Origin of the sequence: Palleniella intestinalis (assembly GCF_013166595.1) — a bacterium.
Taxonomy (GTDB): Bacteria; Bacteroidota; Bacteroidia; order Bacteroidales; family Bacteroidaceae; genus Prevotella; species Prevotella intestinalis.
Map to the genome: position 1 here is coordinate 461373 of NZ_JABKKG010000002.1, position 57671 is coordinate 519043.

The window sequence follows — 57671 nt, forward strand, 5'->3', positions numbered from 1 at the left end:
ATGACCATTGCCAACGCTATCAGGGCATTACGAAGCAGACATCTGCCCATGTCCGCGAGGCGATACGGCAGACTCAGGGCGAGATTCTCATGTCAGACGACGAGATTTGTGACGCACGTTTCTCAAAATGCTGTGGTGGTGTGACAGAAGAATACCGCTATTGCTGGGAGAACATCAACAAGCCGTACCTTGTCTCTGTTGCCGACCCGTACTGCAATACGCACGACACGAAAGTCCTGCGGCAGGTGCTTAACGACTATGACCAGGAGACTCAGGACTTCTATGAGTGGGAGGTGCGCATCAGTAAGGCAAAGGTTAAGTCCCTGCTTATGGAGAAACTGCATCTTGACCTTGGAAACATCGTTGCCATGGAGCCACTCGAACGCGGAAAATCGGGCAGGATTTCACGCCTGAAGGTGATAGGAACAGAGCGTTCCTTCACTATCGGCAAGGAATTAGAAATACGCCGTGCACTCTCTGACACGCATCTTTACAGTTCTGCTTTCACGGTCACTGACGAAGGCGAGGATTTCCTTCTCAAAGGAAAAGGCTGGGGACATGGCGTGGGACTGTGCCAGATTGGTGCTGCCGTCATGGGCGAAAAGGGTTTCAAATACGATGAGATTCTGCTGCATTACTACAAGAATGCTGAGATAAAGAAGATTTACAGATAGAGTCAATCATGATGCAACAAGATGCAACAAAAGTCATTATGATGCCTCATGATACATCAAGTTACATCATGATATATCAGGTCACATCACGGTATATCATGTTGCATCATGACAAAAAACAAAAACAACCATGGCAGAGCATAACGACCTCGGACACTGGGGTGAGGAACGCGCAGCGGAATATATGGAAAAGAAAGGCTGGTATGTGAAGGAGCGAGACTGGCGACATGGCAATACGGACATCGACCTTATATGCATCGACGAGGACGACACCACACTTGTCTTCGTGGAGGTGAAGACACGCTCCACGGATGACTATGGAGAGCCTTACGAAGCAGTGAACGCTGAGAAGCGCCGCCATATCGTCAGTGCCGCAGCACACTACAAATCCATCTTCCGAAAGGAGAACCGCCGCACACGGTACGACATCATCTCCATAGTCGGAAGCCCCCATGGGACAATAAAAATCGAGCATATCGAAGATGCTTTCGATATGCTCGACCTTTACGAGGATTACAATGTCCGTCCTACCAGTTGGCGACGCAGGCATTGAATATCTGGTCACAGATGTCGTCAATCATTTCCGTGACAAGCTGCTCCTGCACGGCAGCCAGCGATTGTGTCGTCTCGTAAGTTGAGGTTGCTGTAAACTGACGCTCAAAATCCTCATTGTGGTTGGCGTTGTTCGTGAACCTCACATTGACGGTTATCGCCAATTCCGTCTGCGCCGAGAAGCCGTCAGCCGACACAGACTTGTTGCGCTGCGTATAGTTTGTTATCTCGCCATCCAGTTTTATATCGCCATTGCGCTTCACCTGTATGAGCTTTGTATGGTCAGCAAACTGGTCTTTCAACGTATTGTTGAACATCGGCCCCATAGGTCCCCACACGTATTGGGAGCGTATAGGGAACTCTGCAATCTGTATGGTCTTCACCTTCGTATAGTCAATGCTTGACATATTGAACTTGTAACTCACTTTGCACGCGCAAAGAAGGAGCACAAAGGCAAGGACTGATAGTAGTTTTATTCGTTTTGTCATCACTTTATTCGGGCTGTTGGCAGCCCGTTTTGTTATTATTGTTTTACAAGGGCAAGCGTGTTTTCGCATAAGCAAAAGAGCACAGATCTCTAACCATGCTTATTCAAGATTAAGCTGTTTCAGTCGCCTATACAATGTCCTGTCCGAGATACCAAGCTCCCTTGCAGCATTCTTTCTGTTGCCTCCACAACGCAGGAGAGCCTTTTTCAGCAATTCCATTTCATTGTCCCCGACATTAAGACTTTCTACGATAGGATCGCTTTCCGTCTTTATCTCCTCACTGTCCGCCATTTCGTAGGCAGGAGTCTCTATCTGTGGTATGGAAGAAGGAAGGGAAAGCACAGGATGAGACATCTGCACCGGCTGCCCCCCGAGTGCGATAACCTGCTTCTGCAGCTCATGGACTTCTCCGTTAAGCCTCTGCACACTATTCTGCAACTCTACAAGAAAGTTGAACAGCAACTGGCGCTCCTGCTCGTAAGAATGGCTCTCTCCCGACGGCTTTGTGGAATACGACGCCACCGCCATCGACTCTTCATCGTCAGGAATGAACCTGCGAAGAGTCTCCGCCGTTATGGTCCTCTCTTCGGAAAGCAGCGAAATCTGCTCCGTAAGGTTCTTCAGCTGGCGCACATTTCCTGGCCATTTGTATTTCAGCAGCAGGCGTTTTGCATCCTCCGTAAGGTCAAGGCGCGGCATCTTGTACTTCTCCACCATTTGCAAGGCAAACAGCCGGAAGAGCGAAATGATGTCGTTGCCACGCTCACGCAATGCCGGCATACGCACAGGTATGGAATTAAGGCGGTAATAAAGGTCTTGGCGGAACTTGCCTTCGCTGACAGCCTTCACCATGTTCACATTCGTTGCGGCTACGATACGTACATCAGTCTTCAGCACTTCCGTACCACCCACGCGGATATACTCTCCTGTTTCAAGCACACGAAGCAAACGCGCCTGAGTTGCAAGAGGCAACTCTCCCACCTCATCAAGGAACAGTGTACCTTTGTTTGCTATACCAAAATATCCTTCCCCTTCATCAATGGCACCGGTATATGCCCCTTTCTCATGGCCGAAAAGCTCGGAATCGATGGTTCCCTCAGGAATGGAACCGCAGTTTATTGCCAAATATCTCTCACGCTTCCGTGGCGAATTGTCATGTATGATACGCGGAAGAATCTCCTTTCCGACACCACTCTCGCCAATGATGAGCACAGACAGGTCGGTAGGAGCCACCTGAAGACAGACATCAAGCGCATGGTTCAACTGCTCACAGTTGCCCACCACTCCGTATCTTTGCTTTATCTGTTGTAACAATCTCTGTTCCACTTCCCTTTTGTTTTATTTCTTTTTGTATAACAAGTTCCACAAGTTCTTGAAACATAAAGGAGTGTGGCTCTGCCACACAACTTAATTATTATAGCTTAGTCCGCACGGCTGAAACCGGAGGTTACCGTAAGGATTGTGGCGCTGCCACATACATCTCAGGAAGACTTGGTATTCTTTTTCAGGACAATCTCTCACTCCTCACCAAGAATTTCCATAAGTTCCTTCATGCCTTCACTTGCACCTTTCGCGATGACATGCACGCCATGAGCCCCTTCCGTCATAGCGGGCTTGGGGTCAATCAGGTACACTTTCGCCGTCTTCGGCACATATTGCAGCAGTGAGGCGGCAGGATAGACATTGAGAGAGGTGCCGATAATCACAAACACATCTGCCTTCTGCGCCTCCTGAACAGCGTCATACATGTTCGGAACATTCTCCTGAAAGAATACGATATATGGCCTCAGCAACGAACCGTCGCCTGCTTTCTCGCCCTTAGGCACTGCCAGCCCGTCGGCTTCCCACCCCTCATGGGGCAGCGAAACCCAGAATCTCGGGTTGTCGACATCACGGCTTGAGCACATCTTCATCATCTCTCCGTGAAGGTGGATGACATTCTTCGAACCAGCAAGTTCATGCAGATTGTCAACATTTTGTGTGACAACGACAACCTCATGCTTGCTGTTCTTCTCCAATTCCGCCACAAGCCGATGCCCCTCGTTGGGCTGCACATCCTTGTATTTCGCACGCAGCATGTTATAGAACGCATTGACATACTCCGGGTCGCGCAACCATCCGTCGTGGCTTGCCACAGACATCACAGGATAGTTCTCCCACAACCCTCCTGCATCGCGAAAGGTTGTAAGCCCGCTTTCGACAGACATTCCTGCACCGGTAAGGAAGACTATTTTCATGATTTACAATGTTTTGATGTTATAATTCTAATCTCACAAGTGAGACCTCATACCGACTAACCGCATCAGCGGTTGAATATAGTAGTCAACTTGCAAAACCGAAATGCCAAAGACTGTCAGTTGCCGCTCTCCGGAACGTGGCTCTGCTTCCTGACGGCAAAGCGGACCTTCTCCGAATCGTCACGGCGTTCATGGTAGATCTTCGGCAACGGGTCATGGTGTCCCTCATCGTATGCCTCACGGCAGCGCACCACATCGATGACTGTGTACACCGCCTTGCGCAAGGCATAAGCAGGCTGCACTATGCCACTCGCATCGAAATCGTGGGTCGCGCCATACTCCGTAGAAGCCATGACCATAGGAATACCGATAAGCAGCTTTGTGCGCGACTCATCTGTCACTGCTCCAAGCACTTCTTTCGCCTCACCGTCAAAAAGGGCAAGTGTGGCATCGAAATGCAGGAACTGCTGCTGTTCAGTATAGTCCGCCGTGGCGTATGGCCCAAAGATGCCCACCCCTTGCTCCGAAAGTCCTGCAACAACTGACGCAAGAGTGTCAGCCGCAGCCTCCGTCATACCGTCAGGAGCAAGCAGCGCTATGCGCGGCATGGAGACAAGGAAGTCACGCTTCAGTGACATCCACACCTTATTTATTCTTTCGGCAAGCACATCACGGTCGAATGACTCCATGATTTCCTCCGGAGATTTGTCAGGGAACACTGTGGCAAGACGCATGCGCTCAGCGACATACATCGTCATCGCACTGTCAAAACTGAACTCCGTAGCAGAGCCAGGAGCGACGACAATGCCCGAAATGTTACCGAATTTCAGGTCTGCACCGACATTCTTGTCGTTGCCATTGTCCTTGCTGTATATGGTCGCCGTGAATACATCGTCATTGTCCGGTGTACTGAGGGCGCACTCTATGACTGTACCGGCGATGCCGGCTGATTGTAATATACCTATGTTCATGTCAAAATATTAGTTTTCAGAGGCTTTGCTTTCGCTAGCTTTCAGAGCCTCCTCCTTGTGTTTTGTGTTAAGCAGTCCGCAGGCGGCGTAGATGTCCTGTCCGCGTGACGCTCGTATTGTGGTCGTTATGCCGTTGCGGTTGAGATAGTCGCAGATATGCTCCATCTGCTTCTCTGCCGCCCCTTTCAGCGGCACATCAGGGATTTGGTGGAAGCGGATAAGGTTGACACGGCAGTCCAACGGCCGCAGAAGTTTCACCAGTTCCTTCAGATGCGTCGGCGTGTCGTTTGTTCCGCCGAGGACGGTGTACTCGAATGTCAGGCGGCGCTGGTGCGATGCGCCCTCCACTCCCCCACGCGGCACGCGACGGTCGGCAGGGAAATAGTCCTGCAGGAGTGTGACAATCTCCCTGATTCCCATACCCTTCTCGGCAGGCATAAGCTGCTCGCGCTGTGCAGGCAGCGGCGTATGGAGCGAGATTGCCACATGGCATTCGCTCTCGTCGAGAAACCTTTTGAGCTTTCCGCGTATGCCCACACTGCTCACAGTGATGCGTCGCGGACTCCATGCGTAGGCGTATGGGGAGGTGAGAATCTCCGTTGCACGCAGCACATTGCCAAGATTGTCCATCGGTTCGCCCTGCCCCATGAACACGATGTTTGTCAGTCGCTCGCGCTCAGGCAGTGCATAAATCTGGTTGAGGATGTCCCTCACGGTCAGTTGTCCCTCAAATCCCTGCTTGCCGGTCTGGCAGAAGAGGCAATTCATTTTGCATCCTACCTGGCAGGAGACGCACAGTGTGGCGCGGTCGCCGTCAGGGATGAAGACTGTCTCGACGGTCTTTCCGCCTTCGGTGGGGAACAGGTACTTCACCGTGCCATCCTTGGAGCGCTGACAATCGACAGGCGCTGCCGAGCCGACACAGTACATTGCGGACAGCCGTTCACGGTTCTGCTTGGAGATGTTGGTCATCCCGTCGACGTCATCCACATGGCTTACATAAAGCCAGCGTGCTATCTGTCCGCCGGTGAATGCCGGCATGCCGAGCTCCTTGGCTATGGTTTTCAGTTCCGTTTCCGTATGTCCTATGAGTGGTTTCTTGTCCATTATTGCTTTTTTATTTGTCTCCGCACAGGTCGCATAATGCGGATGTTGCGTGAGCGAATCAGTAGAGTGTGAGATATTCGTAAGTGTTTCCCACACAGGCAAGATAGCGTTCAAAGTCCTCATGCCTTATGACCACCGTGCCACGGCAGTCGTTCGGGTGGAAGGACAATGTCTCTGCATCCCTGAGAGCATTGTCAAGGAACAGGTGCACATGGTGGGTCTCGTCGTTGATAAGTCCGAAAGGCGACACGCTGCCGGGTTCAAGTCCGAGATATTTCATCATTCTTTCCGGCGAGGCGAAGGACAGTTTGCCGCATGAGGGCAGCCCTTTGGCGACAAGCGACTCCTTCAGACGCCGTTCAAGGTCGTGGATGTCGAGGTCGTGGTCACAGTGGAAGCAGACGAGATAATGCCTATTGCCCTTGTGGTTGCGGAAGAAGAGGTTCTTGCAATGCACCGAACCGTCATCTTTCCACCAGCGTTTCGCCTCCTCGATAGTCTTTCCCTCTGGATGATTGTAGCACGAGAACGGAATCCCGTGGCTACGCAGATATTCAAGTACTGTTTCTTCTCGCGACATGGTTTGCGGATTCTTTTTTATCTGCAAATATACTTGTTTTCCCTGACAGTTCAAAGAAAACACACCTAAAATAATATAAGTATATGAAAATTTACGACAAAATAACAGATTTCCGTGTCACAGAGCCGCCACAACAGCCTATATCATTTCTTGCTGCCATATCAGAGTGTGCTGTCAAAGGTAACCTTTTACTGTGTCTACCGTTACCTTTCGCATGGTAAAAGGTAACCTTTTGCCCGGCAAAGTGTTACCTTTCGTAAAACCTTATCCTGCAACGGGTTACACAACACAATTACCTTACTGTCTCATGCGGATGTTTGTGGATTTTCTCCCTTAACGCATCATTATCTGCATGAATCCGCAAAATCTGCATGAAAATGTGAAACGCAAACAATCCCCAATACAACGACAGCATCAATATCGTGCCAAACGACAAAGTAAAATCATGCCAAATGACAAAGCAAAATCGTGCCAAATGGCAAAGCAAAATCGTGCCAAATGACAAAGCAAAATCATGCCAAATGGCAAAGCAAAATCGTGCCAAATGGCAAAGTAGAATCATGCCAAATGGCGAATTTAGATTTGCTTACACAGAGTTTACTAATTGATTTACAACACATTAAGATATTTTTAAAAAAACGGAATTTATCCTATGACTATTTCATGAAAAAAGCAAGCAACAAAGCACCGCGAGGCGGTGCGTTTTTGTTAACCCCGTATGGAGGCGAAGCCGAACATGCGGGGTGTTAGGAAATGCGACAGCCTGCACCGTAAGACGGTGCCTCCTACATAGTTGTTTGCATAGCATCCACACACAGATTTCTTATGCATAGCATACCCTCCATGAGGCACCGTCTTACGGTGCTGTGGAGCGAATCTTTTTATCCCCGCATGTTCGGCTTCGCCTCCATGCGGGGTTAACGAGAATGCACCGCCTCGCGGTGTGCCAACAGAGAAATCCGCATGAAGACATAAACCACGAAAAACACGCAAAAAGAGAGAAACCACAGAAAACATTTGTTAAATACGAATCTTTTAAGTTAAAAATCTTTAATTACCCCCCCCTAAATGGCTATATCATTATTTAAATATACCTTTGCAATGTCAAAAAAGACAAAATACAGAGACGAGAAACGAGAACCAATCACTGTCTGTGCTTGTAATCCCTCATGCTGTGCAACAAAACCGCGTAATGCGCAACAAAATTGCGTGATGTGCAACGAAACCACGTGATGCGCAACAAAATCACGTGATGCGCAACAAAACCGCGTACATCATTGCCGGCATACCCACAAGCCAAGCAGCGTAATAAAACCATATAAACCAGATGACTACACCTGTGAGACCTTTGTGCCAAAGAACAACACCTGAAGGAGTTCTTTGGCGAACTTTGTTTATATGCAGCCTACCATTGCAAAGCATTTTTTATTTTATTTTTATCATAATCACAAAAAAATCCAAACAACAATGAAAAAACTATTACTGCTTGTTGCTTTCATGGCAACTGTTGCACAGAATGTTCTGGCACAAGAAAAAAGTATTATGCTCCGTCATGGTGATGAAATCAAACAGTTCACCGTCTATGACGATAGTGGAATGACACTGCAGAGTGCCATTGATGCATGTGAGGATGGCGATGTCCTGTACCTTAGTGTCGGCAACTTTGACGGTAATATAACGGTAAACAAGTCTATCACTATCATTGGAAGGGGAGGAGGAGAGACTATGATTCCAGGTACAGTAACAGCAACAGCAAACAATAACGCAACCATTACATTCTCAGGGATAAAATTCTTGAGCAGAGTTAGTTGTGAAGGAGGCGCAAATGTGACCTTCAAAAAGTGTGAGATGAACTCGGAGGCATATATGTCTGGAAGCAACGTAAATATAGAGAACTGTCAGGTCAGCACATTATATTTCACCAAGAATAGAGCGTATATGGTTTCAGCATGGAGCAGTGTTTTTAATGAAGTATGCAAACAAACGAACAACTACAACTCTGTTAATGACATGTTCATTAATTGCCATATAAAAAATATTAGGACTAATACTCTGACCGGTGGCACTTTCAGACAATGTGTCATAGGCGGTAGCGATAAAGCACAGCCAACTGCCTTGTTCTCAAACTGTCTCTTCCTTTTTGACGACAGCGCGACCAAGATGGTCAACCAGTCTGAATGTATTCTGGACTCCTCCATCACCATGGCTGACATTACAAAGGACTTGCTTACAGAAAAAGGATACCTCGGCAGTGATGGCACTGTCATCGGAATATATGGCGGCATCAAGCCATTCATTCCACTGACTTCAAACAACATCATCACTTCTGCGACAGTTGTTGTTGACAATGAAAAGAATGAGCTGAATGTCAAACTGAAGAGAAAACAGTAATCCTGTTCTTATTATGCGGAAATCAATAAGACTTCCCATTGTGCTGTGCATGCTGCTCATGCAAAGCAGCATGCTTGCGCAAGAGGGACAAATACCTATTTATGAAGAGAAAGTGGAGTACTGGATAGACAGCGACTTTGCAGGCAGGAAGACTGCCACAGGCAATGACATCGCTGTCGACATCTCCGGTCTTGGCTACGGCATCCATTTCTTCAATATGCTTACGCAGAACAAGGAGGGCGAGCCGGCTTTCCTGACATACGCCTTCTTCAAGCGTGAGTTTGTGACTTACGATGAGAAGGTGGAGTACTGGATAGACAACGACTTTGCAGGCAGGAAGACTGCCACAGGCAATGACATCGCTGTCGACATCTCAGGGCTTGACCACGGCATCCACTTCTTCAACATGCTGACGCAGAACAAGGAGGGAGAGCCGGCTTTCCTGACATACGCCTTCTTCAAGCGTGAGTTTGTGACTTACGATGAGAAGGTGGAGTACTGGATAGACAGCGACTTTGCAGGCAGAAAGACTGCCAACAGCAATGACATCACTGTAGACATCTCAGGGCTTGACCACGGCATCCACTTCTTCAACATGCTGACGCAGAACAAGGAGGGAGAGCCGGCTTTCCTGACATACGCCTTCTTCAAGCATGAGTTTGTGACTTACGATGAGAAGGTGGAGTACTGGATAGACAGCGACTTTGCAGGCAGAAAGACTGCCAACAGCAATGACATCGCTGTAGACATCTCAGGGCTTGACCACGGCATCCACTTCTTCAACATGCTGACGCAGAACAAGGAGGGAGAGCCGGCTTTCATGACATACGCCTTCTACAAAGTGAAAGGCGTTGATGTGGACTTCTGCGACTATTGGATTGACGATGATGTGGAAGGCACTCACGGCATAGTGCACCTTACCAATGGTGAGGGAGCGTTCACTGTGGACATATCGCGCCTGGAGTTTGGCACTCACAAGCTGCACTACATGGAGCACACCACCGAGGGTGACTGGAGCGACATTGTCACCATAGAGTTTGAGAAGACCGAGCTTGACATGTCGGAGCTGTGCAGTGACGAGTGGGCGAAGCTACAAGTGCTGCATGGCAAACTTGTAGCCCGGGGCTTTGACAAGGACCTTTGGGACATGACGAAGGGCGCGAAGGGTGCAGGCAACTTCTATGGCTTGCAGGTCATCGACCGCCATTTGACGAAGATAGACATCAGTGCCCGTGAGCTTAGTGGCGAACTGCCTAAGGAGGTGTTCTCCTTCCCTATGCTGGAGTCGCTTAATGTCTCCAAGAACACCATGGAGGGCGACCTCCCTGAGAGTGTTGCGGCGTTGGCAGGCGAGAAAGCCTTGGAGTCTGTGGCTTTGAAGTCGCTGAATGTGAGCGACAACCGTTTCAGCGGCAATGTCGGCAAGCTGGCGGAGCAGTTCCCAGAGCTGACCACCCTCAATGCGTCGGTGAATGCCTTTGACGAGGTAAGCCCGATGATTTCGGAGAATGTGACGGAGCTTGACCTGTCGAAGCAGACTGTGGAGAAGGTTGTGGACATCAACCTCACCGGTGCCGGCGTTGACGACATCACTGCCATGATACCTTCGGTGATGCGCTACGACCATGCGGCGCGCCAATACCGTGACGACCTCAGCCTTATGCTGACGACAGCGGATGCCGCCGCGTTTGACAAAGCCACCAACAAGCAGTGGGCTATGCAGATAGCCGGCAAGGCAGGCGGAGCGTGGAGCATCCCTTACTTTGCCGCCGCGAGTCCTGTCTATACCGGCGAGAATGGTGCTGTGGTGAATGCCCTCGGGCTTGACGGCAAGGGCAATGCCGATGGCAGCTCGTTCCGTATGGCAATGTCATTCGGAGAGGGCGATGCCGATTTTGTCGGAGGCGTCAATGTCAATGACCTTCAGGCAACCATCCTCTATGCGTTCGACAGCTATAAGAATAAGGTGTTCAACCTTACTGCCGCCGACACTTATGCCGACAGCCGCATCAATGTGCAGGATGTGGTGAACACCGTCGACATACTTCTTGACATGCCTGACTACAACCCAGGCGATGCTTACCAGGCGAAGGCTTCCAACAGGAAGTCCGCACCGGAGGCGGACGCTGCGTTGTATGTCGAGAACGGCGAGTTGGTGCTCTATGCTTCACGCCCTGTGGCTGCACTTACTGTGGACATCAGTGATGCCATGGCGAAGAACATTGTGTGGAGTCTCAGCGGTATGGGATTCACTGCTTCGGCGAAGGACAATGCCGATGGCTGCCGTGCCGTCATCTACTCGACAATGCTTGGCGAGCTGCCTGAGGGCCGCACAGTACTTGCACAGTTCAGGGGAGCTGACGATGCACAGATTGTGTCTGTCACTGCCTCGGACGTGAATGCCGAGGGCATGACAGTGGTCTGCGGAAGCAAGGATGCCACCGGCATAACAGAAGTGACGCAGGACGGTGCAGACAAGTCAAATGCCTACACCATCAATGGCGTCAAGGCTGACAAGGCTTCCGGCAGGAGAAAAGTAATAATTGTTAATGGCAAAAAGATTATTGGCAATGAAAAATAACATATCAAGGCTTATCGGGCTGTTGCTCCTACTTCTTGCGGGAGTGGCAGCCAAAGCCGCTGACAACAGGATATATATCCAGAATGTTGAGACCAATGCCGGAAAGACGGCCACGCTGCCTGTCTGGCTGAGCAACACATCGGACATCATAGCATTCGAGTTTGTGCTGACGATGCCTGACGGTGCCAAGCTCAACACGAGCAACCATGCTTACACCGACAGGCAGAGCGACCATCAGCTGGTGGTAAGAAGCATCGGCGGCAACCGGTACAAGGTTATGGGGTTCTCCCCTACTAACACGGCCATTGCCGGACAGTCGGGCAAGCTGCTCAACCTTACGATGTCGGCACCTTCGGCATGGAAGGCCGGTGACAAGAAAAGGGTTGAGATGAGCGATGTCGTGCTGTCGGTGAAGGGTGGCGGCAACGTTGTCACGGGGTATGACGGATGTACAGTGACAGTGACGGAGACACCCCATGCCGACATCATTGTGAAGAACATCTCGCTGACAGGGAAATCGTTCATGCCCGGACAGACGATGACCGTGAACTGGACTGTGGAGAACATCGGCAACGGAGAAGCTGTCGGAGGCTGGGCGGAACAGGTGACTGTCATCGACGAGTATGGCACGAGCTACAGTTTTGACAAGACCTATGAGAAAGCGTCGCTGAGTGTCGGCGGCACAACCCAGAATTCGGCAGAGTTCAGGATTCCTGCCACCTGCGGCATTGAAGGACAGTTCAAGGTCAAGGTGGAGCTGATCGGCAACAAAGCCCTCAACGAGCCTGTGGCTTATCAGGGCAACAATGCTCTGACCACCTCAGGCTATGTCGGAGAGATGGGCAAGGTGCTTACACTCACCACTCCCAAGAAGGAAGTGGACGAGGGGGCAGGACAGGTGGAATGCAGTGTCAGCCGCAGCGGTTATCGCGGTGTGGACGAGACTGTCATGCTTTCGTCTTCAAACACCGGCAGGCTTACCGTGCCTGCAAGTGTGGTGATTCCGGCAGGAGCAGCAACAGCAAAGTTCATGGCTGCTGTCGTGGATGATGATTTATGGAACAAGAATGTTGATGTGGAGATTACCGCACGACTCAAAGGATATGATGATGCCCACGGCACGGTGAGCATCATTGACAATGAGACAGCAACACTCATGATAACGACCGACAAGGAGAATTATGTCGAGGGTGACAAGATGGCTGTCAGCATCGAATCAACATCCGCAAACCCCGAGGATGTGACCTTGATGATTGGCATATCGCCGTCACAGCGCATCGCCTGTCCTGCTTCGGTGATATTGCCGGCAGGTGAGACAAAGGTTGTGGTAGAGGCGACTGTCACGGACGACAAGCGTGTCAGTATGGACTATCATGCCACGCTGACGGTCAGTGCAGCCAACTACACTTCCGGCCGTTGTGAGGTAGCTGTGGCGGACAACGATGTGCCGCGATTTGAGCTGATGCTGTCTCCGTCAACGGTGTCGGAGGGCGACGGACCGCAGTGTGTCGTTGCCACTCTGCGCCGTACAGACAATGTCGACAAGGCGGTCAATGTGCGTGTAAAGTCAAGTGACGCTAAGGGTGTGCTTTGTTCCGTCTCGCAGGTGGGCTTTGCTGCCGGTGTCAGGGAGCAGTCGTTCTTCCTCGGCGTTGTGGACAATGCTGTCGTGGACGGCGAGCGCGACTATCAGATAAGTGCCGGTGTGCATTTCCCTGACTATGGAATCACCGCAGGTGAGGGCGAGCAAGGCTTTACCTGTGCACTGCTGAAGGTTTTGGACGACGATGGTCCGACACTGAAGATGAGCATTGACAAGGCTAACGTGAAAGAGGGCGGCACAGCAGTGCTTACTGTCACAAGGAACACCTCGACGGACAGTCCGCTGACAGTGAGCGTCACGAACGATGAGCCGGGCCGCGTCACCCACCCTGCCAGCGTGACCATTGTGAAAGGGCAGGCTTCGGCGAAGATGCAGGTGGCTGTGAACAAGGATGATACGGACATGGGCAATCACCTTGTCACGTTCTTTGCCAATGCTAACGGCTACACGTTAGGCAAGACAAACATGCAGATTGTCAACCAGACGCTGCCTGACATTTCAGATGTGAAGCTGACGGCAGAGAAGGAAGAACTGATGGCGAAGACTGCCATGAAGGTGACTGCAAGCCTGAGGAACAGTGGTGTGACAGAGTTGCCTGCAGGAGCAAAGGTGAATATATGGTTCAGCTATCTGCAGGCATACACCAAGGGCGGCATACTCCTTGGCACACAGACTCTTGATGCTCCGTTAGCGATTGGCGAGACAAGGGATGTCGACTTATATGTGGAAATGCCGAACAAGCTGGGAGTGTATTACCTGTATGCACAGGTTGATGCCCCTTCTAACACTCAGGAAATCAACGAGCATAACAATGTCAGCACGGCATGCAAGGTGGTGCTTACCGCGCCATTCACCGTGCGTACATCCGTGGACAAGGATGAGGTGAAGGTCGGTGAGACTGTCACTATCAGCGGAAAGGCTACAGGAAGTAATGTCGTGAACGCGGCTGTAAACATCATCTATGAATGGAACGGCAAGGTGTACAAGGTTTCATCCGTGACAGCAGACTCCAAGGGTGAGTTTGCCGTACAGTATGTTATCCCTAAGACACAGCCGGGAAACTACCGCTTCGGTGCTTGCTATGGCAAGGACGACACAGCTGCTGATGAGGATATGTGCAGCCTGTGTGCTTATGGCTGGAAAGTGGACAACAAGATGTTTGTCAACAAGTCCATAGAAGTGGGACAGAAGTACACCGGTTCTGTGACGATAACCAACAACTGCCCGAAACCGCTGACAGGCGTAAGGGTGGACTGTGGCGAGTTGCCTGAGGGTGTCACGCTGACATGGGATGTCCCTTCAAGGATTGAGGGCGGCGAGTCTGTAAAGGCATCATTCGCCCTGACACCTAAGGTGCAGGCGAGTGAGGCGGTGAATCTGGCTGTCATGCTGAAATCCGACCAATGCAATGACATGGAACTCAGCGGAAGATATGCGGCTTACAATCCGTACCCGCACCTTGAATCTGAGGTCAGCCATATAAGCACATCTGCCACAAAAGGCAGACAGAAGATTTATAAACTGTCCATAGGCAACAGCGGCAACGGTCCGACAGGCGCGATAACACTTGCATTGCCTGACTTCATAAAGTCGCTTTCCGGCACAACAATCAAGTCATTGGCGTACGGAGAGACAACGACAATAACGTTGGGCATCACTCCTGCCGACGATGCGGCGGTGAATGTCAGTGTGAGCGGGCGTATCGGCATCAACTGTGCCAACGGCAACGGTATCGCTATTCCTTATGACATCAACATTGTATCGGAAGAGACCGGCACGTTGCATGTGGATGTATGTGACGAATTCACTTATTACACTGACGGTGCGCCACAGGTAAAGGGTGCAGAGGTGGAAGTGCGCAACTATAACACCAACGAGGTGGCATACAGCGGTACTACCAACGAGAAAGGTTATGTCGAGCCTATACTGACCGAGGGCTATTACAGGCTGAAAGTCAGTGCAAGCGGTCACGAGACATTCAGCGGAACCGTATGTGTCGACCCGGGCAAGACAACCTTCAAGACTGTGAACCTTGCAATAGTCGATGACATCAAGGTGAAGTATGAGGTTGTCGAGACAGAGGTGGAGGATGTCTATGAGATTGTCACCACAACCACTTTCGAGACTGCTGTGCCTAAGCCGCAGCTGCGTTTGGCTACATCGGGCAACATTGATGGCGATGCGCTGACAGAGATCGGGCAAAGCATGGTCTACTCGGTTGTCGTTACAAATGAGGGACTTATCACTGCCAAGAACGTGAATGTGAGCAAGCCGTTGGTTGAAAATGCGTTAACAGGAAAATACAGGAACACTGCAGACTTGAAGGTGGAGTACCTGACCGACCATGTCTTCGACCTTCGCCCGAAGGAGAGTGCTGTTGTGACGTACAGAGTGACAAGGGCGGCATTCACTGAGCTTGACGGATGTGTTGCTATCATTAAAGGAACATTCCAATACGACTGTGGTACCGACATCAAGCAAGGGAATTTCTCCGGCGGCGCAATGATTAGCCAGAAATGCAAGCCTGAAGACATTCTTACCGGATTTGGCGGTGAGGATGATAGTAAGGATTTCGAACTTGAAGAAGGTGAAGAAGGCGAAGATAATGATGGCGAATTCAAACTGGAATGGCCTGATGAGGACAAGACTTATGACGAAACAAAAGGCGATAATAAGCCTAAAGAGGAAATTGAGGATGACGAAGGCATCGTGATTGCCAAGGTTAAACTTCAGTTCAACCAGCGCATGACAATGACCCGACAAGCATTCCGTGGCACACTGGTGGTGGAGAACGGCACTGACGGCCAGATGAAAGACATCGTGCTGACACTCCGCGAAACAGACCCTCAGGGCAATGTTGCGACATCACATGAGTTCCAAGTGAGCAATGAGACGATAGAAGGATTCGGCGGTACACTCGAAGGTCCATGGACCCTTGATGCCAAGAAGACCGGAAAGGCCACAATACTTTACATTCCGACAAAATATGCAGCACCTTATGAGCCTGTGGAATACACTTTTGGCGGACAACTGTCATTCAAAGACCCTGCCACCGGCATGACCCGTCTACGTGACCTTACGGAACAGACGCTGACGGTGAAGCCTTCGCCAAACCTGAACCTGACGTATTTCATGCAGCGCGATGTGCTTGGCGATGACCCATTGACTCCGGAGATAGAGCCAATGGAGGAAGCGGAGTTCTCATTGATTATCGACAATGTGGGATATGGCGAGGCAACAAATGTGAACATGGTAACACAGCAACCACAGATAATAGACAATGAACAGGGACTGCTCATCAACTTTGAGTTTACAAGAGCATTACTCAATGGCGAGGACGAGACATTGGCAATGGGTGGCGATATCGCTACGCCATTCGGAGACATCGCTCCAAAGAGCCAGAGCTATGCCCAGTGGTTCATGACATCAACACTTATGGGACATTTCACAGACTATAATGTTGAAGCTACGCACGTTACAAGTTATGACAATCCTGACTTGTCATTGCTCAATGAGGTCACTATCCATGAGCTTATACGCAGTGTGGATGTACCGGGAAAAGACGGTATGAAAGGCTTCATCTGTAATGACGAAAAGGATGATAGCAACCTGCCGGACATCATCTATCTCACTGATGGCACAAAAGAGCCTGTGGGACTGTGTGACAAGATCAGCATGGAACAGATTGACGATACCAACTACCGTCTTACTATCGTACCTTCGACATTGGGACTCTATGGTTGGAATTACGGCAGCATACGTGACCCGAAGAATGGCAAGGCACGTATAACAAAGATTGTACGCGAAAGTGACGGCATGGAGCTCAGTCTCAGGAATGTGTGGATAACGCACGCCACGATGCGCGACGGCAAGAAACCTCTGTATGAGAATCTTGTGCATATCGCTGACGCTGTCCATGCGGAAATGACTTCTTATATTGTCACGTATGAGGACAGACCTTCCATGGAACTGCAGGTGAAGAGATTCAGCGGAATCCCTGGTAACAGTACCGTGGCGACAGAAGAGGTTACGGACATAAAGGTGGAGTTCAACAAGCCTATCACCGAAAGCACTTTCACAACTGATGACATCGAACTGATGATTCAGGGCAACAAGGTGGCGTGTGACAAGGTTGTGATAAGCAAGGTTGACGAATTGACTTACAATGTGAACATCGCCAATGTTGAGCGTGCCGACGGTCTGTACATACTGACTGTGCAGACAGCGACCATAGATGATGCCGACGGCTATTACGGTGGTGAAGGCCGTCAGTGCTCATGGAACGAGTTTACAGGCAAACCTGTCGCGCTGAAGTTCGCACTTAAGCGCAACGGTTTCGGCAAACTTGCAGCGAATGCTTGTACGGTGACAATGTCTGACGGTGCAACTGTGGGCAGCAGTTATCCTTTCGGCACAAAACTCAAACTGAAGGCTGTACCAGCATACGGATATACCTTTGAGCGGTGGGCTATCAACGGCACAACGCTCTCTACAAGCGACGAACTGGAGTATCAGTTGACATCGTCCAAAGAGGTAGAGTTATGGCTTAAACCTAACAACTATAATATTGCGGTAAGCAATTCCAATGGTGGTTCTATAAACGGAGGCTCAGGGCGTTATGAATACCTTGAAGAAATAGAGCTTGTTGCTACCCCTTCCGACGGTTACGACTTTGTCGGGTGGTATGCAAAGAGTGTGCAGCCAAGCAACAGCAAAAAGCTGCGTGCTCCTGAAGGTGCAACACTGCTTGGAAAGGAAATGACACTGCGTTATACTGTTGTCGGCGAAGCTGCCATATATCCGGAATTTACCAAGCAGCAGACAGTAATTGATTGTACAATATCAAGCATAAGATGCGGCACACTGATATTGCCATTCGACAGCGATATTCCGGAAGGTATGGGCGTTTACTCATGCAGCGGCATTGGTGATGAAAACATTGTCGAGCTTGTTGAGGAGACGAGCATAAAGGCGAACACTCCTTATATAATAGCCGGTACACCGGGAACATATCATTTCTACGGAAACAGGATTATCGAGGAGTACGTTTGGACAAGCGACTATCTGACAGGCACGTTTGAGACGATGTATGTTCCGAAAGATGCGTATGTGCTGCAGAACCAGAAGGAATACGGAGTGGGCTTCTATCGTGTCAAGGATGACAACTCGGTGAGAATAACACCATATCATTGTTATTTCAATGCCTTAAACGGAAGTGGTGCAAAATTCTTCAAGATGTCATTTGGTTCTATGACGGGCATAAGCAATGTGACTGGCGACACAGCCAAGCCTGTGCGAGTGTACAACATCAATGGTCAAATGGTACGCACTGCGGAAAGCATCGGTAAAGCCCTGCGCGAACTTCCTGCCGGCATATACATCATAAACAATCGCAAATATTCTATAAACAACAAATAAGAAATGGGAAAGAAAAAATATGTAGCACCTAAAATAGAAATAATAAAGTGTAGCAGCGATGAAGCTTTCCTTGCAGCTTCCATGCCGCGCATACCTATTATTGAAGACCAGGATGATCCTGACAACCCAATATATGCCGACCCGGACGGAAATGTTTTCTCAAAAAGACATGACATATGGGATAACAGCTGGTTGGATGACGAAGAGGATTAAAATGCTTTTGGATGATAATGACTCCATGGTTCGCGTAACCATGGAGTTTTTTTCTTCTATTAATCCGTCATTATCAAAATACTCAATAATCTGAATGAATCCGCAGAATCAGTATGAGACTATAAACAACAAATGGCGAAATTGAAGTTTTTTCATCCTATCATGTGTTGATTATCAAAAAAATACATTACCTTTGCATAAGATAAGCTGCACCTCGGCTATTTCAAGTAAACTTGATTGCGCTCGGTTTGCATTACCTTTGCAGTTGTAACCTGTTTATCAAAAAAGTATAAGGACAAACATAAAATACAAGAAAATATGAAGAAACTTATAGTCATCGACGCATGTATGCGTGACGGAGAATCACGTACAAGAAGGATTCTTGAACCTTTGGTAAAGGAACTTGGCAAGAGATATGAGACAGAAACCATCGTGCTTGACGGTGAAGACTATCAATCCGTTGGCAGGAAAGTGCTTGCAGAACGCAGCAATGGCTATGTGCCGGAAGAGGTTGCAGAGCAGGCAAGGCGCATAGCCGAAGCGGACAGGTTAGTGATTGCTGCTCCGTTCTGGGACATGAGTTTCCCTGCCATCCTGAAGGTTTTCATTGAGAACATGTCCCTGTTCAACATCACTTTCAAGGACAACGGCACATATTTCGAGGGACTCTGCCGCTGCGAGAAGGTCCTCTACATCACCACACGTGGCATGAATGTCCGCACAGGCGACCCTATCGAGGCTGCCACTCCTTACATCAAGGCTATAGGCGCACTGTGGGGACTTGGCGAACTCTTCACCGTCGCTGCCGAGAACCTTGATTACAGCACTCCGGAGGAGATAGACGCACGCATCAACGCCGCCATCGCCGAAGGTCTGGAAATCTGCAAAGATTTCTGAGAAATCTACAATTAGGGATGTGTAGCATTGTAATAAAGTAAGTTGTGTTGTTATGCTCCTTTTGATTGTTCTATAATAAATGAAATCATGCTGAAATGGTTGCATTGTTATAATCATTCCAGCATGATTTTGAAATATTCCAATGACTTGGCTTTGGAGCAACAATGATTAAAGAGTTATACATTCAAGATAGAAGTGCAATTTTCTTGACTGTATACTTTTACAACTCGTCCATCATCAAAAAGGTTCTGAGTCCAAGGTGCGTCAGTCCATTGTCATCACTCTTGGTTACGAGCGGTGTCATGGAGATAACATACTTCGGATAATTGTCCTTGATAGATGCCAGATTTCCGAACTCACGCTTATATGTTTCTTCGTCTGCAATTATGTAGGAAGCTTGTACATAAAAACGCTTGCCACCTTTCTTTGAGCAGACAAAGTCGATTTCTCCTGCCTGAAGCTGACCAACCGTAACCTCATACCCCATTCGTATCAGTTGCTGATAGATGATGTTCTCCAGAATCTTCTCGATGTCACCTTCACGATTGCCACCGACAAGTGCATTACGAAGACCATGGTCCTCAAAGTAGAATTTGTCATTGCTGTCAAACAGCTTCTTTCCATGAATGTCATAGCGATTGACCTTATGGAGAATATACGCCTCTGAGATGTACTTGATATATTCGATGATGGTCGATGCCGTAATCGATTGTCCTTGCGACTTCATGTACTTGGCTATGCTTGTAGCAGAGATTATCTTGCCGATATTATCAGCAAGGAAGCGTGTGAGGTTTTCAAGAAATACTACATTACGTATCTTGTTGCGTAGGATGACATCCTTCAAGAGTACGGTGTTATAGATGTCCTTCTGATACTCACGAGTATCGTCTTCATCAAGTCCTATCTTCACCAAACCGGGAAGACCGCCATACTGGATGTATTTGGCGAGCGAGTCATCTGAGTCCTGGAGCTTGTGGAACTGCAGGAACTCTTCATAGCTAAGCGACTGGATGTAGATTTCCTTGTATCTGCCACCTATAAGCGTGCTCAGATCGCTACTCAGCATCTTGGCATTAGAACCTGTTACAATGACTTCGGCATCAGGTTCAGTGCAGAAACTGCGAACTGTACGTTCAAACATCTCGATATCTTGAATCTCATCCACGAGAATGTAGTTCATCTTGCCCTTCACCCATTTGCTCTTGATGTACTCGTTCAAATCTTGATAGTTATGAATGAAATCAAACTGTTCCTTCTCCTTATCCACATAGATGATATTGTTGTTATCATCTTCCTCCTTGATTGAACGAATCATCTTCAGCGTATAGCTTTTACCAACACGTCTCTGACCGACAAGAACAATTATGTAGTCCTTGCCAAGATACTTTTCTATTTGGTCGATGTATCTCTGTCTTGGGAGTATGTTCATATTTCTTATACTTAATATTTTTCACAAAACTACTATTTTTATTCAATATAAAAGATAAAAGATATATTTTTCTTTGTTTTGCACGTTATATTTAACACTTACACATGATTTTACTCAACTTTGGATACCAAAGTTGAGTAAAATCATGTGTAAGTGTTGCTAACTCATCCGAATTATTCTCTATGGTTTTACGTTTCCCATGTAGTCGCTGCCCTTATCCCATGTACTTATTGATTATGCGTAACAAGTAGCTACAGTGCTGAAAAATGCTCACTTTCACAATGTCACCAATATAATGACCATATTGCACATCAACATGCAATTTTCTCTATAATGATTCACTTTCCGATGCAGAAATGAGAGAAGATATTTCCCAACACCTCGTCGGGAGTGATTTCACCACCGACGATTTCGGAAAGGTGAGTGATGCACTGGCGGAGGTCCTCCGAAACAAGGTCGCCACTTATGCCAAGTGCAAGGGAGTCAAGGGCACGGCAGATGTCTTCTGAAGCGAGGTCAAGGGCTACCTTATGACGCTGATTGGTAATCAAAAGGGAATCGGAGGCACTGTTCTCCGTGCTGCGGACAGTGTCAACAAGCCGGTGTTCCAACTGCTCGATGCCTGTTCCGGTCAGTGCGGAGAACTCATCGGTCTTATTCGTTATGCGGATGATATGCTGACCGTCCAAAGGAGAAATGTCGGCAAACGGCACTCCAGGCTCTGTCAGAAGGATGACAATCTGCGCTTTCTCTGATGCTTTCAGTGAACGCTCTATGCCCATTTTCTCTATTGTGTCCTCTGTCTTGCGTATGCCTGCGGTATCTATAAAGCGGAACAGATGACCGTCAATGGTGATAGTGTCCTCGATGATGTCACGTGTCGTTCCCTGTATATCCGAGACGATGGCACGGTCATCACGCAAAAGGGCATTGAGCAAGGTTGACTTTCCCACATTAGGTGCGCCAATGATAGCGACAGGAGTGCCATTCTTTATCGCATTGCCTTGCTCAAAACTACCTGAAAGACGGCTGATTTCCTTGCTTATCTGCCGGGCTATTTCCACCAGTTCCCCTCTGTCCGCAAACTCCAAATCCTCATGGTCAGAGAAGTCAAGTTCGAGTTCAAGCAACGAGGTCAGGTGCAGCAGCCTGTCGCGAAGCTCACGCAACTTCTGTGAGATACCGCCACGCATCTGTTGCATCGCCACCCGATGCTGTGCGGCATTCTGTGAAGCGATGAGGTCAGCGACAGCCTCAGCCTGCGACAAATCCATCTTTCCATTGAGGAAAGCACGCTGTGTGAACTCGCCGGGACCAGCAAGTTCACAGCCATTATCGACAAGCAACTGCAGGATTTGCTTGAGAATATAGCTCGAACCATGGCACGAAATCTCCACAGTGTCCTCACCTGTATAGCTCCGTGGCGCACGGCATACAGAGACAATGACATCGTCAATGTCCGTTATCCGGCCATAATGCATGGTGTAACTTCCGGCGGAAGAAATATCCTTGCTGAAGATTCTGTTTACTATATCTATAGCCTCAGAGCCTGAAACCCTGACAATTCCGACCGCACCACCTTGTGCCGTCGCTATCGCACAAATTGTTTTCATTGACATAATAGCTGCTTAACTTTTTATCTTTCTGCTCGCCGCAATCCTCGGCAAACAGACGACAAAGTTACGAAAATTTTCTCGAACTATGAATTTTTGCTTGTGTTTTTTACTTTTTAGTACTGCATGTGTAGAGAGAATAATCAGGCATTCCCTCATGAAATGTGTATGATTTGCCTTACATTCCCTCATAAAATGTGTATAAAATCCTTTGTATTCCCACTTAAAATGTGTATCTTTGCACAGCATTCCCTAATGACAAGTAAAAAAATCACAGCCATGAACAAGAAAGAAATATCTGCCCGAATTGAATATGTGGTGGCATGTGTCGGAGCATTTGCCCAACACTACAAGCTATCCAACCAACAGGCTTACGCCTATTTGCGCCGTTTCTCCGGCATAGATTTCCTGCTTGATTGCTATGCTGCCGAACACACTCTCTCCATTGACGATGCGGTCTCTGACCTGCAAGTGCTCTGCAGACGGAAAGGAGGCAAAATATGATTCGGCTCTACCACGGTTCAAACGTGCTCATTGACAGGATTGATCTCTCCCGAAGCAAACGTGGCAAAGATTTCGGGAAAGGTTTCTACCTCAACGCCAATGCCGACCAAGCTATGGCTATGGCTGTCCGTACAGCCAGATTCCAAGACGAAGGGCAACCAACATTGTCATGCTTTGAATTTGACGAGACAGCTGCGGCCGCTATGGGATTGAACATAAAAGTGTTTCCAGGTTACTCGGAGGAATGGGCGGAATTTGTTGTGATGAACCGCAAGAACAATTCTGGCACACCGTGCCATTCGTATGATATAGTAATCGGTCCGATTGCTGATGACACTGTGGGTGTGCAAATTCGCCGTTACATCATGGGATATATGTCAGCATCGGCACTGGTTGAAGAGTTGAGATTCAAAGGAGACCATGCAGTACAATATTTCTTTGGTACTCCACGTGCCATTGAACTTCTTAAACGTATTGAACTATGACACAGGATATACAGTTTCAAATAGAATGCCTTGCGGCGGAACTTGCGGAAATGCTAATGGCAGAATATGGCTGGGACATACGCCGGGCTCTTGACGAACTATATGCTTCCACTACATTCGCAAAACTCAATGACCCTGAATGTGGCCTTTACTACCAAGGAGCTGTATATATATTCCAGTTCCTCAAATCAGAAATAGAAACAGGCAAAATCAGTTGAACAATTACTGGTAAGCCCCAACATACAGAATCATTCATTCTAATCTGCACATGTGGATTAAGAAGATTACTGAGGATTATGCATAAGAATCGGCATGAATCTGCATGGGAAAGATATTTTTTTTCACGAAGATGACAAAGTGGGAAACATATCGTTATATTGGGATATGATGTGGCTTTATTCATGGTTTCCATAACAAGAAGAATTAGAAAACTCACGGCATTTATACCCTCTGAGAATCGCGTACAGACTTTTTCGTAACGCGGAAAGCGAAAAAACGTATGGATTTTTTATTTTGGTATTACTTTGTAAATCAACGAGTTAACATCGTAAACACATTCGCGTGCACAAAAAAGCACTGCATTTCGTTACCTCTTCATGCGTTTTTGGTAATGAAATGCAGTGCTTTTCGTAACCTTTGGCAGTGTAAATGGTTACCTTTTGCCATGCCAATGGTAGCCTTTTATCGAATTAATGACTATGGCCGGCATTGTGAAGCATGTTCTTTCGCCAAGAAAGACCTTGTTTTTCCTGTTATGATAAATAGGGCATTAGAAAACTCATGCACATTTTTCATGCGGAAATACGCCGTCTTTGACATGCTCTACAAATGTTTTTTGAATGACCGGAGAATATGATGTAGAACCTTGATACAGCATGATAGGATGTTGCATCAATGCTCTTTGAGTGCCTTAAAAAAACAGCACTGCCCTGCCACAGATTATTCCTCCTCATCCTGTTCTATGAGCTGCCGGTCGGCAGCCTTAAGCTGATATTTGCGCTTGGGGCTGCTCTGCGCACCATATTTTATGAGTTTTCTTGCAGCAACCTCTATGCTCTGACCTGACGGAGCAGTGACATTCTTCACATCGTCAAAGGCCTTGCGAGTCCTGTCGAGCTGCTCTTCGACTTTCAGGAAACGCTCATAGAACAGCTGGACACGGTCGATGACAGTGTTCGCCGCCTTGACCATATTCTCCTGATTCTCAACCTGACGCACCTGGCGCCATGTCATCTCAAGCACACGCAGCATCATGTAGAGGTTCTGGCTGCCGGCAATGATGACGCCCTTGTCGTAAGCCTCTTTCCAAAGTGACGCATCATTTCCGAGAGCAAGCTGCAAGGCACTTTCCGAAAAGACATACATAAGCACGAAATCCAACTTTCCGCGCCCCTCACGGATGTAGGAACTGTAGTTCTTCTGCGACAGTTCCGTGACATGCTGCCTTACGGAAGCGATATGCCGGGTCAAAGCATCCTGACGTTCAGTGTCAGTCTCGGCATTGTGATAATCCTCGAAAGCCTTCAGCGACATCTTCGAATCGATGATGACATCACGGGAGTCGGGGAAGTGAAGAATCACATCAGGCACCATCCTGTGTCCGTCCTCCTCACTGTAAATAGCCCTTCCCTTTGCGTCCTTCATGGTCGTCTGCTCCTCAAACTGAGTTCCTTCTTCCAGTCCCATGTCCTCAAGAAGCTGCTTCAGGCGCAGCTCTCCGAAGTTGCCCTGTGTCTTGTTCTTGCCCGTAAGTGCCTCGGCGAGTTTGTCGGCACGCTCTCCCACCTCACGGCTCTGCGCTATGCTGGTCTTTATGGTAGCATCAAGGCGTACCATTGTCTCGGCATGCTCCTTGCCACTCTTCTCGACCACCTCACGCATCTGCGTGATGCCGTCCTTCAGAGGGTTGAGGATTGCGCTGAGCTGCTCCTTGTTATGGATGCTCAACTGCTCGGAACGCTCCTTTAGAATCTTCTCCGAAGCGGTGTTGATTTGCTCTTTGATGAGTGTCATCTGCTGCTCCATCTGCTTCTCATACATGGCTTTCTGCTCCGCAAGGCGCTCCGCAGACTCCTGTTTCAGCCGGCGATTGTCTTCCTCGAGCCTCCTGTTCTGTGCTGTCAGTTGCTCCGTGCGCTCCTGCAGAAGACTGCGTGCGGCAGTGTCCATTTGCTCTTTTACGAGCGTTAGCTGTTGCTCCAGCTGCCGTTCGTAGAGGGCTTTCTGTTCCGCAATGCGTGCTTCCGCCGATTGGTTGAGCCGCGACAGTTCGTCTTCAAGAGCAGTGATTTTGGTGTGTTCCCTGTTGTATCTGTTCCGCAAAACAATCCAACCGATTATGAAACCTTTCAGTATACCGACGAGTAGGTAGATTATTTCCATTGTTAATAAAGTGTATCTGAATTGATTAATGTTATATTTTCCGTGAATGTTTTCTTATCTATGTTAGTGCATAACCACTTCACAGATGATTGTGGCTCCGCCACATTTTCAGAGGTCTCTCCAGACAACTTGCAGCACTATTACGAACGATGTGTTTTTTCATGCGGACATCCATGTTTTCCACATCGTCAGACAGTGTCAGTTGTCAGACTTGCGGGAATGTTCCTTCATGATGAACAGCATACCTATGGCTGCCCAGAAGAGTTCGCGCACACGGCAGATAATCGAGATAAATATGCCGACTTCGGTGGTCATGCCCATTTGTGCCGAAGACATCACGAATCCTCCTTCCCTTCCTCCAAGTTGCAGAGGGAAAATGAACAGAAGGTTCGCGAAAAGCGATGTGAATGAGAGTATCAGGAACGAGTGGACGAAGGTCAGCAGATTGGCTTCTCTGCCGAAAACCTGCAGGATGAGGAATATCTCGATGCACTGCAGCACTCTGCCTATGTACTCCAACAGCAGCGAGACATAAAAGCTCTTCCTGTTCTGCCCATGCAGTTCCGCTATCTGGCGGTCTATCTTGTGCAAGTCCTCGCTACGTGCAGAGTAGAATTTCTCTGCCCGTTTGCCAAGGAAAGGCAGTCTGCCGAGGATGCGCACTATCTTTGTCACCATACCTGTACGATAGCCTTTCATGAAGAAATATATCCCTGCAAGGCAGAACAATGCCATGGGAAGAATGATGAAATACGCTGTCGGAGAGAGAAGAATGGCAGGCTCTATGGCGACATAAAGCACCAACGAGGTGAGCCAAAACAGGAAATGCGAGAACACATGCATCATGGAAAACAGCACCACAGACGATGTTGCCCTCTGCCCGCCGATATGCGGCGTCATGGCAAGAATCTTGTACGGCTCTCCTCCAAGCAGCCCGACAGGCGTTGAGTAGTTCAGGGCAAAGCCTGTGACAGTGAGCCTCAACAGCCGGAAGAACGACACAGGACAGTCGCCGGAGCCACGGATGATGACGCGCCATGACATCGTGTTCATCGCATACAGTCCTCCCCACAAGGCAAGGATTGCTACGAGACGGATGCCTGTGCGCTGCATGTCACGATAGAGTTCGGCGAAGGAGACGTCGAAGGTCAGGCACATGACGATAATAGCGGCTATGCCTATGGTCAGGAATATGTACTTTATCTTGTCAGACATGATGGTTTTCTGTTGGTTTTCCTGTCATCAGAGAGTAGACAAAGGGGTGGCAAGCAACTGCTTTTCAGACGGCAGCGGCTTGCTTGTCGAGGAAATATCTTCTGTATTCCTCCTCAAAATTCGGTGTGAAGACATCATGCCCGAGGTTGCTTTCAATGTCCTCTTTCGTCCAGAATCGTCCACCGTCAAGCTCGCCCCTGTCGGGACAAACATCACCGTCATAGACAGTTGTGTGGACATAGACCAGCTCGCGCTCTATGTCGTTCTCATGCACATACATGTCAATGCGCCTCGGAACATAGTCCGTCATGCCCAGTTCCTCACGCACTTCACGCAGCAGAGCCGCTTCCGGAGTCTCCCCGTAGTCAATATGTCCGCCACATGCCGTGTCCCATTTGCCGGGCTGTATGTCCTTCCATTCCGGGCGTTTCTGCAGAAACAGCTCGCCTTTGCTGTTGAAAAGGTGCAGATGAACAACCGGATGCAGCACTTTGCCGCCGTTATGCGCCTCACCGCGTGAGATGCTGCCGAGGACGTTTCCGGCAGCATCCACAATGGGAAAGAGCTCTTTTTTATTGTCTTTGTTCATACATTTATTCATGCTTTCGTTGTTAAATCGCAATTTATCTTTTGCAAAGATTATGCAAACCGAGTACAATTGAACTTGCTCAAAACTGCCGAGGTGCAACTTATCTTTTGCAAAGATACGGATTTTTTCTGACAAATATAGAGTAAGGATAAGTATTTTTTCATTATTGGTCTGTAAAATAACGTGGGTTCGACGAATTTGCAACTATCCGGCAGAATGAAGAAAAACGCTACCAAAGCACCGTGAAACGGTGACTCTTCGTTAACCGCGTATGGAGGCTTAGCCGAACATGGGCGGCAACATCAGTGCGTCAGCCTGAGGGTGTGTCAAAACTACAAAACGCGAAAAACGTATTGCCACTTTGATACATTTACAGCAAAAAACAAGACAAATTCATCATTATAAGGCAGGTGTCCATTGTTTAATGGCTATTATACTTGACAAATGATAGTGGGTTTTTCATTGAATCGCGTTTTGACACACCCTCCTACGTTCTTCAACCGCTACGCGGTAGTTTGTAGTACTTAACTTACAAATTGTAACCTTTGAAAACATCGGTTTGAGTTTTGACACACCCTCAGACCATTTGCCAGAGACACCCCACATGCTGCCATAAGCAGCATGTGGGGTTAACGAAGAGTCACCGTTTCACGGTGCTTTTTATAGCATTTTGCTTTTGATCAGATACAGCAAATTCGTCGAACTCACGTAAAATAAAAAGTGACCTTTCACTGATGCAAAAGGCCACTTCGGCAGAGATTGTGTTTGTTTTATGGTATCATATATGCTGCTTCAGCTTATTCAATGAAACCATCATCCCATATTCCGTCTTTTGACAAAGATTCGAACTCGTCGTCATCGCCAGTATCAGTGTCACCACCGAAACCCGGACCGTTCTCTGTATCATAACCACCTTTGCCTGATGCGGCAAGAATGGTTGATGGCTCCATAGGGATGATTGTAATGGCAGGGGCTATATATTCTTTCTTCATAATGATGCTTGTTTTCAGTTATTTTACTATATATTTCTTTCCGTTTGCCACATAGATGCCTTTTGGCAGGTTGTCCATGCGTGTTCCCACAAATCTGCCGTCCAAACTGTAGACACCGCTCTTGGCATTCTCCTGCGGAACAGTGGTGTAGTCTGTGATTCCTGTCGTGCCACCATGGTCTTCCGCAAAGTCCATTGCAAGGATAGTCTTCTTGCTATTGCCATTGATGTCCTCGAAAGCATCATTATCGCAATGGAAATCAACATAGACATTGGTCATGTCGTTAGAGCCTCTGCTCAGATTCATGTACTGTGCACTGGACTTTCCACCAATGATGCTGGTCAATGCGTTCCACTTGTTCCCCTCTGTCGTGGTTCTGTAGAGCAGATGCTTCGGATTGCTCTTTGTCTTGGATATGAAGAAACTGAACATCGGCATCTCCTTATACTGCAAGGCTACGCTTTCCACACCATGGTCTTTGTCTATCGCCTTGAAGCCGTAGGTGCCAATGAAATGGTAGTGGTAAAGACCATCTCCGTCTTTAGCATACACCTCTTTCTCATTATTGGAATTGTCGACATCTATAGCATAGACAACATGGTCTATGTATGGGACACTGACCTTCGCACCTGTTTCTTCATTAACGACTATGGAGTGACCGCCACCGAGCTCGTCCGAACTTTGTGCCGGGATGAAATGCACATCGTCATTAACCTTGCCAACAGGTATGTAAGGTTTTATGATGTATGGGTAGCCTCCCTTAACAATGATAGGGTCTGCCTCAAATCCCTTATCTGTCGCGCGTTTCGCCGCTACGTATTTCCATGGCTTACTGCCTGCTGTCATGTAGCGGTCGCCATTGGCATCAGTCAGGATATTTTCAGCACTTATCTCAACATCCTTGCCGTCATCCTCTGTAATGAGGTTGTCGCTGAACACGAATGTTATCAGTCCTCCTTCTTTAGAATAATTGCGGTGTCTCTTCACCTCAACGAGAGTACGCACATCAGGATAGATGTCCTTATCCGCTGTCACATCATTGCCATTGACCTTGTATGTTTCACCTTCAGGCACACCGAAATATTCCAGCAACTGGCTTCGTGTCATGTTGTAAGGGAAGCAGATAGTGTACCAGTCTTGCTCCTTGAACTTGCTGTAATCAGGTGTGATTTCACCCTCGCTTGCATTACGGTAATAGTTGTTGGCAAGGACAAACTCATGCCAGCCGGCATATTCAAGGTTGTAGGTGTTGTCATCTGTTAATTGCAGCAATATACTTTCCTGATATTCACCATACAAGCCGCCATTCTCATTCCTTTCTTTCCATGCATCCCAATTGCATCCGCGTTGTTCACCGTCAACTGTAACTGTGCATTTCGCTTGATTATATGAGCGTCCGAACTCAGAGTGTGTAGGCCATACAAACAGCTCACCTTTACCGTTCAATGCGCCAGTTTCATCGATTAGAGTGTATTTGCGTGTGACGTCAGTATAGTTTTTCTCCTCTTCCGTTCCTGCTATAACACGCGGATAATGGAGCATGCCGATGATAGTCTTCTCACCGTTTTTGTAGTTGGAACGCTGGGATGGATGGGCATTGTTGAATCCATTATTTCCATAAGTCATACCTTCATCGAAAGCTCCTGCCTCACATTTCGGTGCTTTCTCTGCAAGGACATATATATCATATATATTATGTATTCCCCAGAAAGCAGTGCTGCGTATTTGCTTGAGGTTGGATGAGAACACTATTGTCCCTTTTCCTCTGTCTGTCTCAAAGTCAGGTTCATCCTCTTCTGTCAGCGTTGTCGTTATATGCGTTAGTCCTGACATTTGGCGGAAAGCATTTTCACCGATTATCTCATAGTTGGCAGGAATACACAGTGTCTCTACCTGCTCAAACTGGTTCATACAATTGTCAGGAATGATTGTCATCAATGGTGATGTCGGGAGCTTGAAACTTGTACACTGGCTGTACATGGCTGCAGCACTGAACCTCATGTCGTTCTGCACAGGGAATACAGCATTTGAGAAATCGCATTCTGTCAGATTGTCAGAATTAAGCGCAAAGAAACTTGGAATCAAATCTGCCTCTCCACCATCAACATAATGTCCTTGTGCATCATAGTTTTTACATGGTTTGGTTATGTCATGGAAATTCAGGTTGCCAGTCATTGTTAATTTATGCACTCGGATTTTCGTTAAATTCGTATCTTCCGGTTTGCCGAACATTATTGCCACATGCGCCACAGCACCACCAGCCGGTGCGTAGGATTGTAAGGCAAGAGAATTATCTTTATCATCAAATGCTCCTACAGCAAGGAGGCTTGGACAGTTTTGCTTGAATGCAGCCAAATCCTCCGGGATTTTTGTTCCTATTGGCAGTGCAAGATATTTGATAGTTCCATTATTAATCAATAACATGTTTTTGTCAGGATGGTCTTCAACCATATCAAGACGGAAGTCGTTAGGATTTTTTCCCTCGTCTGCTTCATTTTTATACTTGACGATTCTTATATCCGTCATGTCACAATAAATGTTTTTATTGTTCACCATAAGATGCTCAACATCGTGCATATTGAAAAGTCCGCGATAGCGTATGTGCTCATGCTCACGCATTTCTACACTGCGATAGCCTACCATTTTATTCAATGTGCCAGGCACACGCTGGTAGCAGACTGCGATATCCTTTTTAAAACCTGTATCAGGAGTTTGCTCTGTCTTTATACGTGCTATAGCTCCAAATGTAGTACCTGTATAGTTATCTATATTGAATTGGAACTCCTTCGGAAGCTCCGGAAGCTTCACATACATAACAGTTCCTTCTGTCACACCTTTGAGAATTGCATCATCGTTATTGCTGAAAGTCATTTCCGACAAATCCACACTGATACAGCGTTTTGTACCTTTCAGTGCCTCGATGATATTGTTGTCCACAGCGACACCACCTGTAAGCACAGCCACTTTTGTATCCACCGTTGCAAAGCGTGCGATGTCGAATGTTTTGGTATTTACGATTCTTACTGTCAGCGTGATTCCATTATCGCCTTCTCCTGAAGAGAGACTATAGATGTTGCCAATGTCATTACCATGGTTGCCTCCGCTTAATCGACTAAATACCTCGTCAACATTCATCCCTGGAGGCAATACGAATCCTGTCGGTTTCTCGCCGTTATTACCTCCTTGAATATACGTTTCAAGCTGTCCGAAATCATCCACGGAAAGTCCAGTGGAATTATAAAGATGCCAGATTCTTGCCGAACTCAATGGAGCATTATAGCTGACAAGGGCTGCAACATCATCGACATTTATCGGTCCCACAAATGCTACGCTGAGTCTGATACCATCTTTAGGAGCATTGATACCAGTAGGCAGGATTTCAGCTATTTCATTTACATTCTCTGCAATATAACCACCTGCAGTGCTGACAATCCATATCTTCTCTAATCCGCCACCTACGGCATATTTCAAATTGCCGTATTTCGCGAAATTAGGTCTAATTTTTGTACCTGTTGGTAATATCAGGAATTGCCATTCTACAGACCCGTCTGCAATATCATCACCAAGGCGCACATAATCAGGTAGTGTCGCATCGGTGAAATCCATAGTTACTATATGTTTCAGTTCTGTTGCAAGATAATCAAACTCTTCCTGTGTAATAGTATGTTCCTTTACAACCAATGTTTTGATATAGGAGATGTCCTTGCCACCAAGTTCAGTGGCTATGAGTGATTCAAGGTTTCCTTCGCCTTTTACTTCTATCAGACCTTCGAGTTTTTTTATAGAACAACCTTTGTTTTTAAGTTCCTTTTCTATGGCAATGTTGTCTCTGACAAGACATACCGTCCAACCTGCTCCAAGACCTTCTATGCCACTAAGCTCCGGTATATCAGCTATTGAGGTAATTTTGTCTGATGCATACAGATGTATAGTCTTGTCACCGTCTTTCTCACCTGAATAAACATATTTGAGCTTGGGGTAGTTTCCGAAATCATAACGCAAACATGTCCCTGCCGGCAATGTCAAAGTTTCCCAGTTGACAACATCACTGACATCATCAAATACGACATCACTAGAAAAGACAGCCTCTGTAAGATTTACGTTTAGCACATCTTTCAAAGTTGCAAGATAGTCAAACTCATCCTGTGTAACAGTATGGTTCTTGACAACCAGAGTTTTAATATAGGAAATGTCCTTGTCACCAAGCTCAGTGGTTATGAGTGATTCAAGGTTTCCTTCGCCTTTTACCTCTATGAAACCTTCGAGGCTTTTTACGGAACAACCTTTAGTTTTAAGTTCATTTTCTATGGCAATGTTGTCTCTGACAAGACATACCATCCAACCTGCTCCAAGACCTTCTATGCCACTAAGCTCCGGTATATCAGCTATTGAGGTAATTTTGTCTGATGCATACAGATGTATAGTCTTGTCACCGTCTTTCTCACCTGAATAAACATATTTGAGCTTGGGGTAGTTTCCGAAATCATAACGCAAACATGTCCCTGCCGGCAATGTCAAAGTTTCCCAGTTGACAACATCACTGACAACGTAAAATCTGACATCACCAGAAAAGACAGCCTCCGTAAGATTTACGTTTAGCACATCTTTCAAAGTTGCAAGATAGTCAAACTCATCCTGTGTAATAGTATAGTTTTTGATTACCAGAGTTTTGATAGAGGAAATATCCTTTCCTTCTGGCAGTTGTGCCAGTATGAGGTTTTCAACAGATTCTTTAGTACCTGTGCCGTCAACCTCTACAATGCCTACATAACAGCCTAACTCCACAAGTTCCTTTCTCACAACAGCAGCGTTGTCACCGGTAACATATACAGTCCAGCCTTTTCCCAATTTCTCAATGGTTGCAAACTCCGGAATTTCTTCTATGGATGTTATTTGGCTTGACACATAAAGGTGTATGGTTTTATCGCCCTCATTCTCATCTGAATAAGCATACTTCAGTTTGGCGCTGTTCTTCAGCACATTTTCGTCAGGCAGTACAAAACCAGGAGCAAGCAACAAGGTAGCAAACCTGTTTGGCAGGATTGTGATTTCTCCTATGAATTTACTCTCTGTAAGATCGAGTTTGTTTGGATTCATATTCCATTCTTGCATGGCATCTCCAATCTTTGACAGTCCTTTTTGATTAAGCCCTGTACCTTTGATTATTATGTGCATTTCATTCCACGAACTAAATGCAGCATTGAATGAAATGTCTCCCCCAGGACCTTTACAATCAGTATTCTCCAATCCCGGATCATCATTTATTGTCACCGTGACTGTCTTGTAATCCTCACTCACTTCCACCAATGATTTTCCGGAATCAACGGCGGCATTTCCAATAAGCGTTGCAAACAGCAACGCCAACGCAAGTAATAGTCTTTTCATTTTTTGTTGGTATAATAAATTGTGCTACGCAATATGATTTTTCGTTTATAGTGTGATTTTTTGTAAGCGTAGATAGTAAGTTCTCTCGTTTCTGTCTATGTTATCAAAGAATAATGCAAACTGAGCGTAAAGATAATGCAAGCCAAATGATATATGAAACTTGTTTCAAATCAGTGAGGTTCAGTTTATTATTAGGCTATGAAAATATCACCCTCAATTGCAGAGATGTCACTTGTTTATTGCAAAGGTATATATAAATAATGGCATAAATTTTTCGGGGGGGTAATTTAACATCATTTATCCATTACAGAGTGTGGATTAACGATTATTCGCTTTATTTTGTTAAAAACAGTGTACTTTATTTGTTCTTCCAACATCCATGCTTGCAATGCAAAACGAAAGACGTGATGTGCAAAAGCTACATACCAACCATGCTGCAACAAAAGGTGACGGATGCTCGGCAGTGTTCCTGCATTGAGCGATTGACTCTTTAGAGCGGTTGACTTTTATACGATTTGCAATTTTGTTTGGTTGTTTTCTTGCATTATTGGGAACTAAGTGTTAACTTTGCAGAAGTTAAGCCGCACCTCAGCAATAAGAGCAGGCTCTTGCTGCGTCCGGCTTGCATTAACTTTACGGAATAATGGTGTTGTTCAATCAGATACGTCAGGTTAAGATAGTGCTTGTCACTATGGCGGTGCTCATTGCAGGAGCGTCGCTGGTGGTCTCGCATTTCCTTGTCCGCGACCTCGCCATGGAGGAACAGAAGAAGATGGAGGTGTGGGCGGAGGCGATGCGCTCATTGAACAATGCCGACGAGGAGACCGACCTTAACCTTGTCCTGCAGGTCATTGACGGGAACAACACGATTCCGGTCATTGTGGTGGACGCCAAAGGTGAGGTGCAGACCTCGAGGAACACGGACTGTGACGACTCGGCAAGCCTGAGTGCTCTTGCCAAGCGTTGGAAGCAGGCGGACCAGGTGATACGCATCGACCTTGACAGTGGCGACTATTTGGAAGTTTGCTATGACGACTCGGTGATGATAAAGCGTCTTTCCACCTACCCTTATGTGCAGCTCGGCGTTGTGCTGCTGTTTGTGGTGATAGCCATTTTTGCCCTTCTGACCTCAAAAAAGGCAGAGCAGAACAAGGTGTGGGTGGGGCTTTCAAAGGAGACTGCCCACCAGCTTGGCACTCCGATTTCGTCGCTTATGGCGTGGGTGGAGATACTGAAGGAGTCGTATCCTGACGACACACTGATACCGGAGATGGACAAGGACGTGAAGCGTCTGCAACTCATCGCGGACAGATTCTCAAAGATAGGTTCATTGCCTGAGCCTGTGGACTCATCGCTGAAGGAGGTCATGGAGCATGTCATCTCGTACATGGAGCGCAGGACATCGCGCAAGGTGGTCATGGTGAGGGACTTTCCGGAGGAGGACATTGTGGTGAAGTTGAACCAATCGCTCTTTGAATGGGTGATTGAGAACCTCTGCAAGAATGCTGTTGACGCCATGGAAGGCAGTGGAACGATAACCATCCGCATAGAACAGGCTGGGCAAAAGGCTATCATCGAGGTGTCGGACACGGGCAAGGGAATAAGGAAGAAGGACATCAGGGATGTGTTCCGCCCCGGTTTCACGACAAAGAAGCGTGGCTGGGGACTCGGGCTTTCGCTTGCCAAGCGCATTGTCGAGGAGTACCACAATGGGCAGATTTATGTGAAGCATTCCGAGGTTGGCATCGGCACTACGTTCAGGATAGAACTGAAAATGGCGTGATTGATTCGCTGGGAATTGGGTCAGTACTGACAATTTGGTCAATACTTACAGTACTGACAATACAGACAAACCTGACAACACGGAAAATAAAAGAACTTAACCAAAACAATAACTAACTGAAAATGAAAAGAATCTTTAATTTGTTTTTTCTTGCATTTTGTGCCGTAGCCTGTTTTGCGGACTATGTGCCGCAACCCTACACATGGACGACACAGAGCAAAAACTCCTCAGAGTCGATGCCGTGTGGCGGTGGTGACATAGGCATGAATGTGTGGGTGGAGAACGGCGATGTGCTTGTCTATATGTCGCGCAGCGGCTTTTTTGACGAGAACAACACGTTGCTGAAAGCCGGCAGACTGCGTCTTCGTATGGACAATGCCAAGGACATCTTTGCAAACGGTTTCTCACAGTCGCTTGTGCTTGACGAAGGTGCTATATATATAAAAGGTAGAGGTGTGACCATCCGCCTGTGGGCGGACACCGGTTCGCCTGTAATCTTTGCCGACATAAAGTCTGCAAAACCGGTGAAGGCGACCTTGAGCTACGAGTCGTGGCGTCACCATGACCGCCTTGTGCCGAAAGATGCGTCGCAGCAGTTCTCCTACAAATGGCTGACGAAGGGCGAGCATGCCACTTTCGCCGACTCCATACGCCCTCAGCAGCATGCCATAACCTTCGAGCATCGCAACAGAAAGGAGACGGTCTACGACTTCACTGTCGCTTATGAGCAGCTTGAAGCGGTGAAAAGTGAGATACCCGACCCTATCGGCGACCTGTCGTTCGGTGGCAGGATGACTTGTCCGGACTTCACTTTCGCCGGAACATCAGAGGGCGTTTATGCTTCTACGGACTACCGTGCATGGAACTTTGTGTCAAAGCCTTTCAGGCAGACGACGGTAGCTGTCGAGCTGCTGTACAACAAAGGAGCTTTGAACTATCCTAAACGATTCCTCGGAAAGCATGCTTCCCCTGCACAGGCTGCCAAGGAAAGCAGGAAGAAGTCTGCCGCTTGGTGGCACAACTACTGGCAGCGGTCGTACATAACGAGTACGAATGCCGAGGCGGCGCACATACTCCGCAACTACGAGCTGTTCAGGTACATGCTGGGATGCAACGCCTATGGCGAGTGGCCGTCAAAGTTCAATGGCGGATTGTTCACCTTTGACCCTGTCCATGTCGACAAGAACCGCACGTTCACTCCTGACTACCGCTGTTGGGGCGGTGGCACAATGACGGCACAGAATCAGCGTCTGGTCTATTGGCCTATGCTGAAATCTGGCGATACGGACATGATGAGGTCGCAGTTTGACACATATCTCCGCATGCTTGACGGCGCAATGGTGCGCACACGCCACTATTGGGGGCACGGAGGAGCATGCTTCGAGGAGCAGATAGAGAATTTCGGTTTGCCGAACCCTGCCGAATATGGCAAGCACAAGGAGGGTCAGGACCCGGGATGGATGAAGAACAAGTGGCTGGAATACCAGTATGACACTGTCCTGGAGTTCTGCCAAATGATTCTTTTGGCTAAGGAATATGCCGGCATGGACATCGAAAAATACCGTCCGCTGATAACCGAAAGCATCCGTTTCTTTGATGAGCATTACCGTTATCTTGCCAAGAAGCGTGGCGCAACGGAGCTCACGGAGGACGGCAAGCTGGTGCTCTACCCTTCTTCCGGTTGCGAGACATACAAGATGGCGTACAACCCAAGCAGTGTGGTGGCAGCATTGAAGGCTGTCGTCGAGACTATCAACGAGCGCCATGGCGGTCTTGCAGCGTTCGGACTTGACACAGCAATCACCAACCGCATACCTGAGATTCCTGTTCGTTATATCGACGGAAAGCGTTGCATAGCACCTGCGGAGGCGTGGATGCGCATCAACAATGTGGAGACGCCTCAGCTTTATCCTGTGTTCCCATGGCGTGTGTACGGTTTGGGCAGGAAGGATTTGGATGTTGCTGTGAACACATACCTGTATGATGATTATGCCTTGAAGATGCGTTCCGCCAGAGGTTGGAAGCAGGATAATATCTGGGCGGCGTGTCTTGGGCAGAAAGAGGACGCCGTGCGCCTGCTGAAAGAGAAGTTTGCCGACGGCCCTTACCGTTTCCCGGCGTTCTGGGAACAAGGGTTCGACTGGGCTCCTGACCTCAACCGTGGTGGCAGTGCAATGATTGGATTGCAAGAGATGCTGCTGCAGGAGAAGCCTGACGGCACGGTTATGGAATTGCCTTGCTGGCCTGAGGAGTGGGATGTGCACTTCCGATTGCATGCCACCGGCGGCAGGATTATTGAAAGGTAAGGGAGTCGATGGTCGTGGTTTTGATTAATCATGGTTTCTCATGATGCATCATGTCTCATCATGTTTTATCATGATTTATCATGGTTTATCATGGTTCATCATGATTAACACCATCACAAATACGCTTCAGGGCTGACATTCTCGTTTGGAATGTCAGCCCTGAAGCGTTGGATTACTATCCTTTCCGCTTGCGCTCTATGTCAGGCAGCAGCCCTGCGACCACTCCCAACAACGGCAGCAATGTGCTCACTTGGAAAATGAACTCCACGCTTGTCCTGTCGGCAAGCCAACCGAAGAATGCAGAACCAATGCCACCCAGACCGAAGTTAAGCCCGAAGAACAGTCCTGCCATCATACCAATCTTGTCTGGTTTCAGTTCGGTGGCGTAGACAAGTATTGCGGAAAAGGCGGACGAGATGACAAGACCGATGATTATGGCAAGCACAACCGTCGCCGTGAATCCCACATAAGGCAGGGCAAGAGTGAAAGGAGCAGCGCCAAGGATAGAGCCCCATATCACATATTTCCGCCCATACCTGTCGCCTATGCTGCCACCGACAAGTGTGCCGATTGCCACGGATGCAAGGAAAGCGAACAGGCACAGTTGGGATGTCTGTATGCTCACACCGAACTTATCGATGAGGAAAAACGTGAAATAGCTTGTCATACTCGCCATGTAGAAATACTTCGAGAAGGTCAGGACGCACAGTATCAGCAGCGTCATGTGCACCCTGCGGCGTGACAATGCCTGCACAGCGGGATTGGGGACAACGGCTTTCGCCTTTATCCTGTGAAGCTGTCGCTTGTACCAACTGCCAACAGGGAACAAGGTAGAACCCGCGACAAGGGCGGCAATGGCAAACCAAACTATCGACCTTTGTCCCAAAGGAAGGATGATGATTGCAGCAAGCAACGGACCTATGGCACTGCCGCCGTTGCCTCCCACCTGGAAGATTGACTGCGCAAGGCCTCGCCTCTGACCGCCCGCCATCTGCGCTATGCGCGACGATTCAGGATGGAATATTGACGAACCCATGCCGATTACCGCCACTGCAAGCACGATTGTGCCGAAACTTTCGGCAAAGGACAGCAGGACAATGCCCGTGAACGTGAACATCATGCCCGTAGACAGCGAATAGGGATGAGGGTGCTTGTCGGAATAAAGCCCCACAAGTGGCTGCAGGAGCGACGAGGTCATCTGAAACACGAGTGTCATCAGACCAATCTGACCGAACGTAAGACCGTACTTGTCCTTCAGCATCGGATATATCGACGGCACGATGGACTGCATCATATCGTTCAGGAAATGGGCGAAACTTATGGCGAACAAGACCGGAAACACCGTCTGTCCGACATCTTTTACATGGATTTTCTTCATTCTGTTGTGACTGTTATACCAAAAACGCCTGCAAAGCTACAAAAAACATTCTATTCCACCAAACATTCCAAACAAAAAAGCTAAAAAGCCCTAAACCTTTGGACAACTGCACTTAAAAAGGGATTTTTCACGCTTTATATGCCATTTTACCTATTTTTTTAGTAACTTTGCACCTTGATAAAAATAAATAACACGCACTTAAACAATGATTGGAACAATAATGAATGTCGCCTGCATAATCGTAGGCTCTGTCATAGGATGCATACTGAAAAAAGGCATCGGGGAAAAATATCAGGAAGCACTGTTCACGGCACTCGGACTATGTGCCATACTGCTGGGAACAAACGCATTCGTGCATAATCTGCCGAAGAGCGAATATCCGGTGCTGTTCATCGCCGCCATGGCAATAGGCAGCATCATCGGTGTGGCTACAAGGATTGAACGCCTGAAAGAAATCGGTAAGAAAAAGGGTGCGGAAGAAGGCAAAGGCAACCGCCCTTCCCTCGCCGACGGACTGACCACCGGCTGCCTGCTCTACTGCATCGGCACATTCTCCATGCTCGGACCTGTCATGGAAGCACTGCAAGAGGATCACACCTACTTGTTTACAAACGCCACTCTCGACCTTGTTGCAAGTGCCGTCCTCGCCGCCACTTACGGCATAGGCATGATGTGGGCAGCACCGGTATTGTTCCTATGGCAGGGCATGTTCTACTGCATAGCAAAGATGTCGGCATCGGCAATATCACCCGAACTGATGGCAGAACTCAGCATCGTCGGCGGAATACTCATCGCGGCCTCAGGCATAGACCTCCTGAAGCTGCGCAACTGCCACACTCTGCAGATGCTTCCGGCATTGCTTGTGCCACCACTGTTTTTCCTCGCAAAACATCTCATCTCATCGCTTTGACCACGACTCATGCCTCACAACATGACGGAAAGGCTGCGGATTATAGCCTGTGGAAGCGAGGAAAACTGTTAAATCTAATTAAAAAAGGAAAGATTCACATCCCCATTATTAGGTATTTCAATAATTCTCTGTAATTTTGCAGTACTGAAAAGTCAGTACTACGAATACAAATTAAATCATTCATAAACACTCAAATTTTATCAAATTATGGCATACGTAATTAGCAACGACTGCATCGCTTGCGGTACATGTATCAGCGAGTGCCCACAGGAAGCTATCTCTGAGGGCGATATCTATTCAATTGACCCTGAGAAGTGCGTGGACTGTGGTTCATGTGCTGATGTTTGTCCTAACGAGGCAATCAGCCAGGCTTAATCGCCACTATTCCAGAAAGGCTTAAAGGGCTGCGCCGTGACGGTGCAGCCCTTTTCTTGTATATAAAATAAGAATTTCATCCTTGCTCATTAGATTCGAAGTCTGATACAGCAATTAAATAATTGCATACAATGCAGAGATACCACAAATCAGATTAATTAGAGAAAGAGTTTAATAAACTCCCTCCTTTTCACGAATAATTCCTATATAGTCTCCTGTCCGTGATGATTTTTGAATAACAATTTGGTCAAAATTACGTTTACCAACCTGGACTTGTCCATTCTTGAATACATATAGATAAACACCTTTCAATGTTTTCTTATATATTGTAGCTCCATTGGAATCAACAGCCTTTACTTTCACTCTGTATTGGTCATAAATAAAATAATCGGGTGTTATTGATTTCAAAGAAATAGTAACATCATCATAAAATTTCCCTTCAACATCAAGAATTGACATTTTGCGAACCACCTCCATATCCATTAACGGCTTGGCTGTTTCCGCCTCATCCTGAGCTAATGCCGTTGAAGACGCACACAGCATAAGCAATAATAACAGACAATTCCTAACGTTATTTATATTGTTCTGTATAACAAATTTTATTCCCATACTATCTTCATTATAAATCTTCACCGTTTGCCATGTTATATTCATTATCATAGAACATGGATATATAATACTCATTTATATACTTACTAATCATAAACCAGACTGATCTTTTATAACTGCCTTTTAGCAAATAAAATATAGTACCTGCCAAGAACTCTTTTTGAATCTCTTCTGTTGGCGAAGCCAATTCTTCTGCAGAATATTTCTCTAACATTTTTGTTTGTACCCATTTCTGTGCCGCAAGCGTGTCTGCTGATGTCGGCAATTGGCAATATGCAGCTTGGTATCGTTTGCTATTCACCGCCATCTCATAAGAAATATCTTCCGAATCTGACAATTTCCAATCATCTTCTGATGAAGCCGACATATATTTCTTGTTATTCTCAAACTGCTCACAAAGGTTGTTAAACCTTATCTTAATGTCACCTTCGCCTCTTGTATTCTTATCACAAACCATAATGCGCCACACCTTATCATTATTCGTTGCAATATGGACATTGACTTCGCTTCCATTGAAAGTTCCAACCAACACATCCCTTTGCGTCGGGTCACTCCTGAATCCTTTTGCTTTCAATTTCTGTACCATGGCAGCCTTTGTGCCGTCAACTGGAATGCCGAGGAATTTCGTTACATCCTTCTGTGCATACAATGCTACTGAAAAAGTCAGCAGCAGAACTGATAATATCTTTTTCATTTTCTTGTTTTTAAATACAAGAAAGGCGTGCAACCATCCATGACTTGTCTTCATTTAGGTTACCGCCAAGTGACCTTACATCCTACAAGCACAGAAGGGTCCACGCCTTAGAGACGTGAACCTTCAGTCTGCTTGTCCTCGGATGTGGAATATTGGCGGTATTCAAATGAAGGAGAACAAGAGCTAAAAGCTCAATCCAATATGTACAAGTACGGACAGGAACGCTTCTCTTGTATGGTTAATAATAATCAATATTGATAAACATCCTTATATGGTTACATATTCATGATGTCATCCGAAAGCGTAAATTTCCTGTCTTCTTTTAATTCATAAGCATTTGTTTTTAATTACTGACATTAAAGAGTATGTGCGACAAGGCACTTATCGGACGAAATTACATCTGTCCGAATCTGACTGCAAAAATAAGGATTTTTTAGGATAATAGCAAGAAAAACGTAATATTTATTTGTCTTTCCAATGAAAAACAGCTATGTATATCCTTTTATAGCCACCACACAAGGTTAAAATAATAATGATAACCTCTTTGGGAAAGCAGAATATGACTAATGAAAAAAGCATCAATGTTTCTGCATGAGTTTTCAAATGCTCTATTTATCATAACGGGAAAAATATGGCTTTCCATGGCAAAAAAGCATGCTTGACAATGCCAAACGTGACCTTCCGGCATGCGAAAGGTTACGGATTACCTTGCGAAAGGTAACCTTTTGCAAGGTAAAGCAATACGAAAGACACCGCAATTCGTTACCTTTTACAGCGTTTTTGGTAACGAATTGCAGTGTCTTTTTGCTTGAATCTACTTGCAAAGAAAACTAACAGACTGATTTATAAGATATTAGAAAAATAGCAAAATTTTGCGATTTTCCGAACTTTCCGGCAATAATTTTTCTACAAACGATTCTCAGAGAGCAAAAACAGTGTGAGTTTTCTAATTCCACACCCATACTTGTGGTTTGCCAAAAGGCGGAAACACCATTCAGAAATATTGCTGTCCGGCAAAACTCCACAAGTTGTTGTGAAATCACATTTTCATAGAAATGTTTCGCATAATGATGTGGCGGAGCCACAATCCTTACGGTAACCTCCTGCTTCAGCAGTGGGGATTTGAGATAATCTCCATTGGTTATGTGTGGCAGCGCCACACTCCTTTCTGTCTCAATTCCTTACACCCACAATAAAAGGGTGTGGTTCCACCACACAATGCAGAGAGCATTTTTGTTGTCCCAACTGCTGAAGCAGTGGGTTACCATGAAGGCTGTGGCTCCGCCACACTTTACAGCGAAAGCCTGTTGCTGTATGCGAATATAGGGGCTTGTCACAACTGAAACAGATGAATGATAATGTGTTGTATATGTTTACCGGACAGCAATAATTCAGAAAGCAAAGTCGGCAATCAGCGGAAGATGGTCGCTGAAACCGTTGCGCGATACCGGCCCGAGGAAGAAACGGCGAGGCTTCACACCGCCATATTTCTTGTCGGGCTCCAGTAAATCGGGGTGGGAACCTATCCGTGAGGCACAGAAACAGGGCTGTAAGGCCGCGGAAACGAGGATGTGGTCAAGGCTTCCCCACTCACCTTTATAACGGTATGTGCCACCGATTTCGCGCGTTCCTGCCCCTGCTGTGACATCAACCAAACCGTGGTCTGCGAGGTAAGCAAGGCTTGCTGAGGACGCATAATCATTGAAATCGCCCATAACGATGATGCGAGGACGGGACTCCAAAGCACGTATGGAGTCAACATTGTGCATCAGACGGCGTGCCACCGTCATGCGAAACTCCCTTGTCGCCGTCTCCCCTCCACGCCTGCTCGGTGCATGGAGCACGAAGACATGCAGCGGAAAGATGCCGTCCGGGAACTCCATGAGCATCGAATCGGAAGAGCAAAGTGCCGCGCCACGGACATAAAGCATGTCGCGTGTGGGGCGCATCCCTGCTATCGTATCGACACGGATGCTGTAACTCGTGTCGACACGGAAAGCCGACGGCTGGTACATCAGTGCCACATCGATGCCACGGAGGTCAGGAGAGTCGGTCATCACGTACTCATATCCTGCCCCACGAAGCAATGACCTGCGGGTCAATCCGTGCATCACACTGTCGTTTTCCACCTCGCAAAGTCCGACAATGGCAGGTAGGACAAATTTGCTATCGTCAGTACTTGAGAGAGTGATGCCGCGTGCCACGGCATTCAACTTCCGCCAGTACTTGCTGCGAGTCCATTTGTACGTTCCTTCAGGCAAATAGTCCGTGTCGTTTTTCAGACTGTCATGGCATGTATCAAAGAGGTTTTCCACGTTATACTCCAGCACTCTGAAGCGAGTTCCCTTCCCTTTTTCTTGGGCTGACAGGTCACTTACCACAGTGGAGAACAGCAGTATAAATATGAAATTATTTGACATATAGCGACTATGTAAAGACAACATCCCAAGGCAATATATCGGCACTCGCACAGGAAATATCCTCATACGCAAAGGTATCATTTCTTTGGTACGAACGACTCCCATGTCTGGTCATCATAGAATACACGTATCTCCGTTATGCGACGTGTCACTTTGTCAATATTTTTCGCATCAACAGCTAATGACGAAGCACCTTGATGCTGCTGCCGGGAGGTGTGCTGCGAAGCATTCGCTCCTGCCGAAGAGCGTGCCGTCTGCTGGCTGCCCCCAAAGTCCAATGTCTTTGAGTCTGTTCCTGCCAAAGGGTCATCGCCAAAAAGACTCCCCGGTTCCTTGACCGCATCAGTGCTTCCCGGCTGGAACATCTCGCCTTCGCCCCACATCAGCCAGTCAGTGTTCAGGTTAGGCATTTTGCTTCTTATTGCCTCCACTATGTTAAGGGTGGGGCGGGTACGCTCCTGAAGTATACTGCTGAGTGAGGCAGGAGAGACTCCTATGAAATTTGCAAAACTCTGCTGATTCATTTGCTGAGATTCCATCAGCTGTCGGATTCTATCTTTCATATATGATATAAATGTGTTTACTTACAATTCGAAAGTCCGCAAATAGTGGCTTGCAGCCTGCCGGCCGGCGGAATACAGATTGTTAAATCCATAGCCGGCAGTCCTCCGATGTACCAAGACCACATGCCAACATGTGGCTGATACGGAGATTAATGCCGTTTTTTAAGACTTTACAAAGTTATACATAAAAATTGAGATGTACAACATTTTTAAATGTTATTATACTATTTGTATATTTTAGGTTTGTATATTCAGATTTAAAACATCACGATTAGGTATTTATAGTTTTGTAATTTATATTTGTAAATATGAATTTTCGCCGATAATATCGTATTTTAGAGTAAAAACAACGTATCTTATTATCTTTCTGAGTTTTTAGTGATTATAACACAGTAGTTTACGTATATTATGAATAATAAAGGTAGTTTATTTTTATTTTTGCCGACTTTTACTATTTAATTTTGTATATTTCGCATGCAAATTATTGGGTTTTAGGTTATTAGTGTATATTTATACTAATGCATATTCATACATTTATATTTCTAAATCTTTTGATTTGCAAATTCATGCGATTTAATTTAGCTTTCTAAATTATTTGGGTTTTATTTGAATTTGTATATTAATTTGTATTTGTATATCAAAATTCACATATCTGATTTATATCTTCCATATCTCTGCATGCTAACAAACCTTAACGCTAAATTACCGGTTCGCACATTCCATCCATTTCGTGCAAATTTTGCAATTTCAGAGTCCCCATACGCTTTTATTGGATATAAGCCACGAATTATGCACCATAAAATGCCTACAACCCCGATAAACAAAGGGCTGAAGGCACATTTTGCTCCTCCACAAACACACCTGTTTTTCTATGGATTTATACCAAAACATCCATAAAATCACCCTCCGTACATGGTTATATAGAGCTTTGGCACGGTAAAACAGCCATATTTGGGGCGTAATACACTGTGAAAAATCGTTAATCAGCCTACAACCCACAAAACAGCGGAAGAACACTGAGGAGCACACAAGACACATACACCATACAAAGAAAGGATTGCAAGCCTCCACAGGCTTACAATCCGCACAACGATATAACACTACAAAAAGATAGGGCAAATAAGAAAACTCACTCCTTATTATATATATGGCAATGGGACTCAATACACCCCGAAATGAATTTATTTAAGTTTTCCCATTATGATAAATAGAGCACTTGGCAAAGTTGGAGAAAATTTGAAATTCTCCAACTACCTGTCAATGCAGAATAAAATAAATCATCTCCTGCATAAGCTCATGCTCCGATGCGCTACGGTTATCCAAGCCATTGCTCTTCGCTGCAATGGTACGGAGCTTCTGGATAATCTGCATTGTCTTCATCGCATTGTACCCCTTCATGGCGGCTATGTAGTCACGGGCAGCCCACCCTCCCCTGAGTCCCAACCAGGCGGCGAGTTCGTCCTGGTTCTGCCTGTTAGGGCAATAGAAAGCAAGCATGAGGTTCTGGAAGAAACCGAACAGTTGCGGCACTATGGAATGGAGATTTCCTGCTTTGGGATTATTGTCAAAATATTTCGCAATACGGTTAGCCTTGACAACATCCTTCTTCACAATGGCATCACGCAGCTCAAAGACATTGAAATCCTTGCTGATGCCGATCTGCTCTTCCACAACTTGCGGTGTGATACGCTGTCGGCCTTTCGGCAAAGTAAGAAAAATTTTGTCAAGCTCCGACACTACCCTGTTGAGGTCTGCTCCTATATGGTCGGCTATCATCATGCAGGCTTTCTCCTCTATGTCAGCCCCCTTCGTTTTCACGTAACCGGAGATGAATCCCGGAAGCTGGTAGTCGCGCAACTTCTTGCTCTCAAAGAAGACACCGTTACGCTCCGCCTCCCCTATCCAACCCTTTTGTGACTTAGGAGCTTCCTTCTTGTAACATATCACAAGTATGGTTGAAACAATAGGAGATTTTAGATATTTCTCCAACTGCTCTATGCCTTTCAGGAGTTGCGCTTCACGCACAATGATGACCTGATACTCGGACATCATCGGAGCTGCATGGGCTGCATCCATAATCTGCGACGGACTCGTGTCAAGTCCGTAAAGAGTGATCTGGTTGAAGTCACGCTCCTCCGGCTTTATGGCATTATCGGAAATGTAATCGGAAATTTTGTCGATGAAGTACGGTTCGTCACCCATCAGTAGATAGACCGGCGAGAACTTGCCGGCTTTCATATCTTTCATTATACTCTCGAATGTGACACCCGAGGAACGTTTTTCTGCCATTTTGTTTTGAATTTAAGAATAAATACATTAACTTTGTCTCGCAAATTCACTTCCAATCCGGCAAGAAGGTGAGTTAAAGACCTTCTCCCTGAAGCAGACTTTGCCTTGCAAATTTACAGTTATTCCAGCAAACATCAAAATAAATTCAGATATTTTAAATGGATTCTTTGTGCCTTCCGCAATACGAGATAAAAGTGAAAAAGGAGAACGGGAGAATGTCTGTTCTCGATGTCCTGAGAAGAAAATATGTCGTGATTACTCCCGAGGAGTGGGTCAGACAGCATTTCGTGCATTTCCTAATGGAGCATCTCGGCTATCCTCCTGCCCTGCTCCAAAATGAAGTGGAACTGAGATGCGGCGACAAAAAGCTGCGTTGCGACAGCATCCTCTATGGCACGGATGCCCGTCCGCGCATGATTATAGAGTACAAAGCGCCGCATATAGCCATCACGCAGAAAGTCTTTGACCAGATTTCCGCCTACAACCTGCTGCTGCATGTTGACTACCTGATTGTTTCAAACGGCAAAAAACATTATTGCTGCAAAATGGACTACGTGAACAACTCCTACCATTTCCTGCGCGAGATTCCGCCATACTGCCAATTGTAAGCGACAAGAAACAAGTTCATAGGTCCATTTTGTACTAAACAACAGCATACATTCCCCACCCTTTACGCAAGAGTCCTGCCTTAATACTGTGGTAAAGAGCAGCCGTTTCCTCATCACTTAACGGTGCAGGAACACACTAATCGCCTAAAAAAATAACGTCGTTTTAGTATAAATCAATTTTCAACAGTTACTTAGCAGCAGCAAGGTTTATGCAAAAGTGGTGATTTTTCTCGTTGAAATGTATGGCTGGCAAAGATATTTTATTGTATATACCCCCATTTATACCCCTATGGAATTTGGAATCCACATGTAAAATGTTGTACCTTTGCATCTGTAATCAAAAAAAACTTTGACCTCGATTACAGTACTCTTTGACATATTTACCATACCTTATTTTAACGTGAGTTCTACACAATTGTAATGATGTATGGAACATCACAAAACCTTGCCCCTACTCAGAAGCGGCACATCAGTTCCACCACAATCTTGTCGCGTTCCGACACGTTAGGTGTGGTGCTTTTATTGTAGAAATATTTTTCATAGTTCACTCTCAGGTCTGCAAATATCTTCTTTGTACCAAAATGAAGTGTTGTTCCGAATGTAAGGCGATGACGCTCCGCATCATTTGCTGTAAGCACACCATTCTCATCCTTTATGCCGTCGGAATGGTCGGACATGTAATCGTAGCGTGCAAGCACGGAGATGCCGTTCGCATATTTCCTTACAGGGAAGCGTCGGCTGGCAAAAGCGTCGATGGCATTCACACCGGGGAAAGCACCGCCGGAATAGTTCTTGCGGAGATATTCCGCCTCAATGTGCCAAAGGGACGTGTGGTAGAATGCACCGGCATTCCACATTATTATACTAATATCCTCAGGCCTTGTCTTCTGCACACCGGCGACAGCCGTAAACCGTTCAAGGAAACAGACAGTCGTTTTCACAGAAAAATTATAGCTCCTCGTCCAATAGTCCTTTTGGTCAGTCAGTCCCGAGCCATTGAATATTCCACCCTCCACGGTTACAGGAACAGTCTCTCCAAAACTGTGTGCTGCTGACACACCGACATCGCGGACATTGCCGACCTGCTTGGCAATGAACGAACGGTTGGCAAAATACTGCCGGTGGGGTGAGCGATGGGCGTCGATCGTGAACGGAACCCGCATCTGCCCCATTGCTATGCTTGTCATAAGACTCTTTGACGAGAACCGTGCGTAAGCGTCAAGCATTTTTATTTTGCCCTCATCAGAGAGGTCTATTTCCGCTTTATAGGAAATTTGCGGGACGATTTTCCCATTTACGCTCACTCTTGCATTCCTGACTTCCGAGCGTCCACGGTTTGTTTGCGGCGCATATTCGTATTTCGCGCGTATCGTGCCGTGGATTTCCGGCATATATGAAGGGCGGCTGTCCTGTGCATGGCAGACGGTGATTGTTCCTTGGGCGAAGAGCAGGAGTGGCAGGATGATTCTTGGAATATTCATGTTCCGGTATGCTTTTTTGTTTTCGCCTGCAAAGTTAACTGCAAGATGTTACAAAATGGTTACCATTGTGTTGAAATACTGTTTCGCAGGCAATATAGTATCAAAAAGAGGTTATTTTATTTGGATATGACATGGAATTCTTGTAACTTTGAGGAATATTTCATAAAGTCACTAATTACACAAACAATAAGATGGTTTATCAGCTGAAAATAAAACTGCTTAACGTAAGCAAGCCACCTGTATGGCGAAGAATACTCATTCCTACCGACTACACATTCGACCAGTTGCACTTGGCTATACAGGAGGCTATGGGCTGGGAGAACGCACATTTGTATCAGTTCACGGAAAAAATACATGACAATTCGTTCATAATTGGCATAGCCGAGGAAAGCGTTTTGCCGGAAATGAACGGAAACGTCATTGATGCGAGAGAGGCAAAAATCAAGGACTATCTCCACGAAAAGCGCAAAAAACTGAAGTACACTTACGATTTCAGCGACGACTGGCACCATGACATTGAGCTGGAAGCGACAAAAAACGAAAACCTGCTGTTCCCACTGTGCCTCGCCGGCAAAGGAGCATGCCCTCCCGAGGACTGTGGCGGGCCGTGGGGCTATGAAGTGCTGAAATCGGAACCGGCAGGAGGTGAAGACGGAGAAGAATGCAATTGGCTCATTGAGGACATGGACTTCGACCCAAAAATGTTTGACACAGAAGAAGCTAATGCAAGACTTGCTATGGCATTCCGCAAAACTGCAACCAAACCGACAGCGAAAGGTAAGGTACAAAATGGCAAGAGAAAGAAGGTAATTTTTCCGAAGGATTTCATAAATTTCCGTCCTGACGGCAAGCCTTATGCCACAGACTCAGAATATGCGGACATTGCGAATAAAGTTTACTACATTTTATCCGGCACAAACGATGACGGAAGAATTGTCACCGCTGAGGAGTGTTTTGAGCTGGCAATGATTCTCACATTGTATTATGAGGACAGCATCTCCGGGCTTGGATTATGGCAGGCTTTTGTCAACAAACATCGCGAGATGTATGGCAAATGGCTTCCATTCTATGACATTGACGAAGAGGGATATTATCCTGACGAAGTAAATCTTCCTGACATAAAATTCCTTTTATGGCTTTATTTGACATCCAATAGCGAACTGACCTTAATAAATCCGTTCTTGCCATGGATAGAAGAACAAGCTACGGAAATCTACGCTTTGTTTGAAAGCGAGTTTGAAAAGACTGCGATAAACGAGCAACTTGTAGAACAGTTCTACGAAATGGCCGGCAGCAATGATTTCTTTATCGTAAAGAAATTGCTGATGTGGCTATGCGAAAAGGCTTATCTGCTCTACTACTCCGGCGGCATAGAGGAGCATATCTATCAATTTGAGGAGGAGCTTGATGACAGATTGGAGCAAAATTACCCGGACTCATTCCTGCATTACATAACAATGTCTATATTCGCCGCAAGCACACCTATTGGCCCGTTGGCACTGAAACCGAAGGAGTGGCTCTGCGAAATGTGCAAAGTGACGGGAAACGACAAGAACCTCGAAACGCTCAGCAACATGGACTACCGTGACATTGCACTATATCGCATTGTCAGCGTCACGCCTGAAACCATCAAGGTCCTTTCACCGAAAGACGAAAAACTGGAGATAGAGATTGACAGTATCAACCAAATGGATCAAAAAAGCGTGAAGGACTGCACTTACCTAACCACGACTTTGGTGCATTTTAACGGTCTCTGGAATGTCAATGGATTATGCTCAATGACGCATAAAAACAATGACAGTGATGCAAAAGCACACTACGACGAGATTTGCCAAAGAGTTGCTGACAACAAGAAAATAACTGCCAGAAACAAAAAAACATGCGAAGACATGATACACAAGAATAATGGCAAACGCATCATTTTCAATAATAATCGTGTAACGATTGTTACAGAGGATAATTCTATCCGTGAAATGAAAAAATACCATGACACGTTGAAATCCCCGGACAATCCTTATTACAACGAGGAGGCGGCTAAAAAGGATGGCGTAAAACTGATTCTTAATCCAAATTCCATGCCGGCTGAGCAGCTACGAATGCTTATTGACGCAGGATGCTTTGCTGACGCAATGATACCTTTCCCCGGAGATGAGCCTCGCGGGACACGTCTCTTGCAAGAGAATATGCGATTCCTTGCCAGATGTCTCAGAAGAGAGGAAATCTAAAACACGTGGCTGCTAAGTGAATACAGAACATTTGCAATTTTCCTTTGCAAAACAAAACCACGAAACTGCAAAAAGGGCAGGAATTCCAAAAGCGGATTCCTGCCCTTCTGATGGTATTCTGTTGAAGAATAGTGTTTATTCTTACTTGATGACCTTCACTGTCTTGCCGTCAGCCTTGCGGATGATGTAGACATTGCCCGGCTGCATATCAGTTGCCTTGCGTCCGTCAAGAGTGTATATGGCTGCAGGCTGCTGTGCTGCACCGTTGCTGATGTTGTCGATGCTGGTTGAAGTCTTGCTACCAAACTCAACATCCACATTCATGAATCCAAGTGGCAAGAACAACTTTGCATAGAGTTTATCTTTTGTCATCTCTGCATCAAGACTAACAGGCACACCACCATTATCCTTGAACAGTTCCATAAGATTTTTTGCCATCCATTCAACATTTTCATCATCACCGTCAACCACTTCGGCAACAGTATTGTCAGCCTTAAGACTGATGCCATTCTCAGTCTCTGCACCCTCAAGGTTCTTTATATGAATTGTGCCAACTGACATAGAACCTGCCTCACCCATGTCCAAAGTGAAATTCTTCAAAGTGAATGTATATTTTCCATCATTCTGCTTTGTTACAATAACTTGGGCATTCTCACTCTCGATAACATTTGATGAGCCGTCAACAACGGATTTCAGTGTGATTTTAAGATTGTCTGTATATGTAGTTGAAGACTCAGCTGCTTCACAAACAAGTTCCACCTTGTCTACGTACATTGTGCTGCCTACCGCACCAATGAATGATGCACCTTCGACGCTTGAAGTGAACACAACAGTAAGGCTGTAGCCACCGGCCTTCAGGATTTCCTCGTCAATGACATTTTCCTTATAATCGAACGAAACGTCAAACTTTGTCCATTCTGCTACGTCTGTGATTTCACCGGCATCAGCTATGGCAACAATGTTCTCATTTGTAAGCACATCAGCACCATTAAGGACAACATCCTTGCCTTCCGCATCCTTGTTCTTGTAGAGTACAGAATAAATCTGTCCTTTATCAACTTTTCCTTCAAGAACTTGATTTTTTTTATCAGTAACCTTCTCACCAGCCTGATACTTGTAATAGCCAGAGAATCTCAAAGGCTTTTTGTCGAATACCTTGCCAAACTGTGTTGCTGCCATAGGATCCATAATATTTTCTGAATCGAAAGATCCGACAAACAAATTTCCGGCAGCTATCGGCATTCCCATTCCTACACCCATTCCGCCTGTTGACTTTGTCTCCAATTTCACACAAGCACCATCGAAACCTTCTTCAACCATTGATGTTGGGAATGCAGCCGGAGACTTGTCACCTCCACCAAGCATCACAGAAAGAACGAAAGCACTATTGCCTGACGCCCATATAGGATTTTCTGTAGCATCAGAATTCAGTTCATACCAAGAATAAAATTTGGGATTTGTAGGTAGCCCATTTGTCTCAAGCTTGTAGTTCTCGAAATCATACTTTACCGTAACGGTATTGTCAGCCATTGCTGTCAATCCCATTGCAGCAAATAGAAAAGTAAATAGTTTTTTCATAATTTTCTGTGTTAAAAAAAATAATTTATTACCCTATTGAATGCCGGCGACATTGTTGCCACTGACACTCAAATTAAAACATTTCATTGTCGCACGAGCACATCATTTCAGCTTATACATCACGCCTATCGTTCCGAATATTGGATATAGTGTCTGTTCTATAGTCGTGAACGAGTTTTTGTGAATGCCGTTCAGTCCCCACTGTAAATCAGCGTATGCACCCCAACGCTTGCTGAACTGCCAGTCGACACCGACATCAATGCCCACTTGTATGCGGCGCATGTGCTCACTAAAATCGTATGTTGCACGTGACTCTTCAGTGTTGCCCATCTCTATTTTATCGCCCACAGGGGTGATGTGGCGCAGATAACCGTCGTAGACATAGCCCTTGAACACTCTTGTTGAGACATAAGAAATGTATGGACCGCACTTCAGCATGACATTCTTATGCACCTTATAGGTCGCCATGACAGGAAGCGTAAGCATCCATTCCTCACATTCTGTGACGAGATTGCCAGTATAGTAACCCTCTATTTCCTCACCACCTTGAGTCATTACCATGTGGTAGTTCTTCACTGTGGCATCCACTTCCATACCTTTGTTTTCAAGATGCAAACCTGTAAGCACGCCCCAATTTCCTTTCAAAGGCTTTGAGACATCCAGTCCAAGGGAGAAGTTGGCCATCAACCTATAATCATTCATGCTGCGTATCGTTGCCGGCATACCTACCGGAGCCGTGCCACCAATGTTATATCCGAGACGCGCATAGTAGTCCCAGCCGTCCAAAATGTTTTCTGCATGTGATGTGACAGCCATTGCTGCCAACATTAACACTGTAATTGCTTTACGTATCATCAGGATATGTTTATTTTGATGTTTCACAAATGACGCTCACTTTATCTATATATAGTGTGCTTCCTATCGCTCCATTGAAATACGCACCGTCCTTACTTGAAGAGAAAACAACAGCAAGATTATAGCCGAAAGAATTCAACACACTAAGGTCTATATCTGTACCATAATAGTCAAAATCCACCTCAAATTGTGTCCACTCGTCAACAGGACGAACCTCAGAAAGGATTGCTTTAGCTACAATATGGCTATTTGTCTGCACATCGTCGCCATGAAGTCTGACAATGTTTCCATTCTTGTCATGATTACGGTAAAGTATTGCATAAATCGCGCCCTCATCTTGCTTTTGCGGGTCAATCGTTCCATCCTTGTATTGGAAGTTGGGACCCGGCTTATACTTATAGTAACCGGTCAACTTAATAGGTTTTTTATCAAATGCCACACCAAATTCTGTACTATGCAATGCCTCTTCCTGCCCCTTCATAGCCATAGTTGAGTCAAACTCGCCAAGAAAAAGATTACCGGCAGCTATTCGCATACCTACCATTGCTCCAAATATACCTGTTGATTTCGTCTCTAATTTCACTCCTCTTCCTTCATATCCGTCCTCAATGGAAACAGAAGGATATTCGTTAGGTTTTGCGCTGCCATTGGCTATTTTGAAACCACCATTACCTGTTGCCCAGCAATCATTCCGGCTTCCGTCCAAACGACATTCATACCATTGGTGGTATTTATCTTTGTTTTTTTCTTGCACCACAAAATAATTCTCAAAATTGAAATCACTGACCATACCGAGTTCTTCGATAACAGAGACATTGTAAACACGCTGCCAATCACCGTCCTCAGATGTGACGGTGTATACCACTGAACCATTCGTAAAATCCTGCACACTACCACTTGCAGGAGAGAGCGTCGCTCCTTCCGTAACAACAAACTGTGGTGCGAGACGGCTTCTGTCCGTTCCTGGCTTCACTCTGAACGTAACAGTACTTTTGCTAGTTAAAACCCTCTCTATAATAGTGTCACTGAGATTCCAAGTGCACTCCTCAGGCTTTTCATAATGCACCCAAGCCTTCTCGATGTCACACTCGGCATTCAGAGGTTCATCCTTAAAACAAGCGGTTAGCCCGGAACATACCGTCACCGCAATGCATACCTTTCCTAATATCTTAAACATAATTATGGAACATATCTGTTTATCCCTGCGTGCGAAATTACCAAAAAATCGTGGAATTTAAACATTTTAACCGTGAATAATATACTATCCGAAGCAATTTTAATGACATGTATCAAGATTTTGTCCGTTCATACAAGATTATCACCTCGATTGCCATTTCTTTGCACAATAAGAAGAAAAGCCATATCACACTCTGCATTTCTTGAGTAATGATATGGCTTTTCATGTACCAATAAAGGCAGTTTTGTCAATAAGGAACGGCTGCCATTCTTCCCATCAGGGATGCTGCCTGTTCCTCATGAGTGACAGGAAAGGACTAATCCTCTGCTGATGTCTTTGTACGAGTGGCGCGCTTGCGCTTTGGTTTGTCGTCAACAGTGACAACAGGTTTCACACCTGCCAGTTCTGGGTCAACAAGGATTCTACCACAATACTCGCAAACAATGATTTTCTTGTGCATCTTGATGTCAAGCTGTCGCTGTGGCGGTATTTTATTGAAGCATCCACCGCAGGCGTCACGCTGCACATAAACCACACCGAGTCCGTTGCGTGCATTCTTGCGGATGCGCTTGAAGCTCTGAAGGAGGCGTGGCTCGATACGCAGTTCAAGGTCTTCAGCCCTCTCACGGAGTTGTTCCTCTTCTGCGCGTGTCTCTTCCATAATCTCGTCAAGCTCGGCACGCTTGGAGTCAAGGTCTGCCTTACGGCTATCCATCTGAGCCTTTGCACGTTCACTGTCACGAGTACGCTCTTCTATCTTAACCTGTGCATCCCTTATTTTCTTCTCACAGAGCTGTATTTCCAGATTCTGGAACTCTATCTCTTTTGTCAGCACGTCGTACTCGCGGTTGTTGCGTACATCATTTATCTGCGCCTTGTAACGTTCAAGGCTCTCTTTTGCACGCACGATGTCGTCACGCTTTGTGACAATAGCCTGACGGAAAGACTCTACCTCATCAGAAAGGTTCTTGATACGTGTCTCCAAACCGGCAATTTCGTCCTCAAGGTCTTCTACCTCAAGTGGAAGCTCACCACGAAGGGCACGCTTTTCATCTATACCAGAAAGAGTTGTCTGCAACTGATAAAGGGCCTTGAGCTTCTCCTCGACCGTCATTTCCTTTGCTTTCTTTGCCATATTCTGTAATGTTATGTGTTATTTTTATGTTTTTATCAGTAGTGTCAATAATGTCGGTGATACCAACAAATGCAGCCAATCACCGGCAATGACGGCAGCGGTTTCCAACATTTTCCTTACCAATAACGCACAGGATTTGTGCTGCCATACATCTCTGTCCTTACCTCCGGGAACTTGTCTGTCATAATCCGACACAGCAATTCTGTTGTATACTGCTCTGATTCATAATGACCAATCACAATTATCTGTATCTGCTGCTCCGCACCGAAGAATTCATGATAGTGCATCTCTCCGGTTATGAAAGCGTCCGCGCCTTGCTCCAAAGCCTTGCCAAGAAGAAACGAGCCTGCGCCTCCACAGACGGCAACCTTGCTTATCGGACGTTCCAAGAGGGCGTTTGTCATGCAGCATTCCACTCCGAAAAGCTCCTTCACATGCTGTATGAAGCGCACTGGTTCCACAGGTTCCGCAAGCGTCCCTATCGCTCCACTACCACCTTCGGTAAGGAATGCGACATCATCAAGACCGAGAAGCTCCGCAATCTTGTAGTTCACGCCACCCTCGGCATTGTCAAGATTGGTATGCATCGAAACCACGCATACATCATTCTTTATGGCTTTAATCACCGCACGCTGCACATAGTCACCGCCACTGATGCACTTCAGTCCGCGGAACAGCAAAGGATGATGGGAAACAATCAGATTACAGCCACGGCGGACGGCCTCATCGACCACATCCTCCGTGACGTCCAGACACAATAATGCCCCTGAGACATCCGCTTCTGTCAATCCAACTTGCAAGCCGGCATTATCGTAGCTTTCCTGCAAGGGCAGAGGCGCGAACTGTTCAAGGGCGTCAACGATTTCCTGTATTTTCACGCTAATTATTCCTTGTTTGAATAAATAATAAGTGCAAAATTAATCATTTCGACTGAAAAATACGAACTTGCACCTACAGAATTAGCAATTTTTAAGGAGAT

42 protein-coding genes (1 of these 42 only partly in view) are annotated in these 57671 nt (G+C 46.5%); 17 read left to right on the forward strand and 25 right to left on the reverse strand.

Translation table 11 applies throughout. The features are described 5' to 3' along the window. Together HPS57_RS04430 and HPS57_RS04435 are read left to right on the forward strand one after the other, a co-directional pair. On the forward strand, nucleotides 1–674 hold the final stretch of the coding sequence (locus HPS57_RS04430) for a DUF4922 domain-containing protein (protein WP_253946454.1). Its footprint begins 2965 nt before the window's first position; only the last 674 of its 3639 coding nucleotides appear in the window; its start codon lies off the left edge, out of view; it ends in the stop codon at nucleotides 672–674. Nucleotides 675–804: 130 nt separating this feature from the next. After that, a complete protein-coding gene (locus HPS57_RS04435) occupies nucleotides 805–1227 on the forward strand; it encodes a YraN family protein (RefSeq protein ID WP_172180524.1) in 423 nt (140 codons plus the stop codon). On the opposite strand, the gene lptE is transcribed toward HPS57_RS04435, so the two are convergent. The 6 genes from lptE to HPS57_RS04465 all read right to left on the reverse strand — a co-directional run bounded on the left by lptE (nucleotide 1202) and on the right by HPS57_RS04465 (nucleotide 6609). Continuing rightward, entirely contained in the window at nucleotides 1202–1714 is a 513-nt protein-coding gene (lptE, locus tag HPS57_RS04440; protein WP_172180527.1) for an LPS assembly lipoprotein LptE, read from the reverse strand. The two genes, HPS57_RS04435 and lptE, sit on opposite strands and share 26 nt — an antisense overlap. 99 nt (nucleotides 1715–1813) lie before the next feature. Beyond that, nucleotides 1814–3040 (reverse strand): sigma-54 interaction domain-containing protein, encoded by a 1227-nt coding sequence (locus HPS57_RS04445; RefSeq protein ID WP_172180530.1) that lies wholly within the window; start codon nucleotides 3038–3040, stop codon nucleotides 1814–1816. A 191-nt stretch (nucleotides 3041–3231) separates the two neighbouring features. After that, on the reverse strand, nucleotides 3232–3954 hold the full coding sequence (locus HPS57_RS04450) for an SIR2 family NAD-dependent protein deacylase (RefSeq protein ID WP_172180685.1): 723 nt from the start codon (nucleotides 3952–3954) through the stop codon (nucleotides 3232–3234). 113 nt (nucleotides 3955–4067) lie between these two features. Beyond that, nucleotides 4068–4922 carry a 4-hydroxythreonine-4-phosphate dehydrogenase PdxA gene (locus tag HPS57_RS04455; RefSeq protein ID WP_172180532.1) on the reverse strand — a complete coding sequence of 285 codons (855 nt, stop codon included), beginning with the start codon at nucleotides 4920–4922 and terminating at the stop codon, nucleotides 4068–4070. A gap of 9 nt (nucleotides 4923–4931) precedes the next feature. Beyond that, nucleotides 4932–6029 (reverse strand): dual-specificity RNA methyltransferase RlmN, encoded by a 1098-nt coding sequence (gene rlmN, locus HPS57_RS04460; protein ID WP_172180535.1) that lies wholly within the window; start codon nucleotides 6027–6029, stop codon nucleotides 4932–4934. Between the two features lie 58 nt (nucleotides 6030–6087). Next, on the reverse strand, nucleotides 6088–6609 hold the full coding sequence (locus HPS57_RS04465) for a prolyl-tRNA synthetase associated domain-containing protein (protein ID WP_135938563.1): 522 nt from the start codon (nucleotides 6607–6609) through the stop codon (nucleotides 6088–6090). Nucleotides 6610–7107: 498 nt separating this feature from the next. On the opposite strand from HPS57_RS04465, the gene HPS57_RS04470 reads away from it, so the two are divergent. The 6 genes from HPS57_RS04470 to HPS57_RS04495 all read left to right on the forward strand — a co-directional run bounded on the left by HPS57_RS04470 (nucleotide 7108) and on the right by HPS57_RS04495 (nucleotide 19712). Continuing rightward, nucleotides 7108–7359, forward strand: coding sequence for a hypothetical protein (locus HPS57_RS04470; protein WP_172180538.1), 252 nt, complete (start codon nucleotides 7108–7110; stop codon nucleotides 7357–7359). A gap of 717 nt (nucleotides 7360–8076) precedes the next feature. Next, nucleotides 8077–9000 (forward strand): right-handed parallel beta-helix repeat-containing protein, encoded by a 924-nt coding sequence (locus tag HPS57_RS04475; protein ID WP_172180540.1) that lies wholly within the window; start codon nucleotides 8077–8079, stop codon nucleotides 8998–9000. Between the two features lie 13 nt (nucleotides 9001–9013). Then, nucleotides 9014–11581 (forward strand): leucine-rich repeat domain-containing protein, encoded by a 2568-nt coding sequence (locus HPS57_RS04480; RefSeq protein ID WP_172180542.1) that lies wholly within the window; start codon nucleotides 9014–9016, stop codon nucleotides 11579–11581. Then, nucleotides 11571–18602, forward strand: coding sequence for a CARDB domain-containing protein (locus HPS57_RS04485; RefSeq protein ID WP_172180545.1), 7032 nt, complete (start codon nucleotides 11571–11573; stop codon nucleotides 18600–18602). The genes HPS57_RS04480 and HPS57_RS04485 overlap by 11 nt, the downstream gene beginning before the upstream one ends. Before the next feature lie 3 nt (nucleotides 18603–18605). After that, nucleotides 18606–18815 (forward strand): hypothetical protein, encoded by a 210-nt coding sequence (locus tag HPS57_RS04490; RefSeq protein WP_172180547.1) that lies wholly within the window; start codon nucleotides 18606–18608, stop codon nucleotides 18813–18815. 318 nt (nucleotides 18816–19133) lie between these two features. Then, nucleotides 19134–19712: an NAD(P)H-dependent oxidoreductase gene (locus tag HPS57_RS04495; protein ID WP_172180550.1), complete on the forward strand. Its 579-nt coding sequence runs from the start codon at nucleotides 19134–19136 to the stop codon at nucleotides 19710–19712. A gap of 220 nt (nucleotides 19713–19932) precedes the next feature. On the opposite strand, the gene HPS57_RS04500 is transcribed toward HPS57_RS04495, so the two are convergent. Both HPS57_RS04500 and mnmE read right to left on the reverse strand, forming a co-directional pair. Next, the gene (locus HPS57_RS04500; RefSeq protein ID WP_172180552.1) at nucleotides 19933–21141 is read right to left on the reverse strand and encodes an ATP-binding protein; all 1209 of its coding nucleotides are present in this window, start codon (nucleotides 21139–21141) and stop codon (nucleotides 19933–19935) included. 338 nt (nucleotides 21142–21479) lie between these two features. Beyond that, the gene (gene mnmE, locus HPS57_RS04505) at nucleotides 21480–22760 is read right to left on the reverse strand and encodes a tRNA uridine-5-carboxymethylaminomethyl(34) synthesis GTPase MnmE (protein WP_172180555.1); all 1281 of its coding nucleotides are present in this window, start codon (nucleotides 22758–22760) and stop codon (nucleotides 21480–21482) included. A 249-nt stretch (nucleotides 22761–23009) separates the two neighbouring features. Between mnmE and HPS57_RS04510 the strand changes: the two genes are divergently transcribed. The 3 genes from HPS57_RS04510 to HPS57_RS04520 are packed head-to-tail and all read left to right on the forward strand — an operon-like array spanning nucleotide 23010 to nucleotide 23961. After that, nucleotides 23010–23258, forward strand: coding sequence for a DUF3791 domain-containing protein (locus HPS57_RS04510; RefSeq protein ID WP_369811444.1), 249 nt, complete (start codon nucleotides 23010–23012; stop codon nucleotides 23256–23258). Then, nucleotides 23255–23743, forward strand: coding sequence for a DUF3990 domain-containing protein (locus tag HPS57_RS04515; protein ID WP_172180557.1), 489 nt, complete (start codon nucleotides 23255–23257; stop codon nucleotides 23741–23743). The genes HPS57_RS04510 and HPS57_RS04515 overlap by 4 nt, the downstream gene beginning before the upstream one ends. Next, nucleotides 23740–23961: a hypothetical protein gene (locus tag HPS57_RS04520; protein ID WP_172180560.1), complete on the forward strand. Its 222-nt coding sequence runs from the start codon at nucleotides 23740–23742 to the stop codon at nucleotides 23959–23961. The genes HPS57_RS04515 and HPS57_RS04520 overlap by 4 nt, the downstream gene beginning before the upstream one ends. Before the next feature lie 721 nt (nucleotides 23962–24682). Here the strand turns inward: HPS57_RS04520 and HPS57_RS04525 are convergent. The 5 genes from HPS57_RS04525 to HPS57_RS04545 form a co-directional block, all read right to left on the reverse strand. Further along, nucleotides 24683–26125, reverse strand: coding sequence for a DNA recombination protein RmuC (locus HPS57_RS04525; RefSeq protein WP_172180562.1), 1443 nt, complete (start codon nucleotides 26123–26125; stop codon nucleotides 24683–24685). Nucleotides 26126–26323: 198 nt separating this feature from the next. Beyond that, nucleotides 26324–27340 carry a lysylphosphatidylglycerol synthase transmembrane domain-containing protein gene (locus HPS57_RS04530; RefSeq protein ID WP_172180564.1) on the reverse strand — a complete coding sequence of 339 codons (1017 nt, stop codon included), beginning with the start codon at nucleotides 27338–27340 and terminating at the stop codon, nucleotides 26324–26326. Nucleotides 27341–27404: 64 nt separating this feature from the next. Continuing rightward, a complete protein-coding gene (locus HPS57_RS04535; protein WP_172180566.1) occupies nucleotides 27405–27929 on the reverse strand; it encodes an NUDIX hydrolase in 525 nt (174 codons plus the stop codon). 797 nt (nucleotides 27930–28726) lie between these two features. After that, nucleotides 28727–28921, reverse strand: coding sequence for a hypothetical protein (locus tag HPS57_RS04540; protein WP_172180568.1), 195 nt, complete (start codon nucleotides 28919–28921; stop codon nucleotides 28727–28729). An 18-nt stretch (nucleotides 28922–28939) separates the two neighbouring features. Next, nucleotides 28940–34306 carry a leucine-rich repeat protein gene (locus HPS57_RS04545; RefSeq protein WP_172180570.1) on the reverse strand — a complete coding sequence of 1789 codons (5367 nt, stop codon included), beginning with the start codon at nucleotides 34304–34306 and terminating at the stop codon, nucleotides 28940–28942. 643 nt (nucleotides 34307–34949) lie between these two features. Between HPS57_RS04545 and HPS57_RS04550 the strand changes: the two genes are divergently transcribed. Both HPS57_RS04550 and HPS57_RS04555 read left to right on the forward strand, forming a co-directional pair. Continuing rightward, on the forward strand, nucleotides 34950–36089 hold the full coding sequence (locus tag HPS57_RS04550; protein WP_172180572.1) for a sensor histidine kinase: 1140 nt from the start codon (nucleotides 34950–34952) through the stop codon (nucleotides 36087–36089). A gap of 122 nt (nucleotides 36090–36211) precedes the next feature. Continuing rightward, nucleotides 36212–38395 (forward strand): DUF5703 domain-containing protein, encoded by a 2184-nt coding sequence (locus tag HPS57_RS04555; protein WP_253946455.1) that lies wholly within the window; start codon nucleotides 36212–36214, stop codon nucleotides 38393–38395. A 175-nt stretch (nucleotides 38396–38570) separates the two neighbouring features. On the opposite strand, the gene HPS57_RS04560 is transcribed toward HPS57_RS04555, so the two are convergent. Then, entirely contained in the window at nucleotides 38571–39773 is a 1203-nt protein-coding gene (locus HPS57_RS04560; RefSeq protein WP_172180574.1) for an MFS transporter, read from the reverse strand. A 205-nt stretch (nucleotides 39774–39978) separates the two neighbouring features. Between HPS57_RS04560 and HPS57_RS04565 the strand changes: the two genes are divergently transcribed. Further along, a complete protein-coding gene (locus HPS57_RS04565) occupies nucleotides 39979–40683 on the forward strand; it encodes a DUF554 domain-containing protein (protein WP_172180576.1) in 705 nt (234 codons plus the stop codon). A gap of 207 nt (nucleotides 40684–40890) precedes the next feature. Continuing rightward, nucleotides 40891–41058, forward strand: a complete 168-nt coding sequence (gene fdxA / locus HPS57_RS04570; protein WP_135938583.1) for a 4Fe-4S ferredoxin — start codon at nucleotides 40891–40893, stop codon at nucleotides 41056–41058. 171 nt (nucleotides 41059–41229) lie between these two features. Here the strand turns inward: fdxA and HPS57_RS04575 are convergent, their stop codons facing one another. From HPS57_RS04575 to holA, 5 genes are all read right to left on the reverse strand, one after another. Then, the gene (locus tag HPS57_RS04575) at nucleotides 41230–41712 is read right to left on the reverse strand and encodes a hypothetical protein (RefSeq protein ID WP_253946456.1); all 483 of its coding nucleotides are present in this window, start codon (nucleotides 41710–41712) and stop codon (nucleotides 41230–41232) included. Next, nucleotides 41678–42361: a hypothetical protein gene (locus tag HPS57_RS04580; protein ID WP_172180581.1), complete on the reverse strand. Its 684-nt coding sequence runs from the start codon at nucleotides 42359–42361 to the stop codon at nucleotides 41678–41680. Before HPS57_RS04580 ends, HPS57_RS04575 begins: the two co-directional genes overlap by 35 nt. A 1391-nt stretch (nucleotides 42362–43752) precedes the next feature. Further along, on the reverse strand, nucleotides 43753–44781 hold the full coding sequence (locus HPS57_RS04585) for an endonuclease/exonuclease/phosphatase family protein (RefSeq protein WP_172180583.1): 1029 nt from the start codon (nucleotides 44779–44781) through the stop codon (nucleotides 43753–43755). 77 nt (nucleotides 44782–44858) lie between these two features. Next, nucleotides 44859–45344, reverse strand: a complete 486-nt coding sequence (locus HPS57_RS04590; protein WP_172180586.1) for a helix-turn-helix domain-containing protein — start codon at nucleotides 45342–45344, stop codon at nucleotides 44859–44861. A gap of 1257 nt (nucleotides 45345–46601) precedes the next feature. Further along, entirely contained in the window at nucleotides 46602–47633 is a 1032-nt protein-coding gene (gene holA, locus HPS57_RS04595) for a DNA polymerase III subunit delta (protein ID WP_172180588.1), read from the reverse strand. Between the two features lie 158 nt (nucleotides 47634–47791). On the opposite strand from holA, the gene HPS57_RS04600 reads away from it, so the two are divergent. After that, nucleotides 47792–48241, forward strand: coding sequence for a type I restriction enzyme HsdR N-terminal domain-containing protein (locus HPS57_RS04600; protein WP_172180590.1), 450 nt, complete (start codon nucleotides 47792–47794; stop codon nucleotides 48239–48241). Nucleotides 48242–48696: 455 nt separating this feature from the next. Here the strand turns inward: HPS57_RS04600 and HPS57_RS04605 are convergent, their stop codons facing one another. After that, nucleotides 48697–49722 (reverse strand): porin, encoded by a 1026-nt coding sequence (locus tag HPS57_RS04605; protein ID WP_172180592.1) that lies wholly within the window; start codon nucleotides 49720–49722, stop codon nucleotides 48697–48699. Nucleotides 49723–49913: 191 nt separating this feature from the next. Between HPS57_RS04605 and HPS57_RS04610 the strand changes: the two genes are divergently transcribed. Then, entirely contained in the window at nucleotides 49914–51947 is a 2034-nt protein-coding gene (locus HPS57_RS04610; protein WP_172180594.1) for a DUF3843 family protein, read from the forward strand. A gap of 141 nt (nucleotides 51948–52088) precedes the next feature. On the opposite strand, the gene HPS57_RS04615 is transcribed toward HPS57_RS04610, so the two are convergent. The 5 genes from HPS57_RS04615 to HPS57_RS04635 form a co-directional block, all read right to left on the reverse strand. After that, nucleotides 52089–53525, reverse strand: coding sequence for a PCMD domain-containing protein (locus tag HPS57_RS04615; RefSeq protein ID WP_172180596.1), 1437 nt, complete (start codon nucleotides 53523–53525; stop codon nucleotides 52089–52091). A gap of 102 nt (nucleotides 53526–53627) precedes the next feature. Then, nucleotides 53628–54380: a porin family protein gene (locus HPS57_RS04620; RefSeq protein WP_253946457.1), complete on the reverse strand. Its 753-nt coding sequence runs from the start codon at nucleotides 54378–54380 to the stop codon at nucleotides 53628–53630. Nucleotides 54381–54390: 10 nt separating this feature from the next. Continuing rightward, nucleotides 54391–55557 carry a PCMD domain-containing protein gene (locus HPS57_RS04625; protein WP_172180598.1) on the reverse strand — a complete coding sequence of 389 codons (1167 nt, stop codon included), beginning with the start codon at nucleotides 55555–55557 and terminating at the stop codon, nucleotides 54391–54393. A gap of 316 nt (nucleotides 55558–55873) precedes the next feature. Beyond that, nucleotides 55874–56692: a zinc ribbon domain-containing protein gene (locus HPS57_RS04630; RefSeq protein WP_172180600.1), complete on the reverse strand. Its 819-nt coding sequence runs from the start codon at nucleotides 56690–56692 to the stop codon at nucleotides 55874–55876. A gap of 116 nt (nucleotides 56693–56808) precedes the next feature. Continuing rightward, nucleotides 56809–57570, reverse strand: a complete 762-nt coding sequence (locus HPS57_RS04635; protein WP_172180602.1) for a Nif3-like dinuclear metal center hexameric protein — start codon at nucleotides 57568–57570, stop codon at nucleotides 56809–56811. Between the last annotated feature and the right edge of the window lie 101 nt (nucleotides 57571–57671).

Coding starts and splice junctions, on each gene's coding strand:
- HPS57_RS04435 (WP_172180524.1), top strand. CDS start 805: ATGGCAGAGCATAACGACCTCGGACACTGGGGTGAGGAACGCGCAGCG.
- lptE (WP_172180527.1), bottom strand. CDS start 1,714: ATGACAAAACGAATAAAACTACTATCAGTCCTTGCCTTTGTGCTCCTT.
- HPS57_RS04455 (WP_172180532.1), bottom strand. CDS start 4,922: ATGAACATAGGTATATTACAATCAGCCGGCATCGCCGGTACAGTCATA.
- rlmN (WP_172180535.1), bottom strand. CDS start 6,029: ATGGACAAGAAACCACTCATAGGACATACGGAAACGGAACTGAAAACC.
- HPS57_RS04465 (WP_135938563.1), bottom strand. CDS start 6,609: ATGTCGCGAGAAGAAACAGTACTTGAATATCTGCGTAGCCACGGGATT.
- HPS57_RS04470 (WP_172180538.1), top strand. CDS start 7,108: ATGACAAAGCAAAATCATGCCAAATGGCAAAGCAAAATCGTGCCAAAT.
- HPS57_RS04475 (WP_172180540.1), top strand. CDS start 8,077: ATGAAAAAACTATTACTGCTTGTTGCTTTCATGGCAACTGTTGCACAG.
- HPS57_RS04480 (WP_172180542.1), top strand. CDS start 9,014: ATGCGGAAATCAATAAGACTTCCCATTGTGCTGTGCATGCTGCTCATG.
- HPS57_RS04485 (WP_172180545.1), top strand. CDS start 11,571: ATGAAAAATAACATATCAAGGCTTATCGGGCTGTTGCTCCTACTTCTT.
- HPS57_RS04490 (WP_172180547.1), top strand. CDS start 18,606: ATGGGAAAGAAAAAATATGTAGCACCTAAAATAGAAATAATAAAGTGT.
- HPS57_RS04495 (WP_172180550.1), top strand. CDS start 19,134: ATGAAGAAACTTATAGTCATCGACGCATGTATGCGTGACGGAGAATCA.
- HPS57_RS04500 (WP_172180552.1), bottom strand. CDS start 21,141: ATGAACATACTCCCAAGACAGAGATACATCGACCAAATAGAAAAGTAT.
- mnmE (WP_172180555.1), bottom strand. CDS start 22,760: ATGTCAATGAAAACAATTTGTGCGATAGCGACGGCACAAGGTGGTGCG.
- HPS57_RS04510 (WP_369811444.1), top strand. CDS start 23,010: ATGACAAGTAAAAAAATCACAGCCATGAACAAGAAAGAAATATCTGCC.
- HPS57_RS04515 (WP_172180557.1), top strand. CDS start 23,255: ATGATTCGGCTCTACCACGGTTCAAACGTGCTCATTGACAGGATTGAT.
- HPS57_RS04520 (WP_172180560.1), top strand. CDS start 23,740: ATGACACAGGATATACAGTTTCAAATAGAATGCCTTGCGGCGGAACTT.
- HPS57_RS04525 (WP_172180562.1), bottom strand. CDS start 26,125: ATGGAAATAATCTACCTACTCGTCGGTATACTGAAAGGTTTCATAATC.
- HPS57_RS04530 (WP_172180564.1), bottom strand. CDS start 27,340: ATGTCTGACAAGATAAAGTACATATTCCTGACCATAGGCATAGCCGCT.
- HPS57_RS04535 (WP_172180566.1), bottom strand. CDS start 27,929: ATGAACAAAGACAATAAAAAAGAGCTCTTTCCCATTGTGGATGCTGCC.
- HPS57_RS04540 (WP_172180568.1), bottom strand. CDS start 28,921: ATGAAGAAAGAATATATAGCCCCTGCCATTACAATCATCCCTATGGAG.
- HPS57_RS04545 (WP_172180570.1), bottom strand. CDS start 34,306: ATGAAAAGACTATTACTTGCGTTGGCGTTGCTGTTTGCAACGCTTATT.
- HPS57_RS04550 (WP_172180572.1), top strand. CDS start 34,950: ATGGTGTTGTTCAATCAGATACGTCAGGTTAAGATAGTGCTTGTCACT.
- HPS57_RS04555 (WP_253946455.1), top strand. CDS start 36,212: ATGAAAAGAATCTTTAATTTGTTTTTTCTTGCATTTTGTGCCGTAGCC.
- HPS57_RS04560 (WP_172180574.1), bottom strand. CDS start 39,773: ATGAAGAAAATCCATGTAAAAGATGTCGGACAGACGGTGTTTCCGGTC.
- HPS57_RS04565 (WP_172180576.1), top strand. CDS start 39,979: ATGATTGGAACAATAATGAATGTCGCCTGCATAATCGTAGGCTCTGTC.
- fdxA (WP_135938583.1), top strand. CDS start 40,891: ATGGCATACGTAATTAGCAACGACTGCATCGCTTGCGGTACATGTATC.
- HPS57_RS04575 (WP_253946456.1), bottom strand. CDS start 41,712: ATGAATATAACATGGCAAACGGTGAAGATTTATAATGAAGATAGTATG.
- HPS57_RS04580 (WP_172180581.1), bottom strand. CDS start 42,361: ATGAAAAAGATATTATCAGTTCTGCTGCTGACTTTTTCAGTAGCATTG.
- HPS57_RS04585 (WP_172180583.1), bottom strand. CDS start 44,781: ATGTCAAATAATTTCATATTTATACTGCTGTTCTCCACTGTGGTAAGT.
- HPS57_RS04590 (WP_172180586.1), bottom strand. CDS start 45,344: ATGAAAGATAGAATCCGACAGCTGATGGAATCTCAGCAAATGAATCAG.
- holA (WP_172180588.1), bottom strand. CDS start 47,633: ATGGCAGAAAAACGTTCCTCGGGTGTCACATTCGAGAGTATAATGAAA.
- HPS57_RS04600 (WP_172180590.1), top strand. CDS start 47,792: ATGGATTCTTTGTGCCTTCCGCAATACGAGATAAAAGTGAAAAAGGAG.
- HPS57_RS04605 (WP_172180592.1), bottom strand. CDS start 49,722: ATGAATATTCCAAGAATCATCCTGCCACTCCTGCTCTTCGCCCAAGGA.
- HPS57_RS04610 (WP_172180594.1), top strand. CDS start 49,914: ATGGTTTATCAGCTGAAAATAAAACTGCTTAACGTAAGCAAGCCACCT.
- HPS57_RS04615 (WP_172180596.1), bottom strand. CDS start 53,525: ATGAAAAAACTATTTACTTTTCTATTTGCTGCAATGGGATTGACAGCA.
- HPS57_RS04620 (WP_253946457.1), bottom strand. CDS start 54,380: ATGATACGTAAAGCAATTACAGTGTTAATGTTGGCAGCAATGGCTGTC.
- HPS57_RS04625 (WP_172180598.1), bottom strand. CDS start 55,557: ATGTTTAAGATATTAGGAAAGGTATGCATTGCGGTGACGGTATGTTCC.
- HPS57_RS04630 (WP_172180600.1), bottom strand. CDS start 56,692: ATGGCAAAGAAAGCAAAGGAAATGACGGTCGAGGAGAAGCTCAAGGCC.